This window comes from Pelagibacterium limicola (assembly GCF_015694405.1).
In the GTDB taxonomy this organism is placed as follows: domain Bacteria; phylum Pseudomonadota; class Alphaproteobacteria; order Rhizobiales; family Devosiaceae; genus Pelagibacterium; species Pelagibacterium limicola.
Map to the genome: position 1 here is coordinate 109777 of NZ_JADQDB010000006.1, position 57671 is coordinate 167447.

Here is a 57671-nt window from a genome sequence, read left to right on the forward strand (position 1 = left end):
GGACATGCCCACCCGCCTCCCCGATGGGCTGGTGCTCTCGGCCTTTCTCGAGCGCGAGGACGTCCGCGACGCCTTCATCTCGCTCATCGCCAGGAGCCCCGATCACCTTCCCGAGGGCGCGCGCATTGGCACATCCTCGCTGCGTCGCGCCGCGCAGATGAAACGGTTCCGGGGCGATTTCCGCATCGTGCCGTTCAGGGGTAACGTCCAGACCCGCCTCAAAAAACTCGCCGACGGGCAAGCCGACGCAACGCTACTCGCGCTCGCCGGGCTCAATAGGCTCGGAGAGAACAATCGTGCGACGTTGGTCCTTGATGAAGTCCGGTTTCCCCCTGCTCCGGCGCAGGGTGCAATCTGCATCGAGACCCGGACCGACGACACCGCCACCGGCCGGCTTGTCGCCGCGCTCGACCATCCTCAAACGCGGCAAAAAGTCGAGGCCGAGCGCGGCTTTCTCGCCAGCCTCGACGGCTCCTGCCGCACCCCGATAGCAGCGCTTTCCCGCCTCGATGGCGGCACGCTCACGCTTCTGGGCCAATTGCTCTCTGTCGACGGGCAGCAAGCGTTCGAGGAGGAAATATCGGGCGATGCCGATGCCGGGCCGGAGCTGGGCCGACGGCTGGGGGAAAAACTCAAAGCCGCGGCCGGCGAGGATTTTCTCAACACACTAAACGGGGCTGAATGAGCGGACGGATCAAACTTCTCGTCACACGGCCGGAGCCCGATGCGACACGCACCGCAGCCCATCTCGCCGCGCTCGATCTCGAGCCGGTGGTCGCCCCGATGCTCGAGGCAATCGCCCAGAGCGACCCCTTGCCCGAGCCCGAAACCTTTTTCGCTCTTGCAGCGACCTCGGTCAACGCGGTCCGCTTTCTCGCTGACCGCAACCCTCACCCGGCCTTTTTCAAAAAGCCGCTCTATGCCGTGGGCGAAGCCACAGCCGATGCGGCGCGCGACGCCGGGTTCGACATGGTCTCCGCGGCAGAGGGGACGCTTGCCGATCTGGTTGCCCTGATTGTCCGAACCCATCGAGGCGGTCCGATCTTTCACCCCGCCGCGCGCGATCTGAGTGGGTCGCTCGGCGCTGCGCTCAAACCTCATTCGATAGATGTGCTGGTTGCAACGCTTTATGCGATGGAACAGGTTCCGGCGCTCCCCGCAAAGGCGCGGGCCGAGCTCGTTGCAGGCGAGATCGCCGGCGCGCTTTTTTTTTCGCGGCGCACGGCCGAGGCCTTTGCCCGGCTCGCCACGGGTCCCGATTTCATCCTTCCAAAGACCATGCTCCATTGCCTGTGCCTTTCGGAAAACTGTGCCGAACCGCTCGTGGAGCATCACTTCCTGCGCATTGCGCTCGCCGACCATCCCTCCCACGAGGCGATGATGGCGCTTGCGCTCGCTTTCGCCCGCGACCAAATCAGGGCATGATTGCCCTCAGACCGAGAAGAACAAAGAGGCGCCACCGCCATGGCCGATAAACCAACCGGACCCGTCAAGCCGCCTACTCTCGATCTCACCGCCCGCAAGCCCGCGCCCGATATCGAAAAGAAAGAAAATCCTGCCGCGCCGAGCGAACCGGCGCCGGCACAAAAACCCGCCGCCGAGACAAAGCCCGCTGCCGCTGCTGCAGCCCCCAGGGACGCGCCTAAAAACATGTCCGGCCCGCAAAAACCTTCTGTAGCCGCGAACCCGGCCCCGCCACCACCCCTTCTTGCGCTTGCCGCCACGGGCCTTGGCGGCGCCCTGGCGGGACTTGCCGCAGCCTATGGATTGGCGATAGCGGGGCATTGGCCGCAGGCTGGAGGCGTATCGCAGGATGCCTTTTCCGCTCTCGAAATCCGCATGGGCCGGGCCGAAAACCGGCTGGAACTGAATACCGCCAACCTCTCAGGGCTGGAGGAGCGTGTCGGAGCCGTGGAAGCCGCGCCTGTTCCCCAATTGCCATCCGACCTTTTGACGCCGGACGCCCTTGCTCCTCTGGAAGAGCGCGTCTTATCGCTGGACGAGAGAATCGAGGCCGTCGCGACGGGCATCCCCGCCGATCAGTCCTCGGCATTCTCCGAGGAAATCGCCCGGCTCGGCGGCGCACTGGCCGAAATCGAATCTCGGCTCGATCAGCCCGACGATGTGGTGGACGCGCTGTCAACGAGCCTCGAAACGCTATCTTCGCGCCTCCAGGCCCTCGAATCGATGGCCGCGGCGCAAGCGGATATCGACGCCATGCGCGCCGAACGCGATCGGTTCGCGCGGCTGCCTGCTGCGACAGCCGCGCTCGAAACCGCCGTCACCGCCGGCCAGCCTTTCGGCGCCGAACTTGCGGCTGTGGAGACCCTCGTACCCGAGCTCGGCATCACCAATGCCGTGCGCACCATTGCCGCCAACGGCGTCAAGCCCACCCGCGAGATCGCGCGCAATTTCCGGGCCCTTGTCCCCGCCTTGCTTGCCGCCCGCCCACAGGATCCGCAGGCGGGATGGCTCGATACCTTCCTGGCCCAGGCGCAGTCGGCAATTGCCCTGCGGCCCATCGAGGGAGAGGAGGACACACCCGAGGTGGCTGTCGGGCGTATCGAGAGGGCGCTCGATAATGACGATGCCGCTGCGGCCCGCGCCCTCATCCTCGATCTTCCCGAACCCATGCAGGCGGTTGCAGCCCCGGTCAGGACCGATCTCGACGCCGTGATCGCCGCCCGCGCTCTGGTGAGCGATATCCGCGCCCTGGCACCCGCAGCCGAGGAGGCCGCCCGATGACGCGCCTCGTAATCTGGCTTGCGATCAGCCTGGGCCTCGCGCTGGGCGCAGCCTGGCTCATCGCCCTGCCCGGCACCGTCGCCATTGACATCGGCCGCTACCGGCTCGAACCGGGCCTCGGCACGGCGATCTTTGCCGTCATTGTGGTCATCTTCGTTTCGATCCTTGTCTGGGCGCTCCTGCGGCGCGTCATCGAAGCACCCGCCCGCCTGGCCCGCCACACCGAAGCCCGGAAAAAGCAGGCTGGGGTCGACGCACTGTCGGATGGCTATATCGCGCTTGAAGCAGGCGAGTTCTCCCGCGCCCGGCATCTGGCGCGCGAAGCGCAGGCAAGGCTTGCCGATTCGACCGCTGCCCAGCTGCTCGAAGCCCGCGCCGATCTGGCGCTGGGCGATTTTGCTGCCGCCCGCGAGCATTACCGCGCCCTGATCGCCAACCCCAAGACCGCGATCGCTGCCCTTGCCGGGCTCTACGAACAGGCGAAAACGCAGGACCGCTCCCGCGCCGCCCTCACATTTGCCCGCAAGGCCCTCACTCTCGCCCCGACACTCGACTGGGCGAGCCAAGCTGTATTTGAAGATCTGGCCGCGCGTGGCGCCTGGTCCGAAGCCCTCAAGATGACTGCAAGCCTTCCGGCGCGCACGCGCGGCCAAAAATCCGCGAAAAGGCACCGGCAAGGCGTCCTGGAAACCGCTCTTGCCATATCGCTCGAGTCGACTGAACCCAATGCAGCGCTCGAGCACGCCAATGCGGCGCTTAAATCGATCCCCGATTTTCCCCCCGCCGCGCTTGTGGCCGCGCGCATCCACATCAACCGCGACGAGACCCGCAAGGCGATGAGCCTTTTAAAGCGCGTCTGGACCGCCACCGGGCATCCCGACGCCGCCACCCTCTACGCCCATGTCAAACCGGGCGCTTCGGCTCTTGAGCGCTTGAAGCGTCTTCAGGGCCTGATCGGCGATCCGGGCACCAGCCCGGCGGCGGCCATCGTCCTGGCCCGCACCGCGATCGATGCTTATGAATGGAGTCTCGCGCGCAACGCCCTTGCGCCTCTCGTGGCCAACGCCCCTACCCGCATGATGTGCCTTCTGATGGCCGAGATCGAGGAAGGGCAACTGGGCGATCAGGGCAAGGCGCGCACCTGGGTCTCTCGCGCCCTGAGCGCCCCAGCCGATCCCACCTGGGTCGCCGACGGGGTGACCTCGGACGAATGGGCTCCAGCCTCCCCCGTCACCGGCCGGCTTGATGCCTTCGAGTGGAAAATCCCCGTCACGGCTGCTTCCCCCATCCTGATCGAAGCCGACGATTCGGCCCGACCGCCCGACATGCTCGAGCTCCCTCAGGAAAAGGAGAAACGTCCTTATCATCAGCCAGCGAACTGATCGTCTGTTCGCTCTTGCGCTCCCGCGCGCCCCTAAGTAAAAGACGAGCCCATCGGGCCGCTTTAGCTCAGTTGGTAGAGCACATCATTCGTAATTAGCGGGTCCGCTAGAGAATGAGCTTCGAAGCCAGTGGGTTGGCGAAGTGGGTAGTGAATTAGTATTTCTATAGTAGGGTTCGCCCTGCGTTTGGTAAGCCGCATTAGCTCAGTTGGTAGAGCACATCATTCGTAATGATGGGGTCAGGTGTTCGAGTCACCTATGCGGCACCAGCTTCCCTCATCTTTCACTAGGTGAGTACGCATGGCGGTTGCAGAAATCGCTGCGTCAGGTTCTGATCGCATCAGCTAAAATAGATTTTACTTCGTTCTTCGTTACCCATCAAAATCCGCACTCCTGCCGTGTCACCATGACCGCACCGATTTCGCGCCCGCTTCGCTCGACATAAATCTCGCGGATTGTCGCCCCAGCACGAAGTAGCGGCTCGAAAGGCTCGTAGGCACAGATGCCATTACGGCTTCCCCGCTGAAATTGGTCTGTCATCGTCATACCTTCGAAATCGACGATATAAGTTCGACGCAACTGCGTCCCTATCGCTTCGATCCTAGCGAGCGTCGTCACGTTGTCCACCGTGATCGGTGTTTGCGACTCATCGGCAAGCAACTTGAGCGTTCCTTCGAGGCCGTTCGAGCGGATCAGGAAGTCAATGCCAGCCTGCTGCGACATCGGCTCAAGCTGAGCACGCTGCTCCATTTGCCGTGCTTGTTCTTCAATGTAGACGGTCACGCCGATGGTAGCAGCTAACAAGATAAAGCCCGTTACTACGCCAAGGCCACCGCTCAGGATGGGAATTGTTGGGACACGATTCGCGGATATCGCGTGCTTGGAGGGCGTCATCAGGAGCCAGAAGTTCGCAATCGGAATGAATGCGAGCAACGCCATACGGCTATGTCCGTAGGCATCTCGTGACCGAGCTATGGCTATACGGCAGAAAAAGAAGCCGCCAGCGACAGACGCCGCCAACGAGATCGCCATGAGCGCCCAAAGATAGCCGCCTATCATCGCGGGTAGCGACTGTAGCCATACCACTTGCACGGCGGACACCAGGAAAAAGATCAAGGTCGAGTAGGCAAAGTATGGTGCGCGGGCAATTTCTGTTTTGGATCGTGTAACGAAGGCTGCGATAACTGCACCGATCACGACAAAGCCAAAACCAATTTGTTGAAGTGTAGATTCGCTTTGATTTACGAATTGAATGGCAATTTCTTCAAGCAATGTCCTGTCCCCCATTTTCTGGAAAAATCACTCACGGGCATCCGAATAGCAAGGAATAACCGTGTTTCTCGCGAGGCCTCCTGCCGCACACCCCTCCAGTAACGAGAGCGAGAGTTCAATTCCGACAGTCGAGCATTCCGTCACCTACGAATCCATCATGCAGATTCACAGAAACGGCGAAGCCGAACACTCGGAGCGCGCGGATTGTGCTACCTTGTATGGAGGTGGCCTGCTCTCGTCGTCGCGACGATATTCATAGCTCCTCCAGCCGCCGCCTGACGGCCTTCCGCACGCGATACCAGTAGGTCTGCTCCGCGCCGTCGCTGCGATACCACGCGCGTTCGTGGCGGGCGAAAGCCTCAAGCTCCGGGTTGGGATAGCTGGCGATAATATCCTCAGCCACGCGGTCGATTTCCCGCATGGGGATCAACCTCGGCTTGATGGCGTCGGTCCAGACCATCCACAGAACCAAGCCGATGAAGATGACCGCCTGTCCGCCGAAGAAGGCGAGCAAGAGCCAGTGCAAGGCCGTGAGGAGCAGATCAACTATCATCATGAGCGGAACCACAGCATCTGACTTGCATGAATGAGATGTTATAGTTCTCATATTTGAGAATGCAAAGTTCTCATTTCTCGATTTGAGTATCCCGTTGCCGCCTCTCTTGGGAAGAGGTGCGCATATGGAGCTTCAACGTCTTTTCGGCGCGAATGTCCGCCATCACCGGAAGGCCAAGGGCTGGACCCTTGAGCAGCTTTCCGGGCAGACTGGTATTTCACGTGAGACCATCGGCAAGATCGAGCGGGGTGTCGCCGCGCCACTTTTCGAGACGGCCGAGAAGATAGCGGCGGCGCTAGACGTTCCCGCGCCCACCCTATTCGGTGCCGACGCTGTGCCCGGCGCGGGCGAGCGGGCACGGCTGCTGACCGAGATCAACGGTACCCTCTCCCGCATGAACGACGACCAGCTTGGTCGCGCCGCGAAGATGCTGAAAGCGTTTGTAGGGTAGCAAGCGAGCAGCATCCCCGAAGGATGCCAAATAGGTGAAAGATTGACCCCAGGCCGAGGGCAATGGACCTGCTGCCCGTATCGACGCGCCTAACTGCGACCCTCACGCGCCGCAAAACCCAACCTGCCGCACATAACCCCGCCGCGCTGGCCCTCAGAGCGCCCCGCAGGCCCATTTTAGGCTAAGCCAGCGCCTTACACCACCCTGCCGCTGCCTGCGCCTCCGAGGGCGGCTAAGGCGGCAATAAAAATGCGGGCGGCGGTGGACTTGCCACCACCGCCCGGTTTGAACAGGTATGGCAGGTTTTTGCGCAGCCATGCGGGCCAAATAAAACCCGGCAAACCAGCCCAAACCTGCCCGTCCGTCGCTTCGATCAGAACGGGACACCTTCTGACGATTCAGGCTCCTCCTGTCGCCGTCCGGATTCAAGCACACGGTAGTGTTTGATGCCGGAACTGTCGGTCTCGGCCTTGAGGATCATTCCGCCTGCGACTCGACCCATATGCTTCCGTAGAAATTTCCCGGCGCTCCGTGTGTTGAACACTCTGCCGTTGGTGTTGGCGATCAGCTCATTGATGATCGCTTGCGCACCTTCATGGCCTTCATCCGAGGCAATGTGGCCGACTTCACTGAGGCTCAGCTGCCGGTCCTGAAAGACATCACGCCAGAGCCGCAGGAAATCGACCAGAAGCGCTTTGTGCGGATCGTCGGCCATCACCAGTTCGCGGGTTAGCTCAGGGTCCGGCTGATCGAGCCAGACCAGAGCCTCGCGGATCAGACCCCACTGCTCGAAGCCGCCAATTTTCTTAAGCGGCTTCGGTCTGCCCGCCACAATATACGCGCGCAGGATCGTCAGCGCCGCTACGACAAGCTGAGGCCGCGTCTCAGTGGTCTCGGCAATCGCGTCGAAGCTGTACTCGATTTTATCGGGCCGCTCCTCGCCGGTGTCGATCCGGCAAAAGAGCGTTCGGCGCGTTATGTCGCCCGCAAGTTCGATGTTATTGCCGGTGGCGATGACAAGGCTACCGGTAGGCACGTTGGCGACTTCGGATCGACCGAGGATACGCGGCCTCACCTTTTCCTGAGTCAACATCGTGCAAAGGAAATCTCCTTCTATCGGGCGATCACAATTGTCGATGACAATCACAGGGTCGCCCGCCATCAGCACTGACGACAGCCGCTTTTCGTTCTCCTCATCCGACTTGCCCTGAGACATCATCGCGGGTTTATGTCCGGTTGCAATTATGCAGACGATTTCCGAGAGCAGCGACTTGCCGGACCCAGCGGTGGGCGCGTCGAGGGCGATCAGCGGAGCGGATGGGAACATGCGACGCACCAGTGCCGTCATAACGGCGGCGAGTGCGACGCTGCGATGCGGTTCGCCACCGAACCGGACTTCGCGGAACGGGCGCTTCAGAACCTCCAGCGCCGCGCGAGCCTCCTCCTTCGTCGGGTTGTCGGGAATTCTTGCAAACTCCGTTCGCCCCGGATCGTAGAGAAGGCCAGTATCGGGATCGTAGCCCTTATCCTGAAGGACGGACCCGTCCGGTCGAAGTGTCGGCGCTTGAATGACGCCTTTCAGGAAACGCAGTCTCCAGTTGCCGACGCGCGCGAGATAGGCGGTGGCGGCCTCGCTCGGCGGATCAATGGGGACAAACTTCTTTTTCTGCTTTCTGGCCCATCGGGCATGCCGCGCGAATTGTTCCCGCAGCCAAGGTGACGTCACGGTTTGCAGCACCAGCGCGCCGGTTTCACGCTTGATCCCATCGCTTTCGGCACTGGTCTGAATCCGCGCAACCCGCACCAAGGATTCAAAACGCTGGAAAATATCGACGTTATTGTCGATCAAAGCCTGTTCGGCCCGATCCACTGCCTGCGGGAGTTCGCCGGGCCTCACAACGATGGCGTTTGGGTCAACCCCATCTCCGTCATCGCTAAGCCATTTCCGGAGCGTCTTTTCCATCGGCTCGATGCCAAGAAATTCGCAGAGGGTGGGGAGACCCCACGTCTCCTCGCCGGCCTCGAACTTCTCCCGGCTCGCTGCAGCCTTGCCGCCGCGCTTCTCGGCCTCGTCGTCTCCGGCGAGAGAGGCGACATGCATGACCCACGCGTCTATCTCCTCGTCGGCGAACCCGGCCCGAACAAGCGCCCCCGTGAGAGCAAGACATATATTGTCCCGATTGCCTGTCCCGCGCGGATAGCGTTTCAAAACAACGGAAAGGAACGCAACGCACCCGGCATAGCGTTCGAGTTCTGCGCCTTCCACCTCGGGGATGTTACGGGGATCGTCGTGCCACCGCAGAAGCTCGCCATTCGGATGAACGGAAGGCGGCACCATCGTCTGCATTTTGTTGCCGCGAAGTTCGAGCACAGTGTCTTTGTCAGCACCGAACACATCACTCATATCGGGGGGAATTTTGTACTGTCGATTTTTCGGCAGCACACCTCTGACAAAGCGGTGGCTGTTCTGCGACGTTGCCCGGCCAAAGCTGGGATACGCGGAAAACACCAGTTTCCCGACCAGCGCCGCTTCCGACCAATCATTGTCAATGTCGATCAGACCGCTGGAGCGTTCGCCCAAGGCGATACCGACATTGCTTACTGCACCATAGGCAAAGAACAGCTCCTCGTCGGTTCGTTCGACAACGGTTCCCCATTTGCCCTTAGGAGCCTTTTCACGGGCCGGGAGCACAATAGGCTCCCAGCCCAAAGATTTATAGAAGACGGCGGCATCGCCGGGCGTTTTGAACTGCTTTTCGGAAGTGAGGTTGAACTGCGTCATCGCCCCACCTCCTCTGGATTGCATTCGCGCTCTTTGAGGTATGTCAGGATATCCGACCAACGATAGCGAATTGCTCCTGCACTAAGCCGGAGATACTTCGGTCCCCAACCGTATATCCGACCTTTCTCCAGCCAGGACATGCTCATTCCGGTTAGGGTCGCCACCTGTCCGGTGGTCAAGAGTCTTTCAGGATTGGCGGGCTGGCGGATTAAGGCTGAAGTGCTCGCGCCTTCAGGACGGGCGCGTGATTTGGTTTCCACATACATTGCGGTGACCTCTGGGTAGCGCCCTGCCAAGGCGCGAACGGGAGGTACAGGCCACCAGTCTCATTTGATCGGTCATCGGTGGGAGGACATGGCAGGGCAATATTCCCCTAAAGGGTGTGGTCCAGAGGGTCGGTGCCCAAGGTCACCCGCCGCGGAAATTCATCCGCTGGATGCTGTCAACTCATCCGTCTTCATAATGGCATAAGTCGCAGGCTGCCTCAATCTGTAACTGCCGTCAGCGAAATAGTGTCCAACAGTCTCAGCATAAGTTCCTGATCGCACGAGAGTATTAATTCGGGCGGATGCTGAGATTGTCCCATTCGGCAAGTTCACCGATTATTCGCTGAACCGCCTCCGCTTCCAGCGCCTCCCGCACTGCGTCTGGCTCCGCGCAAGCAGCATTGCCACGCCTGCGGAACATGTCGCAAAGTACATGGGCGGTCTCCTGCACATCGGCTGCACTGGTACAGCCCATGACCTCACGCGCTGCGAGGTGTGCCAATTCCAGAATCGTCCGTACCGCGTCGATGGGGGCAACCGAGCAGGAGCGCAACGCGCGCATCTCAACGTCGCAGACATCCCGCTGTCTCTGCCTCGCCATAAATTGCAGCGCGCGTTCCAAGTCGTGCCCGAACTGTGTCGCCGGCCCGATCAGTGCCATCATCGCGGCGTCTAGCCGCTCCTGCTGACGGCCTTCGGTTTCGTTGGTCGTATGGGCATTGATAATGGCGAGCAAAACACGTTCCAGCACGCTTGCGCCATCGCAGAAATCCGCCCGGCAAATGGAGTCATCAACTGACATCGGCCAAATCCAATATCCGGGCCGCGACCAGCTCCACCGGGGCGCGCAAACGTTCGGCGTTGACGACGATGTAGCCGCCCGTGACGTCGCCATTGGCGCGGTGGTTCAGCAGGCGCTTGAGCGCGTAGTAGGGAACGTCGAGGCTTTCGGCGATGGTGATAAACGTCCGCCGCAGATCGTGCAGCGTGAAGTTCACGCCCGACCCGGTGCTGACCCGAAGCAGGAACTTCTTGGTTTCCACTAAATGCCCGTTCTTGCCGGGACCGGGGAATACCCAAGGAGACCCTTCGGTTTGTTCCTTACGCTTTGTCAGCAGGTCCGCGAGGAATGCCGACAAAGGCAGGTTCAGCGGGTCACCGTTCTTGGTTGTGGGCAGGTGCAGCGTGCGCGCCTGTAGGTCCACGTTTTCCCAGCGCAGCTTCATCAGCTCGCCCCGGCGCATCCCGGTGAACAGCGCCGTGAGCAGGAAGTCGCGGGAATAGTCCGGCTCGGCCATGACCGCTTTCCACCACATGGGCAGGTCTTGCGCGGTCACCAAGGTCTGCCGCCGCCGCTCGCGATGCCATGCCCGTGCTTGGCTCAGGATCAGCACCGGGTTCGGTGGATAGTCGTCCTGCGTGGCAGCAATGAAATTGTAGACCGAGCGCAGATGGCGCATCGCGTTGTTGGCCGTCACCTCGCCGCGCGTTCTGGCAATTTCCTGATGCTTGGCCAGCACCATTTGCCGGGTGATCTGGTTCATGGGCTTTTTGCGCCATGCCTTGAGGTAGAACTTGGCGGTGCGCCCATAATTAGTGACCGTGTGCGGCGACAGCTTGTTGCGCGCCTCAAAGAACCGTTCGAAGGCCACAGCCAGCGTGACGCGCTCAGCGGTTTCCTTGCGCTTTTCCTCGTTGGGATTGCGCCCCTCGGCCATTTCCCCCAGCACCGCCAGCGCCTTCTTGCGCGCCACCTCAGGCGCAAACAGATCGGCGCGGCCAATGGTCACGCGCCGGGTTGTGCGGTTCACCTGCCCTTCGGCGAAATAGACCTTGGAGCGGCTGCCGACCCGAAGGCCGAAACCGGAAAGCAGCGTATCGCGGTAGAAGACTTGGCCGCTTGCCGAGAACGGTATGTCGTCAATGGCGCGGCGGGTAAGACGTAAGCTAGGCATTGAGACCTCCTTTTGGCCTCAACTCAAACTAACTAAATCATCTTGAAAAAGCAAGCAATATCAGATACTTATCACACAATGGCCAGCCCGATCCAACACAAGGAAACACTGTCCATCGCCTGCGCACGCGTGAGCGGACGAACACGAGGTTCAGCCGTTTCAGTTTAGCCAAGCGGCAAAGTAGTAGGTTATTGAGCCTGTTGCGCTTGCAGGGCCTCAATCTCATCCAGACGGCTCGCAGCCCGATAGATCGCACCTCGCAGCACAGCATCGCCATGCGCCGCATCATGCAATCCGTCTAGTAGGTCCAGCAGAGGCAGAATGTTCTCGAAATCGTCTGGCAGACCTTGGATCGCTCGTGCGATGAGCGAGGGTGCATGGCGATCACCTATACCTTCAATTTGGCCCGCCTGAATCTCAGCGGCGACCGGCACCGCCGCACCGGTTGGAGCTGTATAGGCACTACGCTCACCACGTAGCCGCTCCAAGGCACGTTGCTTTGAATTCTGGTAGACGCAGTCTGCGCCCTCTAGCGCCTGAACAGCGGCATCGGTTTCTTGACCGCTGAGGCGAACAAAATAGTGAAGCGGCAACCATTGGCGCTGCACGTGCGCAGAGAGGCAAACATACTCCATCGGCATCCGAACTTGCTCCCTACGCAAGTATGACTTCACCGCCATATCGGCGGTTAGAGCGCGCGCCTCGACCCGCTCACGCACCTGCCCGGCAGCATCGACCGCGCGAACATCCCCCACGAGCCGAAGCGTAGGTGCTCCCTCGCGCTCCTCAAACTCTCCTTCGCGAATGAACTCCAATTGCTCGGCTAGTTCCCGATCAATTGTTATCTGCCTCTCACCGGCATCCACCGTTCCTTCGCGGGTATCAACAATGAGGGCCTTGTCAGTGCCGATCTCGGACAGTCGTGCAGCGCTGGACAGGAGCAAGGCGTGCGCCGAACGATCACGTTCGCGCAGCATGGCGAGAAGATCGCCGTACTTAATTCGTGCAGATTGGCCGGGATAACGGAACAGAATAGTTCCGTCCGTCAGGCCATCGCCGTCTCGGCAGACGATCACGGGGGGCAAGGTGTGCTTCTCAACATGAAGCACACCGACTTCAACACCGTCCAAGTCGAGCAGACATTTTGAAAACACCGGCGTTGGCGTGAGAAACGTTTTCACCTTGTCCGCAACAGTCACGATGTCGGTATCACGGAAGGCTGCATCGGCCAGTCCAACGGCTTTGCATTCGCCATCGGCAACACCAATAAAGACAAAGCCGCCCCTGTTATTAGCCAAACCAGCGATCGCCTTGATTATCGGGTTCAGACGTTTTGGATCGAAAGTTTCTTTACATTCCTGCTCGGAAGTTTCGCCATCGGCGAGATACCAGAGTCCATCGGCGCGGCGCTCGAATCTGGCGCGCGCTTGGTCGGCTAAGCTTTGTCTTGCCGGGATAACGTTCCCATTGATGGCAACGCCGATTTCAGCAGGCGCGAAAGTAGCAAGAAAAGCATCCAAGTCCTCATTCGAAGCTTGCGGCACATCTGGTCCGTAGTCGCCAGTCCGAATGCCGGTGATCCGCCCTGAGTTCACCGGGCGATCCTGTCGATTGAAGTAAAATTGGATGTCCCGGTTGCGCATGTCGCGCGCAAGCATCGCCTTTATGAGGCCGATTTCCTCGTCGGTGATGCTGCGCTTTGCCATTACGCCTCTTCCAATGCAATTTCCTCACCGTCGTTAATTTCAGGAAGCGCTTCATCGCCCCGACCGTCGATGGCATTGTTGAATGCCATCATTGCGCTTCCCATTAAGTCTATTGCTTGCCGCTGCCCGTTTCGTGCTTCCACAAGGCGAGCGATTAGGGCCAGCTGGGCTTCGCGATCAGGCGGAAACGCAATCTCCAAGTCTTCAAAATCTCCGACCTGGGTGCGTCGGCGATTGCTGTGTCCAGTCGTAATCGCCCGGAAGGCCCGCTGATAGTAACGACTGCGCAGGAGGCAAGAGAGGAACACCGGATCCAGTCGGTCGTCGGTGATCTCGTAGATCGGAAATTCCTTCGTGACGAGCGCCCCGTCAAACTCGGGCGGGACGACCGCAACGCATCCTTTCCAGAGGTCAATGGAGCTGAACACCACATCGCCAGCGCGCGCGGCGAACCATGTTGAAGGTATATCCTCGAAATACATGCCGAGCCATTCCGGTGGGTTACGCCCCTTGCCAGCCTCGCGCGGTCGGATTTCGCCCGTCTGCCCAAGCGTCATCACAACGACGCGCTCGTCCGGGCGCGTTTCTGGGTTTACTTGAACCATGCGCCGCCGCAGCACATCCCGGATCGGCATCTTCACCCAGCCGTCTGGAACGACATTTTGCTCCTCTCGTTTGAACAGGTGGTATTTCGGATCGAGGCGATGGCTCGGATGAGCGCGCCAAAGTTCGCCTGCCGAAATTGCCATGCAGTCGGGCGATTTACGACCCGCGTAGTTTTCGGGGTCGGCGCGGAACGCTCGATACTCTCCGAGTATCGTCCCTTCCTGATCGTCCACCAATCTGCCGCCAGCAGAGCCGCGATATAAGTCGTTCAAATCCGAGTGAATGCCCGTGGACGTGTAGCCGACCCAATTTGCCTCTGCGAGAAACACTTTGTAGTCCATCGCATCGAGCGCCATCGCGACCGCTTCTTCCTCGGATGCGCCATTCTCAAGCGCTTCATCATAAACCTGATTAAACGCGGTTTTTTGCCATTTTTGGAACTTACGGAAATACAGTATCGACGTCTTGTTCTGTGCACCCGACTTGCGGAATGCGTAGTCAGGCAGCGACACAATAGCCTCGATCAAGCCATTCTTTGCGAGATACCTGCGCACCGAGGGGCAGTTGCTCTGCTCGCCCTGATTGTTGAACAGGCCATCGGGCAAGATCAGGCCAAGCTCGCCGCCCGGCTCAAGGAAATCGACCGACCGTTCTAGGATGACGTGCTCGGACGCGACCTTGGTCCGGTTATCGGCCACCTTAAACGACTCAAGCGTGTTAGCCCCGAGGTGGTCATCATCACCCGCCTGCACCTCGTCACCGAAGGGCGGGTTGCCAAACAGCTTCGTAAACTTGTCCTTCGGCGGGTTCAGACGCGGATGAGCGAATACAACGTCAAGGCACGATCGATCTGCCTCGATATTCGTATGGCCGTCATGGTGTAGCAGCAGATTGATCTTGCAGATGCGCCCGAGAATGTCATGTATCTCGATACCGAAAACGTTGGTGCGGGAGAAATCCATCTTCGCCCGGTTGATCTCGTTCTCCGGTTGCCCCTCGTACTCGCGGTCGATCTTGTGCCAGACCTGCAGCAGGGCTTCTAGCAAGAATCCACCGCTGCCAGCAGTCGGGTCGATGACGTAGTCGGTTTCCCCGATGCCAAGCATGGCAACCGTGAACCGCGACAACTGGCGCATCGTGAAATACTGCCCAAGCTCTCCGCGAAACACCGCTCCGAAGAAGTTTTCAAAGGCCGCGCCGATGCTATCGACGTCTGTCCGCAGGAAACTCACCTCTTGCAAGGTCAGAACGATCTCGTAGATCTTCTTGTCTGTCAGGCGAATGCGAGCGTTTGCGGGGAAGATTGTAGGGTCCTGCTTGCACGCCTGCGCAAATAGAGTGTGGACGCGCCCAGCGACGGCGGCGGTAGTCTCGTTGGTGCCGACCTGAAAGTGCCGGAACTCGCCGGAACGGCGATTGCGTTCGTCGACCACCTTCGCAAACAAGAGTTTGCTCCACTCATCGAACGAGGTCAGGGGGTCACGTTTACCACCGGCCCAGATAAGTGAGTGTACACGCTTGATCTTGGCTTCAAGCAGGTGTGAGGCAACGGGATGGATATCCATCTCGCTGCCCGCGACGTAGGCATAGGCCGGAACCTCACCAAACTGCTCGGGCACCGCATCGCGCCCGCCGAGCAGATTTCGCTGGCGTTCCGTAGGCTCGAAGTTGCCTACATCGTAGAAGCGTGACTCCCCATACTCCTCGTACAGGCCGAGGGGAATGCGCAGGGAGTTGGCATTGCCAAAAAGTTGCTCGACGCCCTGATCCCGCCCCGCCCTCGATTGCACATCGCTCTTACACTCAACGACGAGATAAGGATCGCGGCAGGCTTCGTCGCGGTAAACGACGATGTCGGCAAAGTCGCTTGGAGTACGACGAGGCACCTGTACCTCAACCCGCATCTGAGTCGCAGGATACTTCTTATCGATCACCAAGTTTGCGATAGCGATGCAGCGAACCCATTCTTCGGGGTCACTCCACGCATACGATTTCTTGTGGTTAAGGTGGTAAGTTACCTTTCCGCTGGCAATCTCAATTACTCCGCGCGCGACGCACTCCGCTACGTTGGCGTTCTCGATTGCAATTTCTGGCGTCAGCTTCATTTGTTCATCCCAGCCTTCTTCGCGGGGACAATCTCTGAATGCTGCTTTTGTGTCAAGAGCGGATATAAGAGCGGTTCGCTCAGAAAGCACGGACGCCATCGGCGATTTGCTTTTATCTATCTGAATAATAGATGTTTTTTCCACAATCAAACCCCTGCCACAAAACCCTATGTGCATATTTTTGATATTTCAGAGTTCGCTACTCTGAAAGTCAAAAGTTGGAGGGAGTTGGGATTGTGCGTTGCTACCAGTTCGGGCAAATTGGAGGGGCTTGGGGGATATAATGAGTGACATCAAACTTTTCCGAACGGACAGCGCTTCAGTTGTCGAGCTGCGCGGTAGCGCGGTTGCACTAGAAAAATCGCTGCAGACCCTGATTGAACGCAACATGGAAGCGTTTCTGGGCGTGCGGTTTCTTGCCTCCGAGTTCATCACTACCAATGGCGGGCGCATGGATTCGCTCGGCATCGACGAGAACGGCTCTCCGGTCATCGTCGAGTACAAGCGCGCCAGTAATGAGAACGTCATCAACCAAGGCTTGTTCTACCTCGACTGGCTGATGGACCACCGCCGCGATTTCGAATGGCTGGTCTTGGAACGCTTCGGCGCTGAGCAGGCCAAGGCAGTTGATTGGACAACGCCTCGACTGATCTGCATTGCAGGTGATTTCACCAAGTACGACGCCCATGCGGTCAACCAGATGAACCGCAACATCGCGCTGGTTCGATATCGCCGCTTTGGCGATGAGTTATTGCTGTTTGAACTGCTAACCTCAGCATCAGAACGGCCCGCTCGGGAAATGTCCGTTGGGATCAACGCAGAGGGTGAACCTGCTTCAACCCGATCCCGATCTCGCCAGAAGACGGTCACGCAATATCTCGCAGATGCGGACCAAGACCTCGTTGATCTCTACGAGGCCACCAAGGCGTACCTGCTTGCGCTGGGCGATGATGTCGAGCTGAAGACGCTCGACAACTACGTTGCCTTCCGCCGGCTCAAGAATTTTGCGTGCGTCGAGGTCAAGCCGCAGATCCGGCATCTCAAGGTTTTCGTCAAGGTCGATCCGGATACCGTCGATCTTCAGCCCGGCTTTACCCGTGATGTACGCAACATCGGCCATTTCGGCACCGGCGACCTCGAAATCATCATCACTGACGTCGCCACGTTGGACAAAGCCAAGCCATTGATGGACCGCAGCTATGACGGGGCCTGAGCGTTCCCCATCTGCGGTAGCTAAAGTTCGTCACGAGGTCGAAGAACGCGGATACGTTCTTCTCAAGACCTACCGTCCCAATACCAGTGGCGAGGAAATCGCGTCAGCACTAGGGAAAGTTCTCACGCTTGGGGAAGGGTCGCCGGTACATCAGTTGAGACCGACCCCAAAAGATCAAACCACCCCGAACACGTACAGCGGGATTTATGGGTTAGATGTCTTCCCTTTCCATACAGACATGGCTCATTGGCGGCACCCGCCCCGATACATAATGTTGAGGTGTCTCGTCGGGTTCGAAGAGGTGCCAACGCTCCTTGCCGATGGGGCCGAAATTGTCCGTGAAGCCGACGACAATGTTCTTGCGCGTGCGTTGGTTCAACCGCGTCGACCGGTGAAGGGCAGACTGCCACTGCTACGCATCTTTCAGCCGAGTGAAGGCTTCGGCCTCATACGTTGGGACGACAAATTCTTCAGACCCGCCTCTCGTGCAGGTGAGCATGGAGTTGAACGCTTCCGCGCTGCGCTTGGCACGGTTTCAAAGCACAGCATCGCGTTGGTCGAGCGGGGCGACACCGTTGTCATCGACAATTGGCGAATGCTGCATGCTCGATCTCCAGTGCCTCCCGCTTGCGAGGGTCGCATCCTAGAGCGTGCCTATTTGGAGCAACTGCATTGAAGAAGACAATCAATCCCGGAAAAACACCCGCTGCATGGGACCCGGAAGCCCTCTTTGCGAAAGCACAGCGTTGTGCAGAGCAGATGGTCGAAATGGATGCAGACAGTTGGCAGCATGGCCTAATGGCCAGCCTCTCCCTGGAGCTTCTGGCTCGTGCGGCCCTTGCCAATGTAAGCCCGGTCCTTCTCACCGACCCTAGTCAAGCGTGGATTCAGACTTATCACGCCCTAGGCTATCCCGCGCTAGAGGCGCGAGCGCCTTCGTCGGTCGCGACGGGAGAAGTGCTGAAAAGACTGGCTGCGATCTTCCCCACGTTCACCAAGGAGGTATCGAGTGCCTGCACCCGTATCACCGGGAATCGGAACGCCGAATTGCATTCCGGCGAAACTCCTTTCGATGACGCGCTGACCAGCACATGGCAGCCTCAATTCTATGAGGCATGTGCCGTTCTGCTCGCAACAATGGGCTATGAGCTCGACGAACTATTCGGCAAGGAGGAGGCCGAAATTGCGAGCAAGCTGATCGCTGCCGCTGCTGATAAAAGTGCAAAGGCGGTCGCCGGCGACATCGAGGCACACCGAAAGGTATGGGAGGCAAAAGATGACAATGAACGCAAAGCGGAAAGTGAGGCAGCCGCGCTTTGGGCTGTAAGACGAAGCGGCCATCGTGTCGATTGCCCCGCCTGCGGATCGACTGCACTTCTGTTCGGCGACCCAGTTTCCACACCCCAGCTAAAACTCAAGGATGACGAGATAACAGAGACCCAGGAACACCTACCGACGCACTTTGAATGCGTTGCCTGTGGTCTCAAGATTAACGGTCTATCTCGCCTGAATGCCGCAGAACTGGGCGGCAGGTTCAAACGGACCAGCGTGTACGATGCAGCGGAGTACTACGCACCTGAAGAAACGTATCCTGACTTTGAAGACGACAACAATGAGCGATTTTAGGTGAACCGCATATCAAGAATCCGGCTGATCCGGGACATCCCTCCAACCACGGGCTTGCTCCCCTGCCCAATCTGAGAGCGCCGTTGATAGGGGGAGGTCCGGGGGACGGGGGACGGGGGACAGATTAGTAGGGCAATTCCTGATTTGTATTCTTCTAGTAGCGGGGCGGGGTCAAAGGGGTGGCAACAGGGTGATACCCCGTGCTACCGCTCGACTCTCGAAAGTGGATTCTGGCCAAAGCGTTATCCAGCATCGTCCAACGATTTAGTAGAGCATCTAAATATCTGAAATCATTGCGAAAAACAATTCGTAATGATGGGGTCACGTGTTCGAGTCACGTAAGCGGCACCACTTTCCCGATCCTTTAGTTATCCGCGCGCCAGCCTAGGCCATAAAAAGCCCGTGCGCGCCTTGTAGGCCGCATAGGTTTGTGCGAGCGGGGTTTGCGCGAATTTTTCTTCCTCGCCCCGCGCCGCAACGACGTAGAGGACGATGAACAGCACAACGCTGGGAACGGCGAAGGCCGACCATGTCGCAAGCGCCCATCCCGACCAGAACAGGATATAGGACGAATAAAACGGGTGGCGCATGTAGCGATAGGGGCCGGTCTCCACGAGGCCTCGGGGCTTTTCGGGCGTGAAAATATATTCGAGCTGGGCTTGGCGGGAAGCGCGAATGGCGGCAGCAAATAGCGCGCCTGCAACAAGCTGAAAGGCAAATCCCGCGATCTGCGCCCAAAGGGGCTGATCGAGCGCGAATGTGAGATAGAGGTAAAGCACCGTCGACGCCGCCACGAGGGCCGAAATGACGCGCGTGCCCTTCGGCATGGTCTTGGACACAAAATGTCCGCGCAGCGACCAGATATAGGCACCAACCGTCAACAGGCCGGCCGCCGCAACCAGATAATCCATTTTCACACTCCCTGTTCAGCTCCGCAGACAGCCAAATTCATTGTCGAAATTTTAACCGTCATACGAAACCCCATTTACACAACAAACGCTTAGCATCTCTGCTCAAATGCAGCAGGTGCCCCATTGTCACGCTCTCGATACAAGCTCGAAACCGCTTATGGCGCCATTGCCGTCTGCGATACCGGCGGCTCCGGCCAGCCGCTGATCATGCTGCATGGCTCGAGCGCTTCGAGTGACGTCTTCGAACAGCAGATGGCCAGTCCGCTCGCCGACCATTTCCGGCTGGTGGCGATCGATCTGCCGGGGCATGGGCGATCGGGGAACTTCCTCCACCCCGATCTCACTTATATCCTGCCCAATCTCACGCAAACCATTGCGGGACTTTTTCCCCGGCTTGGCATCGAGCGCGCCGTGGTCATGGGGTGGTCGCTCGGGGGGCATATAGCGATCGAAATGATGGCCAAGCACCCCTCGCACCTGGCGGGCGTCATGGTAACGGGCACGCCACCGCTCGATACCGGGCCCCTCGCGACCCTGCGCGCCTTTCATTTCAATCCCGCGATCCTGCTGGTTTCGAGGCCCGAACTCTCGCCCCGCGATGCCACCCGGCTGGCCCACATGTATTATGGAGACATGGCCACGCCCGCCCTCATCGAGGCCATCAGGCGCACCGATCCGCATATCCGCCCGCGAATCACGCGCTCGCTTCTGCGGGGCGACGGCGCCAATCAGAGGCAGGTGGTCGAAACCAGCCCCATTCCGTTCGCGGTGGTCCAGGGCGCCGATGACCCCGCGATCCGCGCCGGCTACCTTCTCGGCCTCAACTATGCCAACCTCTGGGATGGCAGGGTTCATCTGCTCGACAATGGCGGGCATGCACCATTCATGAGGCTCCCCAATACCTTTAATGCGCTTTTGCACCGGTTCGCCACCGAGGCGGGCATCGGCCGACCCCTGCCCCTCGACCGCTCGGCCGCCCGTCGGGCATAGTTGGTCACTCAGCCCCGCGCGTGTAATCTGACCCACAACCCGGCCTTCGGCCGCATGGTGATCGAGGGGACGAATCCCGCCTCGCGCTCCACCATCCGCTCGATATCGAAGCGCCGCACGATAACGGCCAGCAACAGCATCGCTTCCATCATGGCAAAGCGGTTGCCGATACACACCCTCGGCCCGCCGCCGAACGGGAAATAGGCAAAACGCGGCAGCGTGCGCCGCAGGTTCCCCGCCCAACGCTCGGGCCGGAACGCCTGGGGGTCGTCGAAATAGCGCGGATCACGCTGGGTCACCCATGGGCTCGTCAGCAGCGTCATGCCTTTGGGAATGTCATAATTGCCGATACGGGTATCCTCGATCGCCTCGCGCCCGATCATCCAGCCGGGCGGCCGCAGGCGCAGGATTTCGATGATCGCGTTTTCCGTGAGCTTGAGTGCCGGGAGGTCCTCGTGGGTCGGCGTGCGGTCCCCGATCACATCCCTGACCTCGGCGGCGATCTGGTCCTGGATATCGCGCTCGCGGCCCAGAAGGTCGAACCCCCAGGCCATCGTCAGCGCCGAGGTTTCGTATCCCGCCAGCAGCATGTTGCAGATCGCATCGCGCAACTGGACGTCCGACATGGGTCTGCCCGTCTCGTCGCGCGCGCCCATTAGCTGCCCTATGAGCCCCTCGGGCGCCGAGCGGCCCGCCCGCTGGTCTTCGATGATGCGATAAATGAGTGCTTCGAGCGCCTTGATGCCTTTGCGATAACGGATATGCCCGGGCAGGGGTACGGCGTCCGGAATGAGGATGGGGCGCGCGTAACGGGCCGCGATTTCGTCCATGACCCAATCGACACCCTGCTCTATTCCGGGCAGATCCCCGGTCACATCGGCGTTGAGCAGCGTACGTGCGGCGATCATCAGGCCGAGCGCCATCATCTCGCGATGCATGTCGATTTCCTGCCCGTCGCGCCAGCCCGCGACCCGCCGCTCGGCTTCCGCCACCATGGCCGGCGCATAAGCCTGCAAAGGCCGTGTCGCAAAAGCAGGCGCCGCAAAGTGGCGCTCGCGCCGCCAGTCCTCGTGTTCGGCCACGAACAGCCCATTGCCCAGAAGCGCGCGGAGTTGGCGCCAGAACACCCGGTTCTTGATGAACTTTTCGTGCTGCTTGACGTAAATCTGCTCAAGCAGATCGGCCTCGTTGATGAGAAGTGCGGGATAGGCCCCCAACTGGAGCCGCGTCACGTCACCATAGGTCTGCGCGCAACGCTCGAGATAGCCCACGGCGTCGCGGGCGATATCGAGGATATGGCCCAATATCGGCAGCCCGCGCGGACCGGGCGGCGTTATGGTTGCCCCGGTTTGATCAGGGGCAATGGGCTGTACGGCTGTCATGGACCTCTCCAGGCTGGGCCTGTCCTACTCACCCGCGGGGGCGAAGCGGTGTTCCGCCAGAGCGGCGGCACGGGCAGTGGGCTGGATCATTGTCAGAAAGCGGGCCTCGTCGTCCTCGCCGAACATGGCTTCGCGTTCCTCGGGCGTCGACATGAAAAAAGGAAAGCGATCGGCAACACGGTCGCGAATTTCGCTGTAACTCGCCGCATAAAGACAGACCGGAAACTTGAGCCCGCCGCCGAGATAGCGCTCTCCCGCCCACTGCTCCGAGCCGAAAACGCGCTTGTAAAAGGCGGCATGCTCCTGTCGGATCGAGGACAGGCAGTAATCTGGCACGAAATACTCGCAGGCCATGGCCGCAAGCCGCAATGTGAGGAAGGGGAGAGCCGGAAAGGCGAGCGCTGCATCCCTGTCGGCGGTGAACCGCGATGGATCGATAAAATGCATGCCCCTGTCGAGCATGGGATGCAGGATGTCGGCATAAGCCGTCATCGAGGGGGAATAGCGGTGCTCGGCAGTCAAGTGGTGCAGGCGGATCGAACTCACCAGCTCGCCGCTGATATAGATCCCGTAGCACATGCCATTGGGCACCGAATCCAGCTCGTCGGTTGCGATCTCGTCCTGGTTGGCAGGAATGAAGTCTTCCCGCCTGTACGCATCGTAGCGCAACCGGAAAACGGGGTCGTTCAACTCGGCGAGGTTGACCCGCCGGTACTCAACCTGATCGAGAATATCCATGAGAGCCACGGCGAACCTGCTCGTGCCTGCCCCCGAACTCCTAGCGGATGGAGTGCTACGCATAACAATGCCCCCTCGAAAGCCGAAGGAGACATTAACGAAAATTTAACCATCCGGGAAGCGGAACCGTCCTGACAGCCCGCCGCGAAACGGCAAAAAGGCAAAACATGGTTAATTGATGCAAATTTGAAGAAGGCCGGTCTCGCGGTCAGTCGCGGCCGTTCGTGCCGCCCGACGCCTGGCGCAGCCCGCGCACCGAAGTCTCCCGCGCCATGCTCGCCATCATCCGCTCGATCTCGTCAGCAGGCATCGGCTTGCCGAAATAATAGCCCTGGACCTGATCGATATTGGTCTCGCCTTCGATCAGGGCAAGCTGCTCGGCGGTCTCGACGCCCTCCACGGTGAGCACGAGGTCGAGGTCCTTGCCGAGCCGCGCCACATTGGCCATCAGCTGCAGCGATCGCGGATTGGACGTGATATCGGCGATGAACGAGCGGTCGATCTTGAGTTTGGTGAAGGGCATCTCGTGGAGATAGGAAAGCGAGGAATAGCCCGTGCCGAAATCATCGAGCGCAATGCCTATGCCGCGCGCCGCGAGTACGCCCAGACTGCGCGCCGCCGCCTCGCGCTCCTCGATCAACGCGGTTTCCGTCACTTCGATTTCGAGCCGATGCGGCGCCAGCCCGCTCCCGGCCAGCGCCCCGGCGATCTGGGTGTGCAGCAATTCGGATCGCAAGTCACGCGCCGAGATGTTGACCGACACCGAAACCGTATCGGGCCATTTGACACACTGGGCGGTCGCGGTTTCGAGCACCCAGCGCGTGATATCGGAAACCAGACCCATTTCTTCCGCCAGCCCAATGAACACCGTCGGAGGGATCGGGCCGAGCTCGGCATGGGTCCAGCGCGCGAGCGCCTCGCATCCCACAATCTGACGGTTATGGAGACTTACAATGGGTTGGTAGGCAAGGCTGAGGTGCCCTAAAGCCAGCGCGTCGGCCAAATCGCTCTTGAGCCGTTGACGATAACGGAACTCGCCGTCCATTTCCGCCACGAACGCCAGCCATTGCCCCTTGCCGCGCGCCTTGGCGCGATAGAGCGCCAGATCGGCCCGCATGATGAGATCGTCCAGGCTCGCATCGGGTTCGGGCGAGCACACAAAGCCGATCGATGCCCTCAAATCGAGCTTTTCCCCGTCGACATCGAAGGACTGGCCGAGCGACTTGAGGATCGAGGAAGCCTCGGCGGCGGCCGAACCGCTCCCTGCATCAACTGAGCGGTAGATGATGAATTCGTCGCCCCCGAAGCGGCCAAGCTGGCTATGGGGATGCATGACTGAACGGATGCGGTTTGCGGCCTCGACGAGCACCCGGTCGCCCGCCAGATGGCCCAGCGTGTCGTTGACGTGCTTGAAATCATCGAGATCGACGATCATCAGAAGCACCGGATCGCCCGAGCCGGCGCGCCTGCGGGCGGCAAGATCGGCTTCCGACTGCTCGGTGAAATGGGCGCGGTTGGGCAGGCTCGTGAGCGCGTCGAACCGCGCCATGAAATTGATGCGTTCCTGGGCGTGGATGCGCGACGTCACGTTTTCAAGCAGGAGGACAGTGCGGTCGGCCCGCGTAGAGACGGTGACCTCGCAATGGAAGTCGCCCGAAAGCTTCAATATGATCTTGCCGCCGCGTCCGTGCTCGATCATGGCCAGCAGCCGCTCGGCGGTCGCCCGCGGCAAGGCGCGCCGCGCAATGGCTTCATCGAGCAGGTCGACGACCGTGCGCCCCACCCACGCACCATCGGAAATGCCGGCAAAAATCTGGCGCGCCTGGTCGTTGACCAGCGCGATCACCCCGTTTCCATCGAGCATGCAAAGCCCGTGATTCATGGTTTCGAGAGCCGTGTCGAGCTGATCGGCCAGCCGGGAGGCTTCGACGCGCCCGTGGACGGCATTGAGCAGGTTGTTCCGCACGTCGGCACCGAGCGAGCGAAAACTGATCAGCATGGGCAAAACAAGGCTGGCCAGCAGGATATAATAGGGATCGCCCTTGAGAATCAGCCCCAGCACCATGGGCCCGCCCATGCCCATCAGTTGCACCGTCATCAGCTTGTCTATGCCGTAATTGCGTGTGACGATCCCAACCATTGCGGCCACGTTGACAGCGATGGCAACGAGCCGGGCAAAGTCGTCCTCGACAAAAACGATCGAGGAGAATACCCAGCTGCCATAGGCAGCGGCGGCGAAATAACCAAAGAACAGTGCCCGTTTTTCCCAGAACTGCGCCGCCTGAAGGTCGGTCGCACCGATCTGAACGCGGGCAAACTTGCGCATGTTGTAGTCACGGGTCACCAGCAGCACCGCCAGAATTGCCGCATGGACCAAAAGCAGGATCGAATCCGCGCGGAATCCGGCTGCCGCCGCGCCAACCACGCTGGCAAGGGTGCCAAAAAACATGGCACGACGGTCCTTGTAGAGGGAGGCAACGATCGACACATAGTCGATGGTCGGCAGCATTTTGCTGGTCTTATACGGCATTTTTACGTCGGTTCCTGCGCGCCAAACGGTCGACGCGCCTCTGCTTGTAACCAATTTGCATTCGACACTGGTGCAATTTGGTTAAGTTTGCGGCGGCATTCCGCTGCGTGGTAAAAAGGTGGTGTAAGTTTACGCGTAAATTGCGCGGGGTGCGCCAATCGCGCAACCCTTCCCCCCTCGCAAGCGTTGCTTTCCGAAAAGGACCGGCCAATGACGCGTCTTGACACCGATACGATCGAATCTGCGCTTGAAAGCCTTGATGGATGGCGCAACAAGGACAGCGATGCGATCGTCCGAGCCTTCAAGTTCAAGGACTTTTCGGCGGCGTTCGGCTTCATGAGCCGTGTCGCGCTCCTGGCGGAAGCCGCCAATCATCATCCGGACTGGTCCAACAGCTACAACCGCGTGGACATCGCGCTCTCGACCCACGACGCCGGCGGGATCACGCAAAAGGACCTCGATCTGGCCCGGGCGATCAACGCTCTCCTCTAGCGGCTTTTCCACTGAACTTGCCAATGCCGATAACGGCCAGCGTGAGCGCAGTCGCCACCCCGGCAGCACGATGGAGCCAGAACGTGTCGTAAGCGACAAGGCGTGCGATATGGATCAGCGCAAGTGCACCAAAGACCACAGCAAGTGGCCGCATCCCCGGCCGATCGCGGTAATGGAGGCCCAGAGCGAGAAGGCCGCCAGCCATGAAGGCCAGCGCCAGTAGGTAAAAAGGCGTCCAGACCATCGCCCCATAGGTAATTTCCCCCGCCGCGATGGCGCCGAGGACCCCGGACGTGAGTGTAATGATCAGCACCATCGCAAACGACATGGCGCCAAACGAAAAAAGCACGATTCCCACCCGGCCGGTCCGCGCCAGCCCGGTTTCGTTCTTGAGCGCGAAGATACCGGCGGCAAGAACACAAAGCGCAATCGTGCCGAGCGTGCCGTCGAAGACCCCGATTCCACCGGCGGCGAGAGCGAACGCCTCGGCGACCAGCCAGCCTCCGGCGCCGGCGATGAGCAAAAACAGTAGCACTATTCCCCTACCCGGTTCCTTAGCATTCGGGGAAAGCAAAGAGGCTTCCCCTGAAAAGCGACAAATCGAGGATTTTCGCTTGGCCCTCCCGATACGCTTTTGCCTCGCGCTTGCAAAGGGGTGGTCCCCCGGACGTTGCGCGATTCCTGTGACCCGTTCTCAACAGCGCCGCTTCAATCCTGCGAGCGGCGCCCCGATATCGGCGCGCCGGCCTTGCCCCTTGTTGGGCGCCTCGCTTAGATCGAGCCATCGGGGCGTTTGCCGTTCCAAGCCACGAAGGACTGAGTGAAGGCCAATGTTTGACGCAATTGCCAAACTTTTCGGCGCCGGCGCCACTCCCGCCAACGCACCGATAGAACCGCGTCTTGCGGTAGCGGCGCTGCTGGTTCATCTGGCGACAGTCGACGGCTCGGCCAAGCCCGAGGAGCTGCGCACCATCTCCTTTGCACTCAAGGACCATTACGGGCTAAGCGACACCGAAGTGGCCAAGCTGGTCCAGGAAGCCAAGCGCAAGGACCGCGAGGCCGTCGACTTCTACCAGTTTACCTCCCGGCTGGCCCGGCTCGAAAGCAACGAGAAGATCGCCATTATCCGCATGATGTGGCAGGTTGTCTTCGCCGACGACACGAACCATGAACTCGAGGACAACATGGTCTGGCGGGTCGCCGAACTGATCGGTGTTTCCGCGCGCGAGCGCACCGTGTTGCGCAATCAAATCCGCAAGAGCGGCGCGCAGGACCTCGAGACTCACCGGGATTGAGCGACGGCTTGCCTTGCATTTTGCAATTGCACCCGTTGCAAAATGCCAAAGCCCCCAGCAACCATCCTGCGCCGTGGCACAACATCTGGACCCGCGCCTCCCTCCATCGCCAGATATAGGCCTGTCTATCCTTGGCACGCTTCGTGCATTCCACTTACGTGTCCGGATCTTTGTGTGTTGCGTACCGGATGACCTATTGACGGCCCGCTCCCGCGTTTTCCGGGACGGGCCTTTTTCTTGGCCGCCGTATCCAGCCTTGCCCTTGGGCCGTGGAAACCTTAATTAGAGCGTCAAGACGGCCGAGGCCGCCGTTGGCAGAAAAGGATTGTGGGACATGCTGTTGGGGCTTTTGCAGTTTATCGACCTTGTTTTCAACGTGGTCATCTTCATCATCATTGCCCAGGTCATCGTGAGTTGGCTTCTGGCCTTCAACATTCTCAATATGTCGAACCAGTTCGTCGCCACCATCGCCAACGCGCTGTACCAGATCACCGATCCGCTCCTGCGGCCGCTGCGCGCATTCATACCTAATTTCGGCGGGCTCGATATCTCCCCGATCGTCCTGTTTCTCGCCATCTATTTCATCAGGCTCGTCATACTCTACCCCTTGATGCGCCAGGTTGTTGTGGGTGGCCTCTAGGCAACCGCACCGTCCCTGGCGGCGCGCTAGTTGCCGTTCGCGTCACGCCCAATGCCAGTCGCGATGCCATAGAGGGTGTCGTCGCCCTCGGCGATGGCCAAATCGTTCTCAAAGTGCGCGTCGCCGCCCAACCGGAAGGCGGTCGCGCCAACAGCGCGGTCATCGCGTTGCTTTCCAGGGTTACGGGCCTCCCCAAGTCGTCCTTTACGGTCAAGTCGGGCACAACAGCCCGCACCAAATCGATTCTCCTCACCGCTGGCCCCCAGGCGGCGGCCGCGGCGGGCGGCCATATCGAAGCTTTGCTTCGCTCACAATTGGGTCAGGAATAATGACGCGTTTTATTTTCGCGGAATCAAAGCATTAGCCGAATAAGCGGCAACATTACTGTCCAAATCGAGCGCGACAGAAACCCCATTGCTTTCAATACTTTGTTCCGCCTATCCTCGACGCCGTTGCCATCGGGGCCAAATGGGATCGCAAGCGGAAGAGGACCGCCGGCGAACCACCCGGATGGAAAGGGAACTGACCGGTCGGGCCTGAAGGAAAATTTGCTTCCCGCGCCTACCGGACCACAGTGTGAGGGGAAAGAATCATGACTTTGGCCTTATGGCTGATCGTAGTTTGCGGCGTGCTTTCGATTGTCTACGGCATCGTGACCACGCGCACGCTTCTTGCTGCCGATGCGGGAACGACCCGGATGCAGGAAATCGCGGGCGCCGTGCGGGAGGGCGCCACCGCCTATCTCAAGCGCCAATACACCACTATCGCCATTGTCGGCGTGGTGATTCTCGTCGTTGCCTGGTGGCTTCTGGGAATTTACGCGGCGATCGGTTTTCTGATCGGCGCCGTGCTCTCGGGTACCGCCGGATTCATCGGAATGCACGTATCGGTAAGGGCCAATGTCCGCGTGGCGCAGGCCGCGACCACCTCGCTGGCCGGCGGCCTCGATCTCGCCTTCAAGTCCGGCGCCGTGACCGGACTTCTGGTGGCGGGCCTCGGACTTCTGGGCGTTGCGCTTTATTTCATGATCCTGACGGGCCTCGGTTTCGCCGCGACCGACCGCGTTGTGGTCGATGCGCTCGTTGCGCTCGGCTTCGGCGCTTCGCTCATTTCCATTTTCGCCCGACTTGGCGGTGGTATCTTCACCAAGGGCGCCGACGTGGGCGGCGACATGGTGGGCAAGGTCGAAGCCGGGATACCCGAGGATGACCCGCGCAACCCTGCAACCATAGCGGACAATGTGGGCGACAATGTCGGCGATTGCGCCGGCATGGCTGCCGATCTTTTCGAAACTTATGTCGTGACGATCGTGGCAACCATGGTGCTCGCCGCGATCATCCTGCCCGAAAGCCTCAAGCTCGCCGGCATGGTGCTCCCGCTTGCCATTGGGGGCGCGTGCGTCCTGACCTCGATCGCCGGAACCTATTTCGTGAAGCTCGGCGCCTCGGGCAACATCATGGGTGCGCTCTACCGGGGCGTGATTGCCACGGGCGTGCTTTCGCTGATTGCACTTCTGCCCGTCATCTGGTGGGTGTTTGGCGGACTCGACACCCCGATCGCGGTGGGCGGCACGACCTTCACGCCGCTTGCCCTCTATTTCTGCGGCGTTGCGGGACTGGTCATCACCGGCCTCATCATCTGGATCACCGAATATTACACGGGCACCGGTTACCGGCCGGTCAGATCCATTGCCGAGGCCTCGATCACCGGCCATGGCACCAACGTCATCCAGGGCCTGGCAGTTTCGCTCGAATCAACCGCGTTGCCGGCCCTCGTCATCATCGGTGGGATCATCGTCACCTATTCGCTGGCGGGGCTCTTCGGCATTGGCGTCGCCGTCGTCACCATGCTGGCGCTGGCCGGCATGATCGTCGCCCTCGATGCCTTCGGGCCGGTCACCGACAATGCCGGGGGCATCGCCGAAATGGCGGGCCTGCCCGATGACGTGCGCAGGAACACCGATGCGCTCGATGCCGTGGGCAACACCACCAAGGCCGTGACAAAGGGCTATGCCATCGGCTCGGCGGGCCTCGGCGCGCTGGTGCTCTTTGCAGCCTATACGCAGGACCTCTCCTACTTCATCTCGACGGCCAGCCCGGGCGATTTCTATTACGGCGTCGGCGAGGTGAGCTTCTCGCTTGCCGATCCTTACGTCGTCGTCGGACTTCTGTTCGGTGGGCTTCTGCCCTTCCTGTTCGGCGGCATGTCGATGACCGCCGTGGGGCGCGCCGCCCAATCGGTGGTCGTCGAGGTCCGTCGTCAGTTCAAGGAGAGGCCCGGCATCATGGAGGGCACCGAAAAGCCCGATTATGGCCGAGCCGTCGACATGCTGACCAAGGCGGCGATCAAGGAAATGATCGTGCCATCGCTGCTTCCCGTCCTCTCGCCTATCGTCGTTTTCGTCGCGATCTTCCTCATCGCAGGCAAGGCGGCGGCCTTTGCGTCCCTGGGCGCCATGCTTCTGGGCGTCATCGTCACCGGTCTCTACGTCGCTATCTCGATGACGGCAGGTGGCGGCGCCTGGGACAATGCCAAAAAGAGCTTCGAGGACGGGTTCACCGATTCGACGGGCCAGGTGCATTTGAAGGGGTCCGACGCGCACAAGGCTTCGGTCACGGGCGACACGGTGGGTGATCCTTATAAGGATACCGCCGGTCCAGCCGTCAACCCGATGATCAAGATCACCAACATCATGGCGCTGCTGTTGCTTGCCGTGCTGCACTGATCAGCGCCGGGCGCCGCAAGTCTCTCAAGAGGCCGGATCTTCCGATCCGGCCTTTTTTCTTCCCGAAAGGTCAGCTCACCTGACGGATACTAATGTCTATGTCCTTGAAACTAAAAGGGGATGTTGGACTTTGCCGCTGAGCGGGATAAGGTCGCAACAGCCCGTTTCGACAAGAAGAGGCCACATCCATGCCCGAAACCGTCGAGGCGCTGATGCGCCACTGGAAAGAGCGTGTTGCGACTTTAGGGGGGACCGAAGCGGGGCTAGCGCGCTTTCTGGCTCACGCGGTCAATACAACCGACGAACAGGATTTGCTCGCCTATCCTGTGCAGACGCTCGAAACCTTGCTGCGGCGCACCTATTCCCACATCGGTGAGCGCACTCCCGGAAAGCCTGATATCCGTCTCTGGTCCTCTGCCGAGCCGGGCGTCGAAGGGGTTACCGTCATCGATATCTATTCGGCCGACACGCCCTTTATCGTCGACTCAGCACTCGCGGCCATCCGGGCAGCCGGGGGAAACATCCGCTTCATGACGCATCCGGTGGCGCCGGTCGATCCCGCGACCACGCCGTGGACGGTGCTCGAAAAACCCAATCCCGATTCGCGCAACGAAAGCGTGCTGCAGGTCCATATCTATACGCCTGCCGACCGCCAGATACTCAAGCTGATCGAACGCGAACTCACCCAAACCATGATCGCGGTGCGCCGCGCCGTTGTCGACTGGCGCGATATGCTCGAGCGCCTGCGGCTGGTCGTCGTCAACTACCGCGAGAACCCGCCGGCCTTGCGCGAACCCGATCTCGCCGAGGCGATGCATTTCCTTGCCTGGCTCGCCGACCACAATTTCACCTTCCTCGGCATCCGCGAATACCGGCTCGAGGGTGAGGGCGATGCCCGCAGGCTGGTCCCTGTCGAGGGCAGCGGGCTCGGCATTTTGGCAGACCCCGACTATTTCTATCTCCGGCAAGGTGCCGACTACGTCCACACCACCCGCCAGCATCTCGCCTTTCTCGAGAGCGACGAGCCCCTGATGGTCACAAAGGCCAACAAGCGCTCACTTGTACACCGCCGGGTGCACATGGACTACGTCGGGATCAAGCTATACGGCGCAAATGGTGCGGTGGCCGGCGAACTGCGCATCCTTGGGCTTTTCACCTCCATGTCGATCGCAACGCCCCATTCGGACGTGCCCATCATCCGCCGCAAGGTCGCCGACGTCATGCGGCGCTCGGGGCTCGACCCGCGCAGCCACGGCGGCAAGGCGCTGATGAACGCGCTCGACAATTACCCGCGCGAAGAGCTCTTCCAGATCGGCATCGATGAGCTTCTCGAATACGCCACCGTCATTTCAACGCTGCCCGACCGCCCGCGCGTCCGCGTGCTGCCACGGATCGACCGCTTCGACAATTTCGTCTCCATCCTCGTCTACCTTCCCCGCGACCGCTTCGATTCCGATATCCGCTCACGCATTGGGGTGCATCTTGCCGAACGCTATGATGGCCGCGTATCGGCCTTCGCCCCGGATTTCCCCGAAGGTGAACTTGCCCGCGTCCACTTCATCATCGGACGCAACGGCGGCCCGACGCCGCGGCCCGAGCGCGAGGCGCTTGAAAGCGAGATCAATGAAATAAGCCGCAGCTTTGCCGACAGGCTCCTCTCGGCCGCGCCGGATCCGGCACTTGTCGCCGACTACGCTGACGCCTTCCCGCGCGGATACCAGGCCGCCCAGACCCATGAGGATGCGCTGGCCGATATCGCCGTTTTCAGATCTCTCGATAAGGAAGGACCCTTGGCGGTCCGTCTCATGGCAGGACACGACCAACCCGGCGCGCTGACCCTTAAGGTCTATCACGACCGGACGCCCATTCCGCTTTCCAGCCGCGTGCCGATGCTCGAGAATTTTGGGTTCTCGGTCGTCGATGAACGCACCTGGCAGGTCCGGCCGCGCGACGGCATGGAGCGCTTCCTGCACGACATGACGCTTTCTCCGCAGTCAGCCGCGATGGAAGAGGTCGAGGCGTCCGCCACACGGCTCGAAGCTGCCATCGTGGCCGTGGCGACCGGCAAGACCGAAAACGACGGCTACAACCGGCTTTCTCTGGTCGCCGGGCTCGGGCACGAGGATGTCACGATCATGCGCGCGCTTGGCCGCTATCTCAAGCAGATCGGCATGAGTTGGTCACAGACCTATATCTGGTCCACGCTCGCCGTTCATCCCGATATCGCGCGCGGGCTCGTCGACCTTTTCCACGCCCTTCACGACCCCTCCCGCGCCGGGACCGGCGAGGGCAAGGCAGGCGAGCTGCGCAGCGGGATCATTGCCGGGCTCGATGCCATCGATTCGGCGGACGAGGACCGGATCCTGCGGCGCCTGCTCAACCTCGTCGACGCGTCCCTGCGTACCAATATCTACCAGCGTCGGGACGGTCATCTGCCTGACGCGCTCGCCATCAAGTTTGACGCCAAAGCCATTGAGGGCCTGCCTGAACCCCGGCCCTTCCGCGAGATTTTCGTTTATTCGCCGCGCGTCGAAGGCGTACATATGCGCGGGGGACCCATTGCGCGCGGCGGCCTGCGCTGGTCCGACCGTCCCGAGGACTTCCGCACCGAAATCCTCGGGCTGGTCAAGGCGCAGATGGTCAAGAACGCGGTTATCGTGCCGGTGGGCGCCAAGGGAGGCTTCGTGCCACGCCAGATGCCTGCCAATCCCGACCGCGATACCTATCTCGCCGAAGGCACGGCCTGCTACAAGATTTTCGTTTCCGCGCTACTTGAGGTCACCGACAATCTCGTCGGCGACACGGTCCTTGGACCGGAAATGGTATTCCGCCGCGACGGCGACGATCCCTATCTGGTGGTTGCTGCCGACAAGGGCACGGCGAGTTTTTCCGACACCGCCAACGCGATTTCGACCGCGCACGATTTCTGGTTGGGCGACGCTTTCGCGTCCGGCGGATCGGCCGGCTATGACCACAAGAAGATGGGCATAACCGCGCGCGGCGGCTGGGAGGCAGTCAGGCGCCACTTCCGCGAATTGGACATCGACATCCAGACGACGGACTTTACCGTCGCCGGGGTCGGAGACATGTCCGGCGACGTGTTCGGCAACGGGATGCTTCTTTCAAGCCATATAAGGCTCGTCGCGGCCTTTGATCATCGCGATATCTTCATCGATCCCGATCCCCACATCGAAAAGAGCTTTGGCGAACGCAAGCGCCTTTTTGAAATGCCGCGCTCAAGTTGGCAGGACTACGACAAATCGCTGATCTCGGCAGGCGGCGGCGTTTTTTCGCGGAAACTCAAATCCGTCCCCCTTTCTCCCGAGATGCAGGAGCTTCTTGGGCTGACCGGCACCACAGCCACCCCCGCCGAGATCATGACCGCGATCCTCAAGGCCCCGGTCGACCTTTTGTGGTTCGGCGGCATCGGCACCTATATCCGCGCGAGCGAGGAAACCGATGTCGAGGTTGGCGACAAGGCCAACGATGCGATCCGCATTACGGGAGCGCAGACACGCGCGAAGGTGATCGGCGAGGGTGCCAATCTCGGTGTCACCCAACGTGGCCGCATCGAATATGCGCTCAAGGGCGGGCGCATCAACACCGACGCAATCGACAACTCGGCGGGCGTCAATTCCTCGGACCTCGAGGTCAACATCAAGATCGCGCTTTCCGACCTCGTGCGCGAAGGGGCGCTTACAATGGAGTCGCGCAACGCTCTGCTCGTCGAAATGACCGGCGAGGTTGCCGAGTTGTGCCTGCGCAACAACTATCTTCAGTCTTTGGCCCTTTCGCTTGCCGAGCGTGAAGACGCCAGCGCCGTGCCGGACCTGGCGGATCTCATGACCGCACTCGAGCGCGGCGGTGCGCTCGACCGCGCCGTGGAATACCTGCCGGACGAGGAAATTCTGGCTGAACGCATCGCCTCGGGCAAGGGGTTGACCCGGCCGGAACTGGCCGTGCTTCTGGCCTATGCCAAAATCGCGCTCTATGACGATCTTCTGGCCTCGCCTGTTCCCGACGACCCTTATCTCTCCAAGGAGCTTTATCGCTATTTCCCCGCGAGGCTGCGCGCACGCCATCCCGAGGCTGTCGATAACCATCGCCTGCGCCGCGAAGTCATCGCGACCGTACTCTCGAACGCCATGATCAATCGCGGGGGACCCGGCTTCGTTTCTCGCCTGTCGGCGATCACCGCAGCGGAATCCGGCGCCATTGCCTTTGCCTACGCCGCCGCCCGCGATGCCTACGATCTTCAGACGCTCAATGGAGAGATCGATTCCCTCGACAACAGGGTTTCCGGTCAGATCCAGCTTGCCCTTTACGCCGAGGTTCAGAAGACCCAGGTATCGGGTGCGCTCTGGTTCCTGCGCAACGAGACGTTCAGCACCGGGCTTTCCGACCTCATCGAGCGTTATGCCGACGGCGTTAAAAGGGTGCGGGCCCTATTGCCCGACGTCATATCGCCCTTCCTTACCCGCGTAACCGCCGCCCAGGAGACTCGGTTCCGCGAGGGCGGCACGCCGCCCGATCTTGCGCGTCACATTGCCCAGCTTTCGGTTCTGGGCATGGCCACGGACATTGTGCTGGTGGCGGAAAAATGCGCGGTCGCCGTCGAGGAAGCAGCGCGAGCATGGTTTGCGATGATCGAGAGGTTCGGGCTCGGCCGTATCACCGAGCAGGGCACCGCGGTTATGACAGCGGACCGCTTCGATCGCATGGCGCTCGACCGGGCGATGGCCAATGTCACCCGGGCGCTCCGGGATCTCACCAGTGACGTGCTCGGGGCCGGCGAGGGAACGGTCGCCGAGCGGTTCGCCCTTTGGGAAGCCAAGCACGCGACCGCAATCGAGCGAATTGCGGCAACCGTTTCTGACCTCATCGAAGGAGAACTGACGCTTTCGCGCCTTTCGGTCGCTGCCGGCCTTCTTTCGGACCTGGCAACGAGCTGATGGTGGGCCGGCTCGCTAGCCGGTCAAACCCCGCGCAAGGGTGAATGCCGAGCGCGCGGCAAGTCTCACCTGGCCGCCGCCGGCGCGCCGGGCCTCCTCATAGGCCCAATGGGTGCGGCGCACGATATCGGAGAGACTGTCACCGGCCTCCCGTTCTGCGATGCCGATGCTTACGGCACCCCCGCCGGCCGCCGGAAGGGTTCCGGCCGCAAACCGGGCCCGGAGCACCTCGGCCTGACGCCTGGCCCCGAAAAGGTTGGTCTGCGGCAACAGAACCGCGTAGTCCGAAGCGCCCATACGCGCGATGAGCGCGTCGGGCCCGAAAATCCCAACGAGCGCTCCGGCAAAAGCCACATCCGGCTGCGGCTCGTTCAACCGCTCGGCTGCTGGCACGATCCCGAACAAGACGAGTGCGACGTCCTGACCTCCGGCCTGCGCCGATATCATCAGGCGCGCGCCGTGTCGCTCGAACCCGTTTCGGCTCAAAAGCCCGGTCGCCTGATCGCGCTCCGCGCTCCGGACGATCCTTGCAATGCTGTCGGACACGACGAGCGCCAGGCATGTCATGGCCAGGAGCAGCGCGGCAATTCCTCCGCTCGACTGTGAAATCAGCGCATAAAGGGTGACAGCATAATCCTGTGCCGCTTCACCAACCCCGCCCGCCAGTCCGGCAATCAAGGGCTTGGCGGCAAAACTGAGCGCAGCAAATGCCAGCACGCCCAGCAACACGAGATCGAGGAGGGCCCGCCGTCCCGACCGCCACACCAGGACGATGCCGGCAAGCGTGAGCAGCACATAGGGCAGTTGATAAAGCGCGAGGCGCAGGAAACTGCCGCGCGGCAGATCGAGGATCAGGACATGAAGCGTCGCCGAGGCGGCAAAAAGGGCCAGGACGACGCCGACAGGCACGCTGGCTTCGTAGCGCCGTGCCAATCCATGCCCTATGGCAAGGAAGCAGCCAAGCATCGCCAACGCAATGACCAAGCGCGCCGGCGCATCGGCAAATCCCACATGGAGCACATATTCCGCCGAAAAACTCACGCCCGCCAGCAGGAATGCCACACCGAACCAATTGGCCGCGCGATTGAGCGTATCGAAATGACCGACAGCAAAAAAGGCAATCGCCATCGTCGACGCGATCGAAATGTTGAGCGCCAGAACAAAAACTGCGCCTGCCATACCTGTACCGGCCCCCCGGATGCCGATGCGCCGGACGCCTTGCCCGGAATCACGACACTATGAATATGCGCGATAACAATGCGTAAACCAAGCGCGCAAACATGTTAGGAAACAGGCATGCCACTCTTAAAGAAGCCGAAGGCGCCTAGTCGCGCTCGATCCGCTCCATGTCGTCGTCACTAAGACCGAAATGGTGGCCGATCTCGTGGACGAGCACATGGGTGACAATCTGGCCCAGCGTGTCGGTGTGTTCGGCCCAGTAATCGAGGATGGGCCGGCGATAGAGCCAGACCCGGTTGGGCATCTGCCCGGTAAAGGGTGTCGCCCCGTCTTCGGTCATGCCGAAACCTTCGAAAAGCCCCAGGAGATCGAACGGACTTTCGAGTTCCATGTCGCTGACGACTTCGTCGGTCGGAAATTCGGCGACCCGGCATTCGACATCCGCCGCCAATGAGCGGAAGGGCTCGGGAAGCGCTTCCAGCGCCTGCACCGCCAGCGCTTCTATATCGTCAAGCGAAGGGGCCGCGAGCGGCCCCCACAAACCGGCGTCTCCGGAGCCCGGGGCGTTCATACCGCCTTGGGCCACTCGCGGATATCGACGAAATGACCCGCAATCGCCGCGGCGGCAGCCATGGCCGGGGAAACGAGGTGCGTACGCCCCTTAAAGCCCTGCCGGCCCTCGAAATTGCGGTTCGAGGTCGAGGCGCAGCGCTCGCCCGGCGCCAGCTTGTCGGCGTTCATGGCAAGGCACATCGAGCAACCCGGCTCGCGCCAGTCGAACCCGGCCGCCTTGAAGATCCTGTCCAGTCCCTCGGCCTCGGCCTGCGCCTTGACGAGACCCGAACCGGGCACGACCATCGCATTGACGCCGTCGCGCACCTTGTGGCCGGCAACGACTGCGGCGGCCGCGCGCAGATCCTCGATGCGCCCATTGGTGCAAGACCCCAGAAACACGCGATCGATCGCAATATCAGTGATCTTGGTGCCGGCGGTAAGACCCATATATTCGAGCGCTCGCCTTTTGGAGGCGCGGCGATTCGCATCGGCAATCTGGTCGGGATCGGGCACGACACCCGTCACCGAAACCACGTCTTCGGGCGATGAACCCCAGGAGACGATCGGCGGCAGGTTTGCGGCATCGAGCGTCACTTCCTTGTCGAAATGCGCCCCCTCATCGGTATAGAGCGTCTGCCAATAAGCGAGCGCCATCTCGAACGCCTTGCCCTTCGGTGCCCGCGGGCGGTTCATGACATATTCGAAGGTCTTTTCGTCCGGCGCGATCAGGCCGGCGCGCGCGCCGCCCTCGATCGACATGTTGCAGACCGTCATGCGGCCTTCCATGGAAAGCGACCGGATCGCCTCGCCGGCATATTCGAGCACGTGCCCCGTGCCGCCCGCCGTGCCGATTTCCCCGATGATGGCAAGGATCACGTCCTTGGCCGTCACCCCGTGGGGCAGCTTGCCATCGACGGTCACCCGCATGTTCCTCGCCTTCTGCTGGATCAGCGTCTGGGTCGCCAGAACATGTTCGACCTCCGAGGTGCCGATGCCGTGGGCCAACGCGCCGAAAGCGCCATGGGTCGAGGTGTGGCTGTCGCCGCAAACAATGGTCATGCCGGGGAGGGTAAAGCCCTGCTCCGGACCCACGATATGGACAATGCCTTGGCGCGCATCGAGCTCGTTGTAATATTCGACGCCGAAATCGGCGGCGTTCCGGGCCAGTGTATCGACCTGCAACCTCGATTCGGGATCGTCGATCCCGTGTGTGCGGTCGGACGTGGGCACGTTGTGATCGACGACCGCCAGCGTGCGCTCGGGCGCACGTACCTTGCGGCCGGAAATGCGCAGCCCTTCGAAAGCCTGCGGGCTCGTGACTTCATGGACGAGATGACGGTCGATATAGAGGATGGCGGTGCCGTCCTCGTTATAGGCCACCACGTGGTCATCCCAGATCTTGTCATAGAGTGTGCGGGCGGTCATGGGCTTTACGCTTTGCAAGAAGGTTTTCCGGGCTGTACCGGCGGTTACGGCCCGGCTGTTCTACTCTTTGCGCCCCGAACAGGTCAAGGGCAACCGGGGCGCGGACTCCCTTGCCACTTCGGACACGCAACATGCAGGACGCGATTTTCTCAACCCTTGCGGGCGAGAGCAATCGAATCGAGAATCACTTTTCTGGCATCGTCCACATTGCCGATCCGATCGATCCGCGACCACTTGCCAGGCTCAAGATCCTTGTAGTGGGTGAAAAAGTGCCGCACCCGCTCGACCTGTATCTCGGGCAGGTCCGTAACGTCCTCGATCTTGTCGTACATGCGGGTGAGCTTGGAGACCGGCACAGCGAGAATTTTCTCGTCCTGCCCGCCGTCATCTTCCATCAGCAGCACGCCCACCGGCCGCGAGCGCACGATCGCCCCGGGCACCAGCGGGCGGGAATTGAGAACGATCACATCGAGCGGATCGCCATCCCCGCACAGCGTATGGGGAACAAAGCCGTAATTGCCCGGATAGCGCATCGGGGTATAAAGAAAGCGGTCGACATAGAGGGCGCCCGAGGCCTTGTCGATCTCGTATTTGATGGGCTCCCCGCCCAAGGGAACCTCGACGATGACATTGAGGTCGTCAGGCGGGTTGGAGCCAACGGGGATGGCATCGATATTCATTTTGGCGGGCTGTCCTGAATATTTGAGTGGGAAGAAGGTGGGGGCTCTATGGCCCACCCATTGCGACAATTGCAAGTCGAAAAGACAACCGTGAACCGGAAGAGACACCGATGATGAAAAGTTTTATCGTTGCTGCCAGCCTGCTGCTGATGGCGGCGCCCGTTGCGGCCCAGGACTGGCGATCGGCCTATACCGACCTCGATTTTGCCCAGTGCACGATTATCTCGACCTATGAGATCGGCGCGGATTTCGCTTGTCCCGGACACAGGGGCTATCCCGTTCTCGTCGCGGAAAGCGACTTGCGCATGGCGGTTTCCTATGGGTTCGGCGCGCGCGACGAACGCGCATTCGGCCAGACCTTTGCACCCTTCAACAACACCGGGCCGCGGATCGAATGGCTCCTTGCCGACCACCCCGAACGGGGGGAGATTCCCGTCGGTACGATCCTGCGGTTCTTCATCGCGGCGCCCGACTACGAGGATCCCGACCGGCAGGTGCTGGTTGTAACCAAAATCGAGCCGGGCAACACATGTCAGGTCGCCCATGTCGATGCGCTGGCCAATCGCGACGCCAATCAGATGGCGCGCGACGCTGCCCGAAGGCTGATCCCTGGGTTCGACTGCGCACGCGGCGAGCCAGAGCGGGTGGGCACCTGGTCGCTCGAGTGAGCGCGTCAGCCCAGCCCGCCTGATATCAGCTTGTATTGACGCATCTGCTCAAGGGTCAGGTAATAAAGCCGGTCGGGCGGGGTTTCGAGCGCGTGCACCCAAAGTGCGGGATCGATCCCCGATGCCTCGAAATGCCGTGCAATGCGCGCGGTGATCATCTGGGCGTCCGACATCGCCTGCGCCGGCCCGATACGCCCCGCGTCGCTTTCGAATGCGTAAATCTGGTGGATGCCTACACTCGCCTTTTCCGAGATGTGGCGCGTCGCGCCAGCCGCGAGGATAAGCGGGCAGGACGACGCACACAGTGCTCCAGCCTCGACCCTTGTATCAAAGCCCTCCGCCGCGATGATCGCGGCAATCGCCAAAGCTTCCTCGACCGCACCGCCGGGCGAATTGAGGCTCACGGTCTCGATATAGGCGCCGCGTCTTTCGACTTCTGCGGCAAAGGCCCCGGAGGCGCCCGCCCCGATCGTTCCGACGAACTCCAGAATACCCCCGGGCACCAGTTCGATGCTCAAGGGGGCTGCAAGCACCTCGCGGGGCGTCGTGATCTGTTCTGCGGGACTGAAAGCGGGATTGGAAGGGTCGATTTCGGGCCGTTCGACCGCCGGCAGCACCGGATCGCCCAGATGTCCGGTTTGCGGCGCGGCGCCGTTTTCGTTCAACTGGCGGTAATCCATCACCAGAACCAATCCCGTTCCCGCGAGCATGGCGAAAAAGGCGAAACGCAGGATCGCCCCGTCTTCGATGGCGCCGAGTTTTTGCAACCATGAACGCGGGGCGCGATGCGGGGCAGAGGCTGTCATGGCCGGTTAGCCCCTTCCCCACGTTTGCGCGGCGTCAGGGCCGTCACCGTGTCGCCCGTAGGAGGCGCGGGTTCAACGTCGTCCTCGGCCTCGTCGCCAGTCTCGGCCGGCGCATCAGGCCGGGCGGGCTGAGGCAGCATCTGGTGGTAGAGCGCGACGGCCCGCATCATCTCGGCGGCAGTCAGGGTCTCGGCATCATCGAACGCGGCAGCGTCGCGCCGCATCGCCGAATGAGCGACCGCGAGCAAGAGCACCAGCACGACAGGCAGGAGATCGATCGAGATCGCACCCGCCCAGGAGGGAACAAAATCCCCCGCATAGCGCAATACCGCCTCGGCCGTTGAAAGCGGCACGAACCGGCGTGGGGCAACCTGCGGCTGGTCGAGAATATCCTGCGCTGCCTCACTCAAGAGCTGTGATTGGGCGGCGACCGCGGTGCGGATATTGGCCATGGCCTGGTCCTGCCGCGCCACAAGGCTCGCACTCTGTCCATCTGCGACCGGCGCGATGAAGCCCAATGAAAGGTCATCGGCTGCCCGCCGCACTGAGGCGGCAACCGAGGTTTCCTGAAGCGATGCGATGACGCCGGCGAGCCGCACCAGTTCGGCCGCAAACTCGTCGGCCCGCGGCTGCACCGGGCCGGGCGCCGAAACGAGTTCGCGCATGGTTGCAAGGTGAACCGAGCCGGCCTCAAAGAGCGCCGCGACCTGGGCCTGCGACCGTGTGATCGAATTGGACAGCGCATCGAGTTCATTGGTCATCTGCGAAAGGAGCTGGACGACCGAGCCGGCCCCTGCGGCTCCGGTCAGCGCTCCGCCGTCCCGCTCCTGGCCGGCAAGGGTCGCGAACCGCTCGCGCGCCCGCTGGACGTCGGGCAGAAGCGATTGAGCCGAAAGCGCGTTGGCATGGGCCTTGTCAAGATCGCCCGAAAAATCTTCGAGCGTCACCGCCATGTGCTGCTCGAGCGCCGCCGACCCCGCGAGCGCCGCCGCATTGAGCCAGGAACTCATGGCGACAATCATTACCGAACCGAGCGCCATGATCCCGATCATCACGGCGCGTTGCGTCGCCTCCCGCATCAGGGGGAAAAGCCGCATCATATAGCTCCAGAACACGTAGATGCCGACTGAGACCGCGGCCGAATAGATGATCGCGGCGAAAAAGACGAAATTGGCGTCTCCGTCGAGAAGTCCACGGACCCCGAGATAGGTATAGACACCGCTGGCCAGCGCCAGAACGGCGAGAGCAAAACGGGTCGCAGTCTCGAGGCCCTTGAGGGTTTGCCCGATACGGGCGGCGGACGTTTGGCTCGACATGGGGGCGTTGGGCTCCGGCAGGGCGTTAACGGGAGCTTAACAGGGAGAAGCAGGCGAAATCGAGACGCAAATCGCGGGGGTTATTCCTCGGGTTCGGTCACGAACATCAAAGGGAAACCGGCATCGCGCGCCAGATCCACGGCTTCGGTTGCCTTGGCCTCGGCGATCTCGCTCGTATAGACCGCGACGACGCTCACGCCTTTTTGATGCGCGGTGATCATCCGCATATGCGCTTCGTCTTCGGTAAGACGGAACACAGCCTTGAGGACCAGCACCACGAAGTCGCGCGGCGTATAATCATCATTGAGCAGCACGACCCTGTAAAGCCGGGGCCGTGCCGTCTTGACCTTCGTTTGTGTCCTACCCTTGGTGATGCTTTCGCTCATGGCGCGACTCCTCGTGCCCGAAAGTCCCATCCAGTTTAGCCCACTTTGCGCCCTGCTTCAAAACCGGGTTCAGCCAGCCTCGGCAGCCGCAGCGCGGGCCGCACGCTTGCGCTCGTGGGGATCGAGATGGATCTTGCGCAGGCGCACCGTCTGTGGGGTCACTTCGACATATTCGTCATCGGCAATATAGCTCAGCGCCTGCTCGAGGCTCAACCTCTTGGGCGGCGTCAACCGGATCGCCTCGTCCTTGGACGTCGTGCGGATATTAGTCAACTGCTTACCCTTGAGCGGGTTCACCTCGAGATCGTTGTCGCGGCTGTGCTCGCCAATGATCATGCCTTCATAGACCTCCACGCCGGGATCGATCAGCATCGGCCCGCGGTCCTCTAGGTTGAAAAGCGCGTAGGCTACAGCCGTTCCCGTGCCGTTGGAAATCAAGACGCCCGTGCGGCGGGTCGGCAGCGGGCCCTTATAGGGCGCGTAGACATGGAACACGCGGTTGAAGATCGCCGTACCGCGCGTGTCGGACAACAGTTCGGCCTGATAACCGATCAGCCCGCGTGTCGGCACATAGAGCCGCACCCGGGTGCGCCCATGCCCCGAGGGCCGCATTTCGGCAAGCTCGCCCCGGCGCTCGGTCAGTTTCTGGACGACGACCGAGGAATACTCGTCGTCGACATCGATCGTCACTTCCTCGATGGGCTCGAGCCGCTGGCCGCCTTCTTCGCGGAAGAGGACCCGCGGGCGCCCGAGGCACAGTTCATACCCCTCCCGGCGCATGGTTTCGATCAGAACGCCGAGCTGGAGTTCGCCCCGGCCCGCAACCTCGAATGAATCCCCGTCTGCGCCCGGCGTTACCCGGATTGCGACATTGCCTTCCGCTTCGCGCAGGAGACGGTCACGGATGACGCGGCTCTGCACCTTGTCGCCTTCCCGGCCTGCAAACGGGCCGTCATTGACGCGAAAAGTGACCGAAAGTGTGGGGGGATCGATCGGCTTGGCTTCAATAGGCGCGCTGATCTGCGGCACCGCGATCGTATTGGCAACGGTTGCCGTTTCGAGCCCGGCAATGGCAACGATGTCGCCGGCCTTGCCTTCATCGATGGGCTCGCGCTCGAGCCCCCGGAATCCCAGCACCTTCGAGATACGGCCCTTTTCGACCACCTGCCCGTCGCGCGAAAGCGCGTGAACGGCATCCCCCGGCTTGACGACGCCCGACTGGACGCGACCGGTGAGAATACGACCAAGGAACGGGTTGCGCTCAATGGTGGTCACCAGCATCCGGAACGGGCCTTCTTCGACCTTGGGCTCGGAGAAATGCGCGACGATCTTGTCAAAGAGCGGCGCCATGTCGTCTTTGGGACCATTGGGTTCCTCAGCCATCCAGCCCTGCTTTGCGGAGCCGTAAAGCACCGGAAAATCGAGCTGTTCTGGGGTCGCGTCGAGCGCGACGAACAGGTCGAATATCTCGTCGAGCACTTCGTTGTGCCGCTCTTCGGGCTTGTCGATCTTGTTGATCGCAACGATGGGCTTGAGCCCGATCTTTAAGGCTTTCGAGAGCACGAACTTGGTCTGCGGCATCGGGCCTTCTGCGGCATCAACGAGGATAACCGCGCCGTCGACCATCGAAAGGATACGCTCGACCTCGCCGCCGAAATCGGCGTGGCCCGGCGTATCGACGATATTGATGCGCGTGTCCTTCCAGTTGAGCGAGGTCACCTTGGCCAGAATGGTGATCCCGCGCTCCTTTTCCAGATCGTTGGAATCCATCACCCGCTCGTCAACCTTTTGGTTGTCGCGGAAGGTGCCCGATTGCCGGAGAAGGACGTCGATCAGCGTCGTCTTGCCATGATCGACGTGTGCAATGATCGCAATATTGCGCAAGCTCATAAGGGGTCAGCCATTTCGGGAGTTTTGAAAATCTGGCTGCCCATACCCCAGCAATGGGGCGCGAACAAGGAAAATCGGTGCAGGCCAGCCATGCGCCGGAGCGTGTCCGGCCTGCGCCGCGTACGCTTACTTCAGGCTGCGGGGCTTTTCTCCCGACTGCCAGAGGCCCAGACCAAAGCCATCCGGGTCCAGAAAATCGGCACTCCAGCCACCGGGCGCTTCGGCGACGGGGGTAACGATAGTGACGCCTTTTTCGGCCAGCGCGGCCACCACGTCGTCGATTCCGCCGTCCACGAGGTCGAAGATCAGAGCCGGCGTGTTCCCGCGTTTGCCCTCCATTTCGAAAAAGATGAGTTCAAGGCCCTGATCGAGGACGCCAGACAGCCAGAAGGGCTCGGCCCCCTCCTGCCGGGCAAGTGCGATCCCCAGCACATCGTTATAGAACGCCTCGGTGCGGGCGATATCGGAGACGTAAAAGACAATGGAGGCACGGTGAGGTTTAGGCAGCATTTCGGTTCTCCTGGCAAGGGCCCTGGTTTTGATACGCCCCTTGTTGCCGCGATCAGCTCTTTCGTGAGATTTTTCTGATGACAAACAAATGCCCATCCGGGTCATGGGTCGCAAATGCTCCGCCGTGCCGCTTGAGCGCGGGCGCCAGTGCCTGCCGGATCGCGCCATAGGCCAGATCGAGGTTTAGCCCGGACATTTCAGGGGGCATCGGGACGCCGCGTCTGGCCAACGCCTTCTTGAGCTCCCTTATGCGCTGGCGCAACGCCGCGTCGGTGAGCCCGAGCAGATAGGCGATCTCTGCGCGCGTGTGGCCCGAAAGCGCCAGCGCTGCGACCACCCGCAATGCTTTGGGAAGCTCGGCGAGAACCGTTTCGAGCAAGACGCCTTCAAAAGGTGCATCGACGCCTGATCGTTCGGCCTGCCACCGGCTTTCGCGCTGTCTCCGGCGCACCGCACTGCGCGCGTCGAACGCGGCACGCCGACGGATCGCACCAGCAATCCAGCGCCGATTCTGGCTGTTCGAAAAGTCCTCGCGTCCCGCAGCCACCGCCGCGATCAGCACCTCCTGAACGATATCCTCTGCATCCTCGCCGTCGCGTCCATAGCGTCGCGCGAGACTAAGAAAGGCGCCATAAGGGATGTCCGCGCGGGGCATTGGAAACGCTCGCCCTAGCCAGAGCGGCGGACCGACCGGAGGCGAAGACCGTCCGCCCCGATCAAACCGGCGAACGTCTCCGCGTCGACGGGTGGAGAATAATAAAATCCCTGGATTTGCGAGCACCCCTCGCGCGTAACGATGGAAAGCTGCTCGGCAGTCTCGATACCCTCTACGACCGTTTCCATGCCGAGGCTTTTGCCCAAGCCGATCATGGCAGCGAGGATCGCCCGGTTCTCGGGCCGGGCGGCAATGTCGGTCATGAACGAGCGGTCGATCTTGATCTTGTCGAATGGGAAGGCCCGCAGATAGGAGAGCGAGGAATATCCGGTGCCGAAATCATCGAGCGCTATCCCGACCCCCAGACCGCGCAGCGCGTGGAGCATTTCGATATTGGCCGCACTGTCCTTGAGCAGCAGCGATTCCGTGATCTCCAGTTCGAGCCTTCCCGCCGAAAGCCCCGAGGCCATGAGCGCGCCCCACACCGTTTCGAGCAGCCCCGCGCGTGTAAACTGAAGCGGCGAAAGATTGACCGCGACCTTGACATCCTCGGCCCAGCCCGCCGCGGTATGGCATGCCGTTTCAATGACCCACGCGCCGAGCGGAACGATCAACCCAGTGTCTTCCGCGACCGGAATGAATTCAGCGGGCGCGATCGACCCCAGTTCGGGGTGATCCCAGCGCAGAAGCGCTTCGGCGCAGACCACCGCCCCCGTCAGCGCCGAAATGAGGGGCTGGAAATGGAGTGCCAGTTCCTTGTTAGAGAGGGCGTCGCGCAGCCCCGTTTCGAGCAGGCGACGGCGGCGAAATTTTGCATCCATGCCGCTTTCAAAGAAGCGATAGGTGCCCGGCTCCTCCTCCTTGGCCTTGATGAGCGCAAGGTCGGCATTGCTCATCAGCGTATCGGCATTTTGCCCGTCTCCCGGCGCGACAGCCATGCCGACGCTGGCCCTGAGCCGGACCGGCTTGCGTCCGAACCGGAAGGGCGCGTCCAGACCGGTAAGGATCGTGCGGGCGAGATCGGCCACCGCGGCAGGATCGGATATTCCGGGCGCCAGAACCGCGAATTCATCTCCACCCAGCCTTGCAACGAGTCCCTCGCCGCCCACCGTTTCCTTGAGCCGCGAGGCAACCGCTTGCAGGACCTTGTCCCCCGTCTCGTGGCCCTCGCTATCGTTGACGAATTTGAAATTATCGAGATTGACCAGCAGCAGCGAAAAACTCCGGCCCGAGCCGAGACCCGCACAAGACTGCTCGACGTCCTCGCGGAACAGCGCGCGGTTCGGCAGGTCGGTCAATGCGTCGTGGGTCGCAAGATGGCGCATCTGCGCTTCGGTCGCCAATTGTCCGGTTATGTCTTCATGCGTCGTCACCATGCCCCCGCCTTCGAGCGGCTGGTGGCGGAACGAGATATAGGTGCCATCGGCCATCTTGGCGATTTCATTGACGAAACGTCCGTTGCGCATCACGCGGCGGCGCTCGGCGATATAGGCATCGATATCCTCGGGCGCGTGCCGCCCCACTTTGCGGCGGTATTCGAGAATATCGCGGAAAGCGGTTCCCGGCCTCGTCAGTTCGGGCGGCAGCGCGTACATGCGGGCAAATTCGGCATTGCTCGCCATCAGCCGGAAATCCTTGTCGAACATGGAAAGCCCGTGGCTGATATTGTTGATCGCGGCATCGAGCAGGCCATATTGCCGCGCGAGTTCGCGCTTGCTCTCGGCCATCATGTCCGCGCGTGCGATTTCATCGGTCACGTCTTCATGGGTAACCACCCAGCCCAGTCCCGGCGCATAGACATGGCTGGTTTCGAGCGTACGTCCCCCCGCAGTCTCCTCGAGGTTGACCACCCGCAGGCCTGAGCGGTTGCCAGTGAGTTCTGCCGCATAGGCCTCGAAAAAACCCTTGGGATCAGTATCGGGATGATTGCCGAGCCGGCACGAGAGTTCGACGACCTCGAAAAGGCTCATGCCCTGCCTGATCGCCCGGGCTGGAAATCCATATATGTCGAGGTAGTGCCGGTTCCACATGACCAGCGTGAAATCGCTGCTCCACACGCAGAATCCGAACGGGATCGTCTCCAATGCGGCGTTGAGCAGCAGCGCATCGCCCGGCCGCTCCGCTTTTGCCTCCTGCACCATAGGCTGCTCACTCCGCGGGTCAATTGCCCCGGAGCGTAAGGCCCCCGCCTTAAAGAGACTTTAAGCGCACATTCCTGGCATCGACCCGACCGGCCGCGTTTGCCGATCAGCGCCCCAGCCGCAACCGCCGTGCGCCATAGGTCCTGAGCCGCAACCCGTTGAGCTTTATGAAGCCTTCGGCGTCGTGGTGGTCGTAGGTACCGGTACCTTCTTCGAACGTCACGAGGTCTTCCGAATAGAGCGAATAGGGCGAGAACCGCCCGATGACGCTCGCCGAGCCCTTGTAAAGCTTGAGGGTAACCTCGCCGGTAACATAGTCCTGGCTCTTGTCGATCAACGCCTGGAGCATTTCACGCTCGGGCGAGAACCAGAACCCGTTGTAGATCAATTCGGCATAGCGCGGCATGATCTCGTCCTTGAGATGCGCCGCGCCCCGGTCGAGCGTTATGGATTCAATGCCACGGTGCGCCGCGAGCAGGATCGTGCCGCCTGGCGTCTCGTAAATCCCGCGGCTTTTCATGCCGACAAACCGGTTCTCGACAAGATCGAGCCGCCCGATCCCGTGCTTGCCACCCAGTTCATTGAGCTTGGCGAGAAGCGTGGCAGGCGAGAGCTTTTCCCTATTGACCGAAACGGCGTCGCCTTTTTCGAACCCCACCGTGATCGTCTCGGGTGTATTGGGTGCATCGATCGGATCGACCGTGCGCTGATAGACATAATCGGGTGCTTCGATTGCGGGGTCTTCGAGCACCTTGCCCTCCGAGGAGGTGTGCAGCAGATTGGCATCGACCGAGAACGGCGCTTCGCCCCGCTTGTCCTTGGGCACCGGGATCTGGTTCTTTTCGGCAAATTCGATGAGCTTGGTGCGGCTCTGGAGATCCCATTCGCGCCAGGGCGCGATCACGCGGATCGAGGGGTTGAGCGCATAGGCCGAAAGCTCGAACCGCACCTGATCGTTCCCCTTGCCGGTCGCCCCGTGCGCTATGGCATCCGCGCCGGTCATCTCGGCGATCTCGACGAGGCGCTTGGCGATGAGCGGCCGGGCGATCGAAGTGCCGAGGAGGTAGACGCCCTCATAGAGCGCATTGGCGCGGAACATCGGGAAGACGAAATCGCGGACAAACTCCTCGCGCAGGTCCTCGATGTGGATTTCCTTGATCCCGAGCATCTCGGCCCGCTTGCGCGCCGGCTCCAGTTCCTCGCCCTGGCCGAGATCGGCAGTAAAGGTCACGACCTCGCAATCATAGGCCTGGCGGAGCCATTTGAGGATGATCGAGGTATCCAGCCCGCCGGAATAGGCGAGAACGACCTTTTTGACGTCTTTGCTCATGAGTGCGTGTCTTTGTCTGCCGAAAGGGAGTGAAAACCGGCGCGACACTAAGCAGATCGGCGCCGGGAAGGCAACAGGAGAGCCGTTTTCGCGCTTGCCGAACAGGTTCGTGCGGGCGTAACAGGATTTTCGCGCATCTTCTGCCGGAGCCCTTTCCAGATGATCGAGATGATCCCTTCCCTTAGCGTCGTCCTTGCCTTCGCCCTCGCCGCCATCGTGCTGGCGATCACGCCCGGCCCCGACATGGCCCTCTTTATTTCGCGCACCATCAATTTCGGCACGAGCCACGGCTTTGCCACCGTTCTGGGCGCAATCACCGGCATCGCGGTCCACACCATGCTCGCCGCCTTCGGCATTTCGGTCCTCATCCTGACCGCTCCCGCCGCCTTCATGGCCCTGAAGGTCGTTGGCGCGCTCTATCTCATTTGGCTGGCAATCTCGGCGATTCGCTCGGGCGCGGGATTGACGGTCAAGAAAGCCACCGGACGTGTGCCGAGCCTCAAGGCGAGCTATCTCACCGGCCTCGGCATCAACCTCACCAACCCCAAGGTCGCCTTGTTTTTCGTGACCTTCCTGCCCCAGTTCGTTTCGGCCGACGATCCGGCAGCCAGCGCCAAGCTGGTATTTCTCGGGCTCGAATTCGTCGTCCTCTCGCTCCCGATTGTCGTCGCCATCGTGCTGGGTGCACGCTGGCTGACCGAGACGGTGATGAAATCCCAAAGGATCCAGAAGGCGCTCAACTGGAGCTTCGCGGCCGTCTTTGCCGGCTTTGCCGCCACGATCCTTTTCGCCGAAGCGCGTAAATGAACTACCGGCACGCGTTTCACGCGGGCAATTTCGCAGATGTGGTCAAGCACATCGTTCTGACCCGTATCCTTGCCTACCTTATGCGCAAGGATGCCGCCTTCCGCGTGATCGACACGCATGCTGGTGTCGGGCTCTACGATCTGTGGGGCGACGAGGCGGAGCGGACGGGGGAATGGCGGGACGGGATCGGGCGGCTTTCCGGGCCCGAACTTGCAGAACCGGTAGCCGGGCTTTTGGCGCCGTACCTCAATGCCGTCAGGGCGCAGAACCCCGACGGGGAATTGCGTTTTTATCCCGGCTCGCCTTTCATCGCGCGACATATGCTGAGGCGGCAGGACAGGCTTATGGGGCTCGAACTTCACCCCAGGGACGCGGAAGCGCTCAAGGAAAATTTCGCCGGCGACATCCAGACCCGCATCACGCAACTCGACGGATGGGCCGCGCTCGGCACCCACCTCCCGCCCAAGGAAAAACGCGGGCTGGTGTTGGTCGACCCGCCCTTTGAGGAAAGGGGCGAATTTGGCCGCATGGCCAAATTCCTTCAGAAAGCACATACGCGCTGGCCCGGCGGAATCTATGCCTTTTGGTATCCGGTCAAGGATCCCGCAGAGGTCCAAACCTTTGCCGATTCCCTCAAGGCCACAGGCATCAAAAGGATTTTTCGGCTCGAGTTGAGCATCCGGGCGGCATCGACACCGCCACGTCTCCACGGCTCGGGGATGATCGTCGTCAATCCGCCCTTCGTGCTCGAAGAGGAAATGAATCTGATCCTTCCTGCGCTCACCAAAATCCTGGCCGATGCGGACAGAGGCCGGTTCCGTGTCGAATGGATTGCGGGCGAGTGACACCTTGCAGGTTCGGGCGCGCAATCCCATATTTTGCCCGAAACCGAACAAAAAGGCCGTTTCGCGATGACTTTTGGCGATCTAATACGGATCGTTCTTTCGATCCTCATTCCCCCGCTTGGGGTCTTCCTGCGCGTGGGATTCGGCCTGCACTTCTGGCTCAATATCCTTTTGACGCTGCTCGGCTACATTCCCGGCCTCGTCCACGCGATCTGGATCATCGCATCCCATAGGACGCGCGATGATCTGGCGTGGCGGCGCTAGGGGCGTTCCAATCGAGTAAGGTCGAACTCGTAATAGGCCATGCCCTGCCCGCGCCCGCCAATCGCTTCATACAAAGCCTTGGCGGGTAGATTATCGTTTTCCGTGCCGACCCAAGCGTAATCGGCGCCTCGCACCCGCGCGGCCTCCAGCAGGGCGCGCGTTACTGCCTTGCCGATGCCGCGCCGCTGAGCCCGGTCGGCCACCCCGACTTCGTTGACAAAGAATTCACGCGGTTTATCGGGGTGAAAATAGTAAAGCCCAGAGGCCATCCCCACCACCGCGTCTCCCTCGAGAGCCAGAACGATCAGATAGTCTGGATGCTCGAGATAGGCCTTGGCCAAAGCCGGGTCTATGGGATTGTCGAACACATCGGTGTCCGCCCGCAGCAATAGGGCGATGTCGCCAGGTCCGAGAAGCTTGATCTCGATGGTCAATCGCCCCCCTTTGCCCTCACAGCATGAAGGCGTCGCGGTCTTTCTTCTTCAGGCGTTCGGTTTCCGACTTGAGCTGGCCGCAGGCCGCCAGAATATCGCGCCCGCGCGGGGTGCGCACGGGGGAAGCGTAGCCAGCGCGGTTGACGATATCGGCGAACGCCTCGATCCGGTCCCAATCCGAACACTGGTAATTGGACCCCGGCCAGGGGTTGAAGGGGATGAGATTGATCTTTGCCGGGATCTTGGCGAGCAAGCGCACAAGTTCCTTTGCGTCGGCGTCCGAATCGTTGATGTCCTTGAGCATCACGTATTCGAAGGTGATGCGGCGAGCATTGGAAACGCCCGGATAGGTGCGGCAAGCCTCGAGCAACTCTTCGAGCGGCCACTTTTTGTTGATCGGCACCAGGACGTCGCGCAGGTCGTTGCGCACCGCATGAAGCGAAATGGCCAGCATGACCCCGATCTCGCGCCCCGTAGGCTCGATGTGGGGCACGACCCCGGAGGTCGAGAGCGTGATCCGGCGTTTGGATAGCGACAGCCCGTCCCCGTCCGACGCGATGAGCAGCGCCTTCTTGACGTTCTCGTAATTGTAGAGCGGCTCGCCCATCCCCATCATCACGATATTGGTGATAGCGCGCGTTTCGCCCGGCGGCACGAGCCCGTCGGTCGGGCGCACCCCGTCCGGGAAATCCCCCAGCCGTTCGCGGGCCATCATCACCTGCGCTAGAATTTCCCCGGCGCTGAGGTTGCGGACGAGCTTTTGCGTCCCCGTGTGGCAGAACGAACAGGTGAGCGTGCAGCCAACCTGTGAGGAGACGCACAGCGTTCCACGGTCGCTTTCAGGAATATAAACCGTCTCGACCTCGACCGGAGGCATGTTGGGGTGCGCCGGATCGCGGAACCGGAAAAGCCATTTGCGCGTCCCGTCGATCGAGATCTGTTCGGAAACGATCTCGGGGCGCCCGACTGTGAAGACTTGAGCCAATTCGGCCCGCAGGCCCTTGGCGATATTGGTCATGGCGCCGAAATCGGTGACGCCGTTGACATAGATCCAGTTCCAGAGCTGGCTCGCGCGCATCTTGGCGTCGCGCTCGGAAAGCCCGATCCCGGCCAATTCACCGGCCATTTCGCGGCGCGAAAGCCCCACAAGGTCGACGGGCCCCGCCTTTATGGGGCGCGTCGCGGTGCCATGATCGATATTGAGCGCCAGACTCATGGGCGTCGGGTTTCCGTTTCGGATAGATGCAAGGGTAAAACATGGGCGGCGCCTGCCGCGCCGTCAATGGCGGCGCCCTTTAGCACATCCTTTGCCCCGGCGCAAAGCCGGGGCGGCGCGATGGCATCAGGGACACCCGGAGTCGATCGAGCGCGACGCCGCGGTGGCGCCCGACAGCGAAAAGACCTGCCTGATCTTGATCCCGCGCTCCGAGGTTCCCTCAATGGTCATGGTCGAGCCGGCCCGGATGGCCTGGGCTGCGGCGCTCGATTGCCCCGGATCGGCGAGCCAGGCAGCGTCTCCACGCGTGAAAAGTGCAAAGCTCTGTCCCCCGATAGTGAGCGTAGCTGGAACGTCGGGCGCGAAATTATAGCCGGAGACGATGTTGATCTCGGTCCTCACCCCCTCGCTGGGCCGGTGGGTGAGATAGAAATAGGCGTCCGTATACCCATCAGGCTGCGGCTCGACCGAGGTCGGCTTGGAAAGCGCAAAGCAGATACGCCCCGCATTCTCGGTCGTCGCATAGGCCGACCAGGCGTTATGATCGCCGAGAATCCGCACCGACTGACCGAAAGCCGGTGTTGCAAGCCCCAATACGAATGCCAATGCGGCGAGACTTTTCATCCGCAAGTTTCAACTCCGTCGCGCGATCCTGCCGGGCTCGCCCCGGGCAGTGCCCGGAGCTTTGCCAAAATCGTGGCCTGGGTGCAATAAGAGCGTGCGCCTATTGCGGACATTCCTGCGCTGCGCGGTTGAGCGCAGCAGTGACGCCGCTGAGCGAATAGGTATGGACGGTATTGTTTCCGGCTCCGGAGGTGATGCGCACCTGGAGGGAAGAGCCCGCTCGCATCGCCGCGACGAAGCCCGGCTCGTCCTCAACGCTTGCCAACCAGCCGGCCCGGCCTTCGGTGACCATGGGATAGGACCGCCCGTCCACTGAAGCCGAAGCGTTGGCATTGGTCTGGGAAATGGGGAAATCCACCAGAACCGCAACTTCATTGCGGTTGGAAGGACGGATGGTGACCAGCACGAACGTCTTGCCGATATCCCCGTGATTGAGATTGGTGGGCTCGCGCGTCTGCGGATTGGACGCAATATAGCAGATTTTTGCGCCCTGATCGGTGTCACTCCACGCCGTCCAGTTATTAAACGTACCAAGATTGGTAGCCCCGGAAGCAGTTCCGGCAGCCATGATTACCCCTATTCCCGCCACAAGACCTGCGAGTGCGCGGCGCATCCGGCCCGAATATCGTGACGTCATCGCCAAACCCTTCCTCATATTTACTCAACGCGACTCAAAGCTCGGGCGCCATAATGCGTCCGGTATGGTTACCAAGGCGCAAAAATTGTCCGGCTTTTATGTCAAACCCGCCGGCAATCTAGTTGTGAATTTGGCCGGAATTTGGCCTTCTCCCCCACTGATCATCCAACCCTCTCTCTATTGCAAAGGCTTGCTTAACCGGGGCTGAACGGGACTCAGGCCGCAAGAGGAAAATCCTGCTCGATGACATAAGGGCCGCCGCCCACCGAGTCGCGGCTCGAAAAAAGGACGAATTGATGGACCGTGAACCGCAGGGGGACGAAATGCCCCGCTTGCGCAATATGGGCAGCAAGATCCCCCGGCGGGGTATCGCGCAGCCGGGCCAGCGTAACATGGGGGACGAACTTGCGCCCGTCCGGCGGTAGACCGATGCGCTGGAGCGCGCGTTCATGCGCGCCCTGCAGCCGGGTAAGCGCCTCACTGGGCGCGACGCCCGCATAAAGCGCGCGCGGCTTGTTTCCTCCAAAAACGCCCAGGTGATCGACGCTCAACGCAAAAGGCTCAGCGGCGCCGAAACGCTCCAGCACGTCAACGACCTCATCGGCCGTCCGCCGGTCGATATCCCCGATATAGCGCAAGGTGATGTGATAGTTTTCCGGACTGATCCAACGCGCGCCCGCTAACCCGCCCCGCTTGAGCGAGAGCGCAAAACCCACATCCGATGGAATCTCAAGTCCGGTAAAGAGTCGCGGCATTGTTCAGTCCCGGATGAAGCGCAAACATGTCGGTTGGGCCGTCGGGGCCCCGAATCAAAGACTAGCACATCGGAGAGGGCCGACGGGGCCAAACCGGCGACAGATTTTACCAGGCCCGACCGCGACCGGTTTTGCTTGTAATTCCAATAACCACTCTCCATATTGTCAACCAAATCGTACCACCTGTTTCCCCATTGGGAAGGGAGGGTACGGCTGGATCGTCACAACGACTGACTGAGGATGGAACGACACATGGCACAATACGACCGTCAGACCGTCGCCGGGCGCGTAGGCACGGCCGCCGCCATCGACGAGGGTCTCCGCGCGCACATGCTGCGCGTCTACAACTACATGGGCATCGGCTTGGCCGTGACCGGTCTGGTTGCGTTTTTCACCGCGCAATGGGCCGTCTCGAGCCCCGCTGCGGCACAGATTATGTACGGCAGCCCGCTAGCCTGGGTAATCATGCTCTCCCCGCTCGCCTTCGTGCTGGTCTTGAGCTTCGGAATCCAGAAGCTTTCCTTCCCGGCTGCGCAAATGGTCTTCTGGGCTTTTGCCGCCGTGATGGGACTCTCGCTCTCCTCGATCTTCCTGGTCTATACCGGCGCTTCGATCGCAAAGGTGTTCTTCATCACCGCTGCAATGTTCGGCTCGATGAGCCTTTACGGCTACACGACCAAACGTGACCTGACTGGCATGGGCTCGTTCCTGTTCATGGGGCTGATCGGGCTGATCATCGCCATGATCGTCAACATGTTCCTCCAGAGCTCGGCGCTCGAATTCGCCATTTCGGCAATCGGCGTGCTGATCTTTGTGGGGCTGACGGCCTACGATACCCAGAAGATCAAGGAAGCCTATGCCGAAAATATCGGCCAGGAAGGCCTCGGCAAGCTCGCCATCATGGGCGCGCTAACGCTCTATTTGGACTTCATCAACATGTTCCTGATGCTTCTGCGTCTTTTCGGCAACCGCGAATAACCGGTTTCCGCCTCGCAGAGAGGAACGGGCCGCGGATCGCCTCCGCGGCCTTTTTGTTTCCAGGTCTCTGCTGCTTCAGCGCACGATGTAGAGATCGGGATCGAGGACGCGCAACACCGCACCCAGATCCTGCCCGCGCTTGAGTACGCGCCCCTCAGTCGTCATGACAAGGAATTGCCCCTGCCGCCGGGCGAGTTTGGGATTTTTTTCGATAACGAAAAGCGGGCGTTCGGAGGTGCGCTTATAGATCGAGAACAGCGCGCGCTCCCGTCCCATGTCGAGGGCATAATCACGCCACTCGCCGCTTGCGACCTTTTTGCCGTAGACATTTAGGATAAGGCCCAACTCATGCCGGTCGAAGCTGACGATCGGCACGGCACGCTGCGTGGTCGCAGCAGGAGCGTGAAAGGGGATGGGCCCGGCCCGGTCCAGGCTATCGCTCACGCGAGCGGCCCTCATCTTTTTGAATCGAAACACGCATTAGGCCAATGATTGTCCTAATCGCGTCGGCTGGCAAGCGCAAACTCTCCCACTGGAGGTGGCGATCTCACAGACCGGGATCGCAAACATTCCGCCAAATGAACCGATTTCGGACACATTCCATCCCCTATCGCGCCGCAATGGCCTTTTAGCCTCTTTTTATTGCCTCCAGTGGCTGGCCGCCAGGATCACCGAGCCCCCAAACCTTGGTCCCGGTCGGCCAGCCGCCCTTCCCCGGTTTTCCCTTAATCCGGAAAGCCGGGGACATGGCGGATCACCCAAGGCAGGCTGGGCCCGCTTAGGATTTGCCTTTTCGATCTCCAAGTCATTTGCCCTCACCCGCTTTCGGGTCGAGGGTCTTCTTTTGCCAATGGGCTCAGCGGGTGATCTGGGCCGCGCCCAGCACGCGTCCGGGCAAATCGCCTCTTTTTTCCTGCACGATGACGGCCATTCCATCATTGTGACCCATCGCGGCCTCGAGAGGAATGGCGATCTCGGCCCCGATCTGGGCGTTCCACATACCAATTGCCTGCCGGCCGGTGACGATGTGCGTATAACGCAGAACCTTGCCCGAATTTTCGCCCCGCGCGACCGAGACGTCCGCGCCCTCGCGCCACGTGACCAGCCAGACGATAGCCTGCGGCAATCCGGCGACCGCTGGCACCGAGAGATGTGCGGTATCGTCGGGACCGATGGAAACCGATGGTGCGAGCGCCAGTGCTTCTTGAGCCAGTGCGCCTTCGACCTTGTCGGTGTGGCTGCCGACCACGCCATGCGCGCCGTTGATCACCATTTGCGGCGTATAAACGCGATTCTTGCCCCAGCTCGCCGCATAGGCCTTTTGCAGTTCGGTATGGGCTGGCAGGGCAAAGGTATCCTCCCAGCCGATATAATCCCAGTAGTCGATATGATAGGCGAGCGCGACGACACCTTCACGCGCGCCAAGCTCGGCGAGGAAGGCATCGGCGGGCGGGCACTGCGAACAGCCCTGGCTTGTGAAGAGCTCGACGACGGCGACAGTCTCGCTGCGCACCTCATAACCCGAGGCACGCCCTGTTCCGGCAAGGAGGACGAGACCGACAACAAGCGGGAAATAGGTGGCGAGGCGGATCATGAAAACCGGTTGTATGCGTTTGGTCGCCTCCCCGCCAGTCAATTCAAGGTGAAAGATTATCGGCCATATGCGGAACGTAGCGCGGCAATATCCTCGAGCGCCGCAGCAAAAGCGCTCCAGTCGTCATCTGTTGCGATCGGTGCCCAGATCGCCTCCATCTCTTCGATCAGCATTGTTATCGGGCTCTCGCTCTCGAAATAGGCGTGGTCGCGCGCGCCGGGGCGGGGCGCGTACGCGCCGATCATTTCGCGCGCGGAGGCAAACGCGTCGTCGCGATAGAGCGCGCCAAGCGGCCCCGCCAAAGCCTGATCTTTTGCCGATACGCCGCCGCGCCAATCGAAAAAGACCTGCTCGTAGGGCGCATTGGTGGCGGCCAGGAAAGCGTAGAATGCCGAAATGAACGCGAGATCGGCTTCACTTCCCCGCGATTGGAGCCCCAGCCTTTCAAGAACAGCATCCGCCAGCGCTGCCTGGAACATTGGCCAGAACCGGTTGAGTTCTGGTTCGAGCTTTTCGGCGCTGGAAAGAGGAACAAGGCATTCGGCAAGCCGGGTGAGGTTCCATGCCAGCACATCGGGCTGCCGCCCGAAAGCGAAAAGGCCGGTTTCGTCGAAATAGGCCGCGACGAACCCCGGATCGTATCGCGGCAGGAACCG

At 61.0% G+C, this 57671-nt stretch carries 51 protein-coding genes, 1 tRNA gene and 2 pseudogenes (2 of these 54 only partly in view); 21 read left to right on the top strand and 33 right to left on the bottom strand.

Annotated features, from left to right (window positions below; translation table 11 throughout):
• The 5 genes from hemC to I2G20_RS13350 form a co-directional block, all read left to right on the top strand.
• Positions 1-685: the 3' portion of a hydroxymethylbilane synthase gene (gene hemC / locus I2G20_RS13330; protein WP_196260220.1), read on the top strand. Its footprint begins 263 nt before the window's first position; 685 of the gene's 948 nt are visible here — the last part of the coding sequence; the start codon falls outside the window, past its left edge; it ends in the stop codon at positions 683-685.
• Entirely contained in the window at positions 682-1425 is a 744-nt protein-coding gene (locus I2G20_RS13335; protein ID WP_196260221.1) for a uroporphyrinogen-III synthase, read from the top strand. Before hemC ends, I2G20_RS13335 begins: the two co-directional genes overlap by 4 nt.
• 39 nt (positions 1426-1464) lie before the next feature.
• Positions 1465-2745, top strand: coding sequence for a COG4223 family protein (locus tag I2G20_RS13340; RefSeq protein WP_196260222.1), 1281 nt, complete (start codon positions 1465-1467; stop codon positions 2743-2745).
• Entirely contained in the window at positions 2742-4127 is a 1386-nt protein-coding gene (locus I2G20_RS13345) for a heme biosynthesis protein HemY (RefSeq protein ID WP_196260223.1), read from the top strand. The genes I2G20_RS13340 and I2G20_RS13345 overlap by 4 nt, the downstream gene beginning before the upstream one ends.
• A 193-nt stretch (positions 4128-4320) precedes the next feature.
• A tRNA-Thr gene (locus tag I2G20_RS13350) sits at positions 4321-4396 on the top strand.
• Positions 4397-4505: 109 nt separating this feature from the next.
• Here the strand turns inward: I2G20_RS13350 and I2G20_RS13355 are convergent.
• Together I2G20_RS13355 and I2G20_RS13360 are read right to left on the bottom strand one after the other, a co-directional pair.
• Entirely contained in the window at positions 4506-5399 is an 894-nt protein-coding gene (locus I2G20_RS13355) for a hypothetical protein (RefSeq protein ID WP_196260224.1), read from the bottom strand.
• Between the two features lie 253 nt (positions 5400-5652).
• Positions 5653-6006 carry a hypothetical protein gene (locus I2G20_RS13360; RefSeq protein WP_196260225.1) on the bottom strand — a complete coding sequence of 118 codons (354 nt, stop codon included), beginning with the start codon at positions 6004-6006 and terminating at the stop codon, positions 5653-5655.
• Between the two features lie 73 nt (positions 6007-6079).
• Here I2G20_RS13360 and I2G20_RS13365 point away from each other — a divergent pair, with 73 nt between their 5' ends.
• The gene (locus I2G20_RS13365; RefSeq protein WP_196260431.1) at positions 6080-6406 is read left to right on the top strand and encodes a helix-turn-helix domain-containing protein; all 327 of its coding nucleotides are present in this window, start codon (positions 6080-6082) and stop codon (positions 6404-6406) included.
• A gap of 373 nt (positions 6407-6779) precedes the next feature.
• Here I2G20_RS13365 and I2G20_RS13370 read toward each other — a convergent pair whose 3' ends face one another.
• The 6 genes and pseudogenes from I2G20_RS13370 to I2G20_RS13390 all read right to left on the bottom strand — a co-directional run bounded on the left by I2G20_RS13370 (position 6780) and on the right by I2G20_RS13390 (position 15970).
• Positions 6780-9188: a bifunctional DNA primase/polymerase gene (locus I2G20_RS13370; protein WP_196260226.1), complete on the bottom strand. Its 2409-nt coding sequence runs from the start codon at positions 9186-9188 to the stop codon at positions 6780-6782.
• A gap of 555 nt (positions 9189-9743) precedes the next feature.
• Complete coding sequence (locus I2G20_RS13375; RefSeq protein ID WP_196260227.1) at positions 9744-10256, bottom strand: hypothetical protein; 513 nt, start codon at positions 10254-10256, stop codon at positions 9744-9746.
• Positions 10246-11172, bottom strand: a complete 927-nt coding sequence (locus tag I2G20_RS13380) for a tyrosine-type recombinase/integrase (protein WP_425502646.1) — start codon at positions 11170-11172, stop codon at positions 10246-10248. The genes I2G20_RS13375 and I2G20_RS13380 overlap by 11 nt, the downstream gene beginning before the upstream one ends.
• An 18-nt stretch (positions 11173-11190) precedes the next feature.
• Positions 11191-11334: pseudogene (locus tag I2G20_RS17545) on the bottom strand (hypothetical protein); the annotation flags it as partial.
• Between the two features lie 263 nt (positions 11335-11597).
• Entirely contained in the window at positions 11598-13115 is a 1518-nt protein-coding gene (locus I2G20_RS13385) for an AlbA family DNA-binding domain-containing protein (protein WP_196260229.1), read from the bottom strand.
• Positions 13115-15970: an N-6 DNA methylase gene (locus I2G20_RS13390; protein WP_196260230.1), complete on the bottom strand. Its 2856-nt coding sequence runs from the start codon at positions 15968-15970 to the stop codon at positions 13115-13117. The genes I2G20_RS13385 and I2G20_RS13390 overlap by 1 nt, the downstream gene beginning before the upstream one ends.
• Positions 15971-16109: 139 nt before the next feature.
• Here I2G20_RS13390 and I2G20_RS13395 point away from each other — a divergent pair, with 139 nt between their 5' ends.
• The 3 genes from I2G20_RS13395 to I2G20_RS13405 are packed head-to-tail and all read left to right on the top strand — an operon-like array spanning position 16110 to position 18665.
• A complete protein-coding gene (locus I2G20_RS13395; protein ID WP_196260231.1) occupies positions 16110-17039 on the top strand; it encodes a DUF5655 domain-containing protein in 930 nt (309 codons plus the stop codon).
• Positions 17026-17715, top strand: coding sequence for a Fe(II)-2OG oxygenase family protein (locus I2G20_RS13400; RefSeq protein ID WP_196260232.1), 690 nt, complete (start codon positions 17026-17028; stop codon positions 17713-17715). Before I2G20_RS13395 ends, I2G20_RS13400 begins: the two co-directional genes overlap by 14 nt.
• Complete coding sequence (locus I2G20_RS13405; RefSeq protein ID WP_196260233.1) at positions 17712-18665, top strand: hypothetical protein; 954 nt, start codon at positions 17712-17714, stop codon at positions 18663-18665. Before I2G20_RS13400 ends, I2G20_RS13405 begins: the two co-directional genes overlap by 4 nt.
• Before the next feature lie 368 nt (positions 18666-19033).
• Here I2G20_RS13405 and I2G20_RS13410 read toward each other — a convergent pair whose 3' ends face one another.
• The gene (locus tag I2G20_RS13410) at positions 19034-19576 is read right to left on the bottom strand and encodes a methyltransferase family protein (RefSeq protein ID WP_196260234.1); all 543 of its coding nucleotides are present in this window, start codon (positions 19574-19576) and stop codon (positions 19034-19036) included.
• Positions 19577-19699: 123 nt separating this feature from the next.
• Here I2G20_RS13410 and I2G20_RS13415 point away from each other — a divergent pair, with 123 nt between their 5' ends.
• Positions 19700-20566 (top strand): alpha/beta fold hydrolase, encoded by an 867-nt coding sequence (locus I2G20_RS13415; RefSeq protein WP_196260235.1) that lies wholly within the window; start codon positions 19700-19702, stop codon positions 20564-20566.
• Positions 20567-20574: 8 nt separating this feature from the next.
• Here the strand turns inward: I2G20_RS13415 and I2G20_RS13420 are convergent, their stop codons facing one another.
• The 3 genes from I2G20_RS13420 to I2G20_RS13430 all read right to left on the bottom strand — a co-directional run bounded on the left by I2G20_RS13420 (position 20575) and on the right by I2G20_RS13430 (position 25216).
• Positions 20575-21948, bottom strand: a complete 1374-nt coding sequence (locus tag I2G20_RS13420) for a cytochrome P450 (RefSeq protein ID WP_196260236.1) — start codon at positions 21946-21948, stop codon at positions 20575-20577.
• 24 nt (positions 21949-21972) lie between these two features.
• Complete coding sequence (locus I2G20_RS13425) at positions 21973-22686, bottom strand: N-acyl amino acid synthase FeeM domain-containing protein (RefSeq protein WP_425502647.1); 714 nt, start codon at positions 22684-22686, stop codon at positions 21973-21975.
• Positions 22687-22894: 208 nt separating this feature from the next.
• Positions 22895-25216 (bottom strand): putative bifunctional diguanylate cyclase/phosphodiesterase, encoded by a 2322-nt coding sequence (locus tag I2G20_RS13430; RefSeq protein WP_196260238.1) that lies wholly within the window; start codon positions 25214-25216, stop codon positions 22895-22897.
• 210 nt (positions 25217-25426) lie between these two features.
• Between I2G20_RS13430 and I2G20_RS13435 the strand changes: the two genes are divergently transcribed.
• The gene (locus I2G20_RS13435; RefSeq protein ID WP_196260239.1) at positions 25427-25708 is read left to right on the top strand and encodes a 4a-hydroxytetrahydrobiopterin dehydratase; all 282 of its coding nucleotides are present in this window, start codon (positions 25427-25429) and stop codon (positions 25706-25708) included.
• Here the strand turns inward: I2G20_RS13435 and I2G20_RS13440 are convergent.
• On the bottom strand, positions 25692-26243 hold the full coding sequence (locus I2G20_RS13440; RefSeq protein ID WP_196260240.1) for a hypothetical protein: 552 nt from the start codon (positions 26241-26243) through the stop codon (positions 25692-25694). The two genes, I2G20_RS13435 and I2G20_RS13440, sit on opposite strands and share 17 nt — an antisense overlap.
• A gap of 295 nt (positions 26244-26538) precedes the next feature.
• On the opposite strand from I2G20_RS13440, the gene I2G20_RS13445 reads away from it, so the two are divergent.
• From I2G20_RS13445 to I2G20_RS13465, 5 genes and pseudogenes are all read left to right on the top strand, one after another.
• The gene (locus I2G20_RS13445) at positions 26539-27003 is read left to right on the top strand and encodes a tellurite resistance TerB family protein (protein WP_196260241.1); all 465 of its coding nucleotides are present in this window, start codon (positions 26539-26541) and stop codon (positions 27001-27003) included.
• 334 nt (positions 27004-27337) lie between these two features.
• On the top strand, positions 27338-27643 hold the full coding sequence (locus tag I2G20_RS13450; RefSeq protein WP_196260242.1) for a YggT family protein: 306 nt from the start codon (positions 27338-27340) through the stop codon (positions 27641-27643).
• A 35-nt stretch (positions 27644-27678) separates the two neighbouring features.
• Positions 27679-27972 (top strand): annotated as a pseudogene (locus I2G20_RS13455) (DUF167 family protein); the annotation flags it as partial.
• Positions 27973-28235: 263 nt separating this feature from the next.
• Entirely contained in the window at positions 28236-30368 is a 2133-nt protein-coding gene (locus I2G20_RS13460) for a sodium-translocating pyrophosphatase (protein ID WP_196260243.1), read from the top strand.
• A gap of 188 nt (positions 30369-30556) precedes the next feature.
• Positions 30557-35320 carry an NAD-glutamate dehydrogenase gene (locus tag I2G20_RS13465; protein WP_196260244.1) on the top strand — a complete coding sequence of 1588 codons (4764 nt, stop codon included), beginning with the start codon at positions 30557-30559 and terminating at the stop codon, positions 35318-35320.
• A 15-nt stretch (positions 35321-35335) separates the two neighbouring features.
• Here I2G20_RS13465 and I2G20_RS13470 read toward each other — a convergent pair whose 3' ends face one another.
• From I2G20_RS13470 to ppa, 4 genes are all read right to left on the bottom strand, one after another.
• Entirely contained in the window at positions 35336-36499 is a 1164-nt protein-coding gene (locus I2G20_RS13470; protein WP_196260245.1) for a GGDEF domain-containing protein, read from the bottom strand.
• 145 nt (positions 36500-36644) lie between these two features.
• The gene (locus tag I2G20_RS13475; protein ID WP_196260246.1) at positions 36645-37070 is read right to left on the bottom strand and encodes a metallopeptidase family protein; all 426 of its coding nucleotides are present in this window, start codon (positions 37068-37070) and stop codon (positions 36645-36647) included.
• The gene (gene leuC / locus I2G20_RS13480) at positions 37067-38479 is read right to left on the bottom strand and encodes a 3-isopropylmalate dehydratase large subunit (RefSeq protein ID WP_196260247.1); all 1413 of its coding nucleotides are present in this window, start codon (positions 38477-38479) and stop codon (positions 37067-37069) included. Before leuC ends, I2G20_RS13475 begins: the two co-directional genes overlap by 4 nt.
• Positions 38480-38628: 149 nt before the next feature.
• The gene (gene ppa / locus I2G20_RS13485) at positions 38629-39159 is read right to left on the bottom strand and encodes an inorganic diphosphatase (protein WP_196260248.1); all 531 of its coding nucleotides are present in this window, start codon (positions 39157-39159) and stop codon (positions 38629-38631) included.
• 110 nt (positions 39160-39269) lie between these two features.
• On the opposite strand from ppa, the gene I2G20_RS13490 reads away from it, so the two are divergent.
• Entirely contained in the window at positions 39270-39827 is a 558-nt protein-coding gene (locus tag I2G20_RS13490; protein ID WP_196260249.1) for a hypothetical protein, read from the top strand.
• 5 nt (positions 39828-39832) lie between these two features.
• Here the strand turns inward: I2G20_RS13490 and I2G20_RS13495 are convergent, their stop codons facing one another.
• The 8 genes from I2G20_RS13495 to I2G20_RS13530 all read right to left on the bottom strand — a co-directional run bounded on the left by I2G20_RS13495 (position 39833) and on the right by I2G20_RS13530 (position 48861).
• A complete protein-coding gene (locus I2G20_RS13495) occupies positions 39833-40633 on the bottom strand; it encodes a COG3904 family protein (RefSeq protein WP_196260250.1) in 801 nt (266 codons plus the stop codon).
• On the bottom strand, positions 40630-41949 hold the full coding sequence (locus I2G20_RS13500; RefSeq protein ID WP_196260251.1) for a hypothetical protein: 1320 nt from the start codon (positions 41947-41949) through the stop codon (positions 40630-40632). Before I2G20_RS13500 ends, I2G20_RS13495 begins: the two co-directional genes overlap by 4 nt.
• An 80-nt stretch (positions 41950-42029) precedes the next feature.
• The gene (locus I2G20_RS13505) at positions 42030-42335 is read right to left on the bottom strand and encodes an ATP-dependent Clp protease adaptor ClpS (RefSeq protein ID WP_196260252.1); all 306 of its coding nucleotides are present in this window, start codon (positions 42333-42335) and stop codon (positions 42030-42032) included.
• A gap of 69 nt (positions 42336-42404) precedes the next feature.
• Positions 42405-44225, bottom strand: coding sequence for a translational GTPase TypA (gene typA / locus I2G20_RS13510; protein ID WP_196260253.1), 1821 nt, complete (start codon positions 44223-44225; stop codon positions 42405-42407).
• Between the two features lie 126 nt (positions 44226-44351).
• Positions 44352-44735: a VOC family protein gene (locus tag I2G20_RS13515; protein ID WP_196260254.1), complete on the bottom strand. Its 384-nt coding sequence runs from the start codon at positions 44733-44735 to the stop codon at positions 44352-44354.
• A 52-nt stretch (positions 44736-44787) separates the two neighbouring features.
• Positions 44788-45390 (bottom strand): RNA polymerase sigma factor, encoded by a 603-nt coding sequence (locus tag I2G20_RS13520; protein ID WP_196260255.1) that lies wholly within the window; start codon positions 45388-45390, stop codon positions 44788-44790.
• A gap of 14 nt (positions 45391-45404) precedes the next feature.
• Positions 45405-47531 (bottom strand): putative bifunctional diguanylate cyclase/phosphodiesterase, encoded by a 2127-nt coding sequence (locus I2G20_RS13525; protein WP_196260256.1) that lies wholly within the window; start codon positions 47529-47531, stop codon positions 45405-45407.
• A 106-nt stretch (positions 47532-47637) separates the two neighbouring features.
• A complete protein-coding gene (locus I2G20_RS13530) occupies positions 47638-48861 on the bottom strand; it encodes an argininosuccinate synthase (RefSeq protein ID WP_196260257.1) in 1224 nt (407 codons plus the stop codon).
• A gap of 159 nt (positions 48862-49020) precedes the next feature.
• Between I2G20_RS13530 and I2G20_RS13535 the strand changes: the two genes are divergently transcribed.
• From I2G20_RS13535 to I2G20_RS13545, 3 genes are all read left to right on the top strand, one after another.
• Positions 49021-49668, top strand: a complete 648-nt coding sequence (locus I2G20_RS13535) for a LysE family translocator (protein ID WP_196260258.1) — start codon at positions 49021-49023, stop codon at positions 49666-49668.
• Positions 49665-50513, top strand: a complete 849-nt coding sequence (locus tag I2G20_RS13540) for a 23S rRNA (adenine(2030)-N(6))-methyltransferase RlmJ (protein ID WP_196260259.1) — start codon at positions 49665-49667, stop codon at positions 50511-50513. Before I2G20_RS13535 ends, I2G20_RS13540 begins: the two co-directional genes overlap by 4 nt.
• Positions 50514-50579: 66 nt before the next feature.
• Positions 50580-50777, top strand: coding sequence for a YqaE/Pmp3 family membrane protein (locus I2G20_RS13545; protein ID WP_196260260.1), 198 nt, complete (start codon positions 50580-50582; stop codon positions 50775-50777).
• Here I2G20_RS13545 and I2G20_RS13550 read toward each other — a convergent pair.
• The 5 genes from I2G20_RS13550 to thpR all read right to left on the bottom strand — a co-directional run bounded on the left by I2G20_RS13550 (position 50774) and on the right by thpR (position 54443).
• Entirely contained in the window at positions 50774-51211 is a 438-nt protein-coding gene (locus I2G20_RS13550) for a GNAT family N-acetyltransferase (protein WP_196260261.1), read from the bottom strand. The genes I2G20_RS13545 and I2G20_RS13550 overlap by 4 nt on opposite strands.
• Positions 51212-51227: 16 nt before the next feature.
• Entirely contained in the window at positions 51228-52427 is a 1200-nt protein-coding gene (rlmN, locus tag I2G20_RS13555) for a dual-specificity RNA methyltransferase RlmN (protein ID WP_196260262.1), read from the bottom strand.
• Between the two features lie 126 nt (positions 52428-52553).
• Positions 52554-53051, bottom strand: a complete 498-nt coding sequence (locus I2G20_RS13560) for an invasion associated locus B family protein (RefSeq protein ID WP_196260263.1) — start codon at positions 53049-53051, stop codon at positions 52554-52556.
• Positions 53052-53151: 100 nt separating this feature from the next.
• Positions 53152-53688 carry an invasion associated locus B family protein gene (locus I2G20_RS13565; RefSeq protein WP_196260264.1) on the bottom strand — a complete coding sequence of 179 codons (537 nt, stop codon included), beginning with the start codon at positions 53686-53688 and terminating at the stop codon, positions 53152-53154.
• Positions 53689-53903: 215 nt separating this feature from the next.
• Positions 53904-54443, bottom strand: a complete 540-nt coding sequence (thpR, locus tag I2G20_RS13570; RefSeq protein ID WP_196260265.1) for an RNA 2',3'-cyclic phosphodiesterase — start codon at positions 54441-54443, stop codon at positions 53904-53906.
• A 252-nt stretch (positions 54444-54695) separates the two neighbouring features.
• Here thpR and I2G20_RS13575 point away from each other — a divergent pair, with 252 nt between their 5' ends.
• A complete protein-coding gene (locus I2G20_RS13575) occupies positions 54696-55421 on the top strand; it encodes a Bax inhibitor-1/YccA family protein (protein ID WP_196260266.1) in 726 nt (241 codons plus the stop codon).
• Positions 55422-55496: 75 nt separating this feature from the next.
• Here the strand turns inward: I2G20_RS13575 and I2G20_RS13580 are convergent, their stop codons facing one another.
• From I2G20_RS13580 to I2G20_RS13590, 3 genes are all read right to left on the bottom strand, one after another.
• Positions 55497-55880 carry a DUF2794 domain-containing protein gene (locus I2G20_RS13580; RefSeq protein WP_196260267.1) on the bottom strand — a complete coding sequence of 128 codons (384 nt, stop codon included), beginning with the start codon at positions 55878-55880 and terminating at the stop codon, positions 55497-55499.
• Between the two features lie 397 nt (positions 55881-56277).
• Complete coding sequence (locus I2G20_RS13585) at positions 56278-57015, bottom strand: DUF1223 domain-containing protein (protein ID WP_196260268.1); 738 nt, start codon at positions 57013-57015, stop codon at positions 56278-56280.
• Positions 57016-57071: 56 nt separating this feature from the next.
• Positions 57072-57671, bottom strand: the 3' portion of a protein-coding gene (locus tag I2G20_RS13590; RefSeq protein WP_196260269.1) for a protein adenylyltransferase SelO. The gene runs 822 nt beyond the window's last position; only the last 600 of its 1422 coding nucleotides appear in the window; its start codon lies beyond the right edge, outside the window; the stop codon is at positions 57072-57074.

Bases quoted from the DNA above. Each gene is read 5' to 3' on its own strand.
- I2G20_RS13335 (WP_196260221.1), top strand. From the start codon at position 682: ATGAGCGGACGGATCAAACTTCTCGTCACACGGCCGGAGCCCGATGCG.
- I2G20_RS13340 (WP_196260222.1), top strand. From the start codon at position 1,465: ATGGCCGATAAACCAACCGGACCCGTCAAGCCGCCTACTCTCGATCTC.
- I2G20_RS13345 (WP_196260223.1), top strand. From the start codon at position 2,742: ATGACGCGCCTCGTAATCTGGCTTGCGATCAGCCTGGGCCTCGCGCTG.
- I2G20_RS13360 (WP_196260225.1), bottom strand. From the start codon at position 6,006: ATGAGAACTATAACATCTCATTCATGCAAGTCAGATGCTGTGGTTCCG.
- I2G20_RS13365 (WP_196260431.1), top strand. From the start codon at position 6,080: ATGGAGCTTCAACGTCTTTTCGGCGCGAATGTCCGCCATCACCGGAAG.
- I2G20_RS13370 (WP_196260226.1), bottom strand. From the start codon at position 9,188: ATGACGCAGTTCAACCTCACTTCCGAAAAGCAGTTCAAAACGCCCGGC.
- I2G20_RS13375 (WP_196260227.1), bottom strand. From the start codon at position 10,256: ATGTCAGTTGATGACTCCATTTGCCGGGCGGATTTCTGCGATGGCGCA.
- I2G20_RS13380 (WP_425502646.1), bottom strand. From the start codon at position 11,172: ATGGCCGAGGGGCGCAATCCCAACGAGGAAAAGCGCAAGGAAACCGCT.
- I2G20_RS13385 (WP_196260229.1), bottom strand. From the start codon at position 13,115: ATGGCAAAGCGCAGCATCACCGACGAGGAAATCGGCCTCATAAAGGCG.
- I2G20_RS13395 (WP_196260231.1), top strand. From the start codon at position 16,110: ATGAGTGACATCAAACTTTTCCGAACGGACAGCGCTTCAGTTGTCGAG.
- I2G20_RS13400 (WP_196260232.1), top strand. From the start codon at position 17,026: ATGACGGGGCCTGAGCGTTCCCCATCTGCGGTAGCTAAAGTTCGTCAC.
- I2G20_RS13410 (WP_196260234.1), bottom strand. From the start codon at position 19,576: ATGGATTATCTGGTTGCGGCGGCCGGCCTGTTGACGGTTGGTGCCTAT.
- I2G20_RS13420 (WP_196260236.1), bottom strand. From the start codon at position 21,948: ATGACAGCCGTACAGCCCATTGCCCCTGATCAAACCGGGGCAACCATA.
- I2G20_RS13425 (WP_425502647.1), bottom strand. From the start codon at position 22,686: ATGGATATTCTCGATCAGGTTGAGTACCGGCGGGTCAACCTCGCCGAG.
- I2G20_RS13430 (WP_196260238.1), bottom strand. From the start codon at position 25,216: ATGCCGTATAAGACCAGCAAAATGCTGCCGACCATCGACTATGTGTCG.
- I2G20_RS13435 (WP_196260239.1), top strand. From the start codon at position 25,427: ATGACGCGTCTTGACACCGATACGATCGAATCTGCGCTTGAAAGCCTT.
- I2G20_RS13445 (WP_196260241.1), top strand. From the start codon at position 26,539: ATGTTTGACGCAATTGCCAAACTTTTCGGCGCCGGCGCCACTCCCGCC.
- I2G20_RS13450 (WP_196260242.1), top strand. From the start codon at position 27,338: ATGCTGTTGGGGCTTTTGCAGTTTATCGACCTTGTTTTCAACGTGGTC.
- I2G20_RS13460 (WP_196260243.1), top strand. From the start codon at position 28,236: ATGACTTTGGCCTTATGGCTGATCGTAGTTTGCGGCGTGCTTTCGATT.
- I2G20_RS13465 (WP_196260244.1), top strand. From the start codon at position 30,557: ATGCCCGAAACCGTCGAGGCGCTGATGCGCCACTGGAAAGAGCGTGTT.
- I2G20_RS13470 (WP_196260245.1), bottom strand. From the start codon at position 36,499: ATGGCAGGCGCAGTTTTTGTTCTGGCGCTCAACATTTCGATCGCGTCG.
- I2G20_RS13475 (WP_196260246.1), bottom strand. From the start codon at position 37,070: ATGAACGCCCCGGGCTCCGGAGACGCCGGTTTGTGGGGGCCGCTCGCG.
- leuC (WP_196260247.1), bottom strand. From the start codon at position 38,479: ATGACCGCCCGCACACTCTATGACAAGATCTGGGATGACCACGTGGTG.
- ppa (WP_196260248.1), bottom strand. From the start codon at position 39,159: ATGAATATCGATGCCATCCCCGTTGGCTCCAACCCGCCTGACGACCTC.
- I2G20_RS13490 (WP_196260249.1), top strand. From the start codon at position 39,270: ATGATGAAAAGTTTTATCGTTGCTGCCAGCCTGCTGCTGATGGCGGCG.
- I2G20_RS13495 (WP_196260250.1), bottom strand. From the start codon at position 40,633: ATGACAGCCTCTGCCCCGCATCGCGCCCCGCGTTCATGGTTGCAAAAA.
- I2G20_RS13500 (WP_196260251.1), bottom strand. From the start codon at position 41,949: ATGTCGAGCCAAACGTCCGCCGCCCGTATCGGGCAAACCCTCAAGGGC.
- I2G20_RS13505 (WP_196260252.1), bottom strand. From the start codon at position 42,335: ATGAGCGAAAGCATCACCAAGGGTAGGACACAAACGAAGGTCAAGACG.
- typA (WP_196260253.1), bottom strand. From the start codon at position 44,225: ATGAGCTTGCGCAATATTGCGATCATTGCACACGTCGATCATGGCAAG.
- I2G20_RS13515 (WP_196260254.1), bottom strand. From the start codon at position 44,735: ATGCTGCCTAAACCTCACCGTGCCTCCATTGTCTTTTACGTCTCCGAT.
- I2G20_RS13520 (WP_196260255.1), bottom strand. From the start codon at position 45,390: ATGCCCCGCGCGGACATCCCTTATGGCGCCTTTCTTAGTCTCGCGCGA.
- I2G20_RS13525 (WP_196260256.1), bottom strand. From the start codon at position 47,531: ATGGTGCAGGAGGCAAAAGCGGAGCGGCCGGGCGATGCGCTGCTGCTC.
- I2G20_RS13530 (WP_196260257.1), bottom strand. From the start codon at position 48,861: ATGAGCAAAGACGTCAAAAAGGTCGTTCTCGCCTATTCCGGCGGGCTG.
- I2G20_RS13535 (WP_196260258.1), top strand. From the start codon at position 49,021: ATGATCGAGATGATCCCTTCCCTTAGCGTCGTCCTTGCCTTCGCCCTC.
- I2G20_RS13540 (WP_196260259.1), top strand. From the start codon at position 49,665: ATGAACTACCGGCACGCGTTTCACGCGGGCAATTTCGCAGATGTGGTC.
- I2G20_RS13545 (WP_196260260.1), top strand. From the start codon at position 50,580: ATGACTTTTGGCGATCTAATACGGATCGTTCTTTCGATCCTCATTCCC.
- rlmN (WP_196260262.1), bottom strand. From the start codon at position 52,427: ATGAGTCTGGCGCTCAATATCGATCATGGCACCGCGACGCGCCCCATA.
- I2G20_RS13560 (WP_196260263.1), bottom strand. From the start codon at position 53,051: ATGAAAAGTCTCGCCGCATTGGCATTCGTATTGGGGCTTGCAACACCG.
- I2G20_RS13565 (WP_196260264.1), bottom strand. From the start codon at position 53,688: ATGACGTCACGATATTCGGGCCGGATGCGCCGCGCACTCGCAGGTCTT.
- thpR (WP_196260265.1), bottom strand. From the start codon at position 54,443: ATGCCGCGACTCTTTACCGGACTTGAGATTCCATCGGATGTGGGTTTT.
- I2G20_RS13575 (WP_196260266.1), top strand. From the start codon at position 54,696: ATGGCACAATACGACCGTCAGACCGTCGCCGGGCGCGTAGGCACGGCC.
- I2G20_RS13580 (WP_196260267.1), bottom strand. From the start codon at position 55,880: ATGAGGGCCGCTCGCGTGAGCGATAGCCTGGACCGGGCCGGGCCCATC.
- I2G20_RS13585 (WP_196260268.1), bottom strand. From the start codon at position 57,015: ATGATCCGCCTCGCCACCTATTTCCCGCTTGTTGTCGGTCTCGTCCTC.